Raw genomic sequence first — 57671 nt, 5'->3', positions numbered from 1 at the left:
GCGTAGTGCTGAATTTACCAGGCTTGCAGCAGCAGATTAATAACTTCAAAAAAGCCAATTTACCGGCTAATCCGGATGCGTTATATATCGTATGGGCGGGTGGCAATGACTACATCGGTGGTGGCGTAACCAATGCTGCTATACCAGTCGGAAATTTATCGACAGCAGTAACGTCGCTTGCTACATTCGGCGCTAAAAATATCATGGTGGTCAACTTGCCAGATTTGGGGAAACTTCCGGACACCCGGACAAGCTCGAATTCAGCCAACCTCAGCGTCTTGACGGCGACTCATAACTCCGGCTTAGCTGCAAGCCTTAATGGTTTGAGCCAGAACTTAGGTGACAGCATCAATATTATCCCCCTTGATGCTAATTCTCTATTCGATCGGGTCATCGCTAATCCGAGCGAATTTGGTTTGGGGAATGTTACTGAGGCTTGTTTAGACAAATTAATTGCCTGTGCTGTTAATGCAGACAAGTTTTTGTTCTGGGATAACATCCATCCGACGACGACTGCTCATAAGATATTAGGAAAATATGCCTTTTCAGTGCTAGGGCAACAGACTCAGGCATCTGCGATCGCTAGTAATAATCAGCTATTGAGACAATCCGCCTCTGCAACGCTGACACCTGTACTGGTGTCCGACTCCCAGAAAAGCGTTCCCGAACCGGCTTCTACGTTCGGTATATTAGCGTTTGGTGCTTTAGGCGCGGGTTTGGTGCTGAAACGCCAACAGACGAAAGCCAGCTCAATCAAGACTGAAGTATAAAGGATGAAGACTCAAGGATGAACAGGTTCGTATTAAGGCTAAATTTCACCGTTCATCCTTGATATTTCACACTTCATACTTTTAGGCATGGCTTTGTTGGATTACGACAATCTGTTTAACACCATTGAAGAATTAGTGCTGCATCATTCTCCTAGCGGTGCGGAAGAAGAAATTGACCAATTGTTGATGAGTCGATTTAAAGCGCTGGGAGTCGAAGTTTGGCAGGATAATGCCGGGAATGTCATTGCGAAAATTGCCGGTCAAAAGCAAGACAGAGGCATCGCCATCACCGCCCACAAAGACGAAATTGGCGGGATTGTCAAACAAGTCGGCGACGAGGGACGGGTGGAAGTCCGCAGGTTGGGAGGCGCATTTCCGTGGGTTTATGGCGAGGGCGCTGTAGATTTACTGGGAGATGAGCAAACCATTACCGGGATTCTATCTTTTGGATCGCGCCACATCTCCCATGAATCTCCCCAAAAATCCCAGCAGGAAGACAAACCAGTGCGCTGGGAAGACGCTTGGGTGGAAACCAAATGCACCTCCGAAGAATTAGAAATAGCGGGAATTCGACCGGGAACCCGCATGGTAGTCGGGAAGCATCGCAAGCGTCCCGTGCGGTTGAAGGATTGGATTGCCAGTTACACCCTGGATAATAAAGCGTCTGTCGCAATTTTGTTAGCGCTGGCTGAAACGGTAAAACAGCCTCCAGTTGATATTTATCTAGTGGCGTCTGCGAAAGAGGAAGTCGGGGCAATTGGCGCAATGTACTTTACTCAGAAGCAGCGTGTAGATGCTTTGATTGCGCTGGAAATCTGTCCTTTGGCTCCGGAATACCCGATCGCTGATGGGAATGCGCCGGTGTTGCTTTCCCAAGATGGCTATGGAATCTACGATGAAGCCTTAAATCGTCAGTTGCGGCAAGTTGCGAAGAATCTGAAGCTCCCCGTGCAATTGGCGACGTTGAGCGGTTTTGGCAGCGATGGCTCAATTGCGATGAAGTTTGGTCATGTCGCCCGTGCTGCGTGTCTGGCGTTTCCGACGCAAAACACGCACGGCTATGAGATTGCCCATTTAGGCGCGATCGCAAACTGTACGCATATCCTCCGCGCCTACTGCGAAACCGACTTTAGCGATTCGTCAACAGCAACTGATAACTGACAAAGGACAATTGATCCCTGCAATTCCTTACAATTAAGCCAGTTATCCTGTGACAGCAGTTAAGCCTTGTATGCCCAAAACTGTAGCCGATGTTATGAGCCGCGACCCTATCGTGGTACGGCCTGAAACGCCTCTCAAGGAGGCCATCCAAATCTTGGCAGAACGACACATCAGCGGTCTGCCAGTAGTCGAACAAACTGGCAAATTAGTGGGCGTTATCTCGGAAACTGACTTGATGTGGCAAGAAAAAGGGGTGACTCCCCCGGCTTACATCATGTTTCTAGACAGCGTGATTTACCTGCAAAATCCAGCCACCTTTGAACGAGACCTGCACAAGTCTCTGGGGCAAACGGTTGGGGAAGTAATGACCCACGATGCCATTACCATTACAGCCGAGAAACCTTTACGGGAAGCTGCGGCGCTGATGCACGAGCGAAATGTTCGCCGCTTGCCGGTGATTGATAAAAATGCTCAGGTGATTGGTATCCTCACCCGTGGGGATATTGTGCGGGCAATGGCATCTGAGGTGGATTAATCTTGGTCATTAGTCATTGGGAGTTTGCTGCAAAGGACTCATGACTAATGACTCATAACGAGTGACAACTGAAAACTAATCAATAATCAAATAATAATGAGCATTACCCCTGAGTCTGTTAAAGAATTACTGGGTTCAGAAAATTTTGGCGATCGCATTCGCGGCATTAACCAGCTGCGCCAGCTGGAAAGGGCGATCGCGTTTGAGCTGGTGCAACCCGCTGTGACAGACAGCAACACCCGCGTTAGATATGCCGCAGTCAGCCAGATGGATACTCTGGGACAAGAAGATTTACAAACATCTTTGAGTGTTTTGCGCGATCGCTTATTCAATGACTCGGAAGCAGATGTCCAAGCTGCCGCTGCTGATGCTTTGGGAGCGCTACAGTTAAAAGAAGCTTTTGAGGACTTGCAGCAAGTTTACAACCAAACCCCAGAGTGGCTCGTTAAGTTCAGCATTGTTGCTGCTTTGGGAGAAATGGGCGACAGCAGAGGGTTTGAACTACTAGAAGAAGCCCTTACCTCTGGGAACGAATTAGTCCAAACTGCTGCTATCTCTTCACTGGGAGAACTGGGAGATCCGCGTGCAGTTCCCCTCATTGTTCCGTACTCCACCCATTCGGATTGGCAGATTCGCTACCGGGTCGTACAAGCACTCAAGCGTCTAGGTGGAGCAGAAGCACGCTCAACATTAGAAGCTTTAGCGAATGATGAAGTCGAGCAAGTAGCCCAGGAAGCACAAAATTGTTTAAAATCCGCTTAAACAACTGGTTAAAGTATCTCTAAAATTACCATAGTCTGATACAATCCGTTTTTTTGGCTGGAAATTAAACGGGCGAAGCATTCCTTTCTTTAACTAGGGGTTTATCCCCAACGTGGAAAGGGCTTCGCCCGTTTTCACATTTATTTTTTAAGTATTTTCTCGTAATAACTATTACCTTTAGCAAGTTTAAAAGTTAATTTTTCAGTATTTTCCGTACTTAAATTTTTAACGTCTCAGTGTTTCTTCGTATGTTTAATTTATTTTTAAATGGTATGAAATTAGTAAACCGTATTTTCCCGGAAATTCCAAAAATTGTTTTTATTTAATCGTTAAAAATCCGGATACATATATATTCGCGCTTCTAAAGCCTTACTTCACACCAACTTTACAAGTTTTTGGAGAAACTACGGCTGATGTTAAAGAGTCAGTAAAGATACGTCCGAATGATTGCTATCCCCTCGAATGATTCCCTATATTAGGAAGAACAAAGCCAAGCATATTTACGCGGTCTTCTGAGTTTGCTACTAAAAGTTAGAGTCATCTCTTAGGTAATTGGTCTTCGTTCATCAGGTGCTTAAGTAGTTTTCAACGCACTCATCCGTATCACTCAAGCAAACTACTAGGTTCAACAAAAAAATAGCAACACGGCTCAATCCCTAAATATGCGGACATTAAAAATCTTGAACTTCGGATCAATTAAGGTGAACCAGATGAAACTTCAACAGACTTCAGCCTTCATGAGCTTAATGGCTGGCAGCCTTCTAGCTTTTTCCGCGACTTCAGCTCAAGCTTTCGCTCCATTTGATTTTGGCACCACCTTTTCTCCAAATCCTGCTGACCCCAAAAAGGATATCAAGCTAGAAGCAGTTACTTTTGGTTCCAAGACGCTCAAAGACTTCTCGCTAGTTACAGGTGCCAAAATCATCCAAAATGACCTGGTAAAAACTGGCCCCGGCAGTTCCGACCACGGAGATGGTACAGTCAGCGACCCTTATCTCCCAGAGGGTCCTAAAAAGGAAAACCCCACAGCTGCTGATATCGTTGCTAGCTTAGGCAACTTGAACCTCAACAGCATCATTGACACTGAAGACGACTATGGAACATCTATAATCGAAGTTTTCTTCGGGAAGGCAACAGACACATTCTTCTTCTGGGAACGAGGTAACGCTCTTACTGCGAACGATCCAGGCCCTGGAAACAGCGATTTATTCGTTGAGTCCCTGGATAAATTTGGCAACGTGCTAGACAAGTTTAAGATTACCAGAGACATGTGGAAGGATGCTGGGTACAGCATCAACACCAAAGAAATCAACGAAAATCAGAAGGTTGGTTCTTTAGGTCTGAAAGGGACACAGAAGGCTGTAGGTCTCCGGTTGACAAGCCACAAGGGCTTTAACGGGCCTGACTATAAGGTAGCCGCTCAAAACGTGAGCGTGCCTGAACCAGCAAGCCTTGCAGGTTTAGGAATGGTAGCAGGTGCTTTAGTGGTTTCTCGCCGCCGCCAAGCTGCTAAGTCCTAATTCTCCATTGTTTTAAACAATGCATATATTAATCGGGATTAGATGCTGAACAAGGCTTCTAGTCCCGATTTTTTGCCAATTTAGAAAGGATTGCGGGTGAGGTAGACTGCCAAACGCCAGATAATGTCATTTTGAGACTGAGCTTGGACAATTGCTGGTAGCTACGACAGATATGTTGCTGGATAAGTCGATTTTAGCGATCGCGTTTCTTCTAGCCGCTAAACTATCAGACACTGAATAGTTTAGATGCATGAAAATTCGAGATATTGGAGAACAAGGTTTATTAGAACGATTGCAGCGCTTTTGTCCGCCGGAAGTTGTGGGGGATGATGCGGCGGTGATGACCCTTCAGCCTGGTCAAGAATTGGTAGTGACAACCGATTTACTGGTAGATGGAACTCATTTTAGCGATCGCACCACTGCCCCAGAAGACGCTGGCTGGCGTGCTGCTGCTGCCAATTTATCCGATCTAGCCGCAATGGGGGCACTGCCTCTGGGCATTACTGTAGGTTTGAGTGTCACGGGTGATACACCTGTCACCTGGGTTGAGCGACTCTATCAGGGACTCACCGAATGCCTGCAACAATACAATACAGCGATCGTCGGCGGCGATATTTGCCGCTCATCGGTGATTACCGTCGCGATTACCGCCTTTGGTCAAGCTTCACCAACTCAGATCCTTCGGCGCTCAAATGCTCAGGTAGGGGATGCCATTGTCGTCACCGGCGTTCACGGAGCCTCACGAGCTGGTCTAGAATTACTGCTTCACCCAGAGTTTGGTCAACACCTCAGTGAAACTGACAAAGCATCTTTAATCGAAGCTCACCAGCGTCCCAAGCCTAGGCTAGATGTATTGCCGCTTTTGTGGGAAATTTTAGATTTTCCATCCCACATCAAAAATCTAAAATCTAAAATTCCCGTGGCTGGCATGGACAGCAGCGACGGTCTAGCAGACGCCATTGTGCAAATCTGCCGGTGCAGCCGAGTGGGTGCCTATATCGAGCGCAGCGCAATTCCCCTTTCTCATGCCCTAACTCAGCTCGTGCCTGCCGAGCAAGCTCTGAATTGGGCCTTATACGGTGGTGAAGATTTTGAACTGGTGCTGTGCTTACCGTTAGAAAAAGCCCAGGCGTTAATCAAACGACTGGGCAAAGGAGCTGCTGTAGTCGGGAAAATTACTATCGGCTCAAACGTCTTGTTAGGAGACTCTACCGGCGTCTATCCCGACCAACAACTCACCCTAAGCCAAAGCTTTCAGCATTTTTAAGCTTTCCACTTCTGACCCACCAGTTCAGCCAAGTCTACAACCCGCTGAGAGTAACCCCACTCGTTGTCGTACCAAGAGACAACTTTAACCAGGTCTCCGCCCATAACCATCGTTAGACTGGCGTCCACAATGGAAGAAGCATCGGTACCCCGATAATCGCTGGAGACTAGCTCCAGTTCGTTGTATTCCAGAACGCCTTGCATAGGGCCTTCAGCAGCAGCTTTCAGCGCTTGGTTCACTTCATCCGCGAAGGTTTGCTTCTCGACTTGAATCACCAAATCCACTACGGAAACGTTTGGAGTAGGCACCCGCAAAGCAATTCCATTCAGCTTGCCCTTCAGCTCTGGCAACACCAAAGCTACTGCTTTGGCAGCACCTGTTGAAGTGGGAACAATGTTGAGCGCTGCTGCCCGTGCCCGCCGCAAATCCCGGTGAGAAGCATCCAGTAAGCGCTGGTCGCCGGTATAGCTGTGGGTGGTGGTCATCGTGCCTTTAATAATGCCGAAGTTTTCGTGCAGCACTTTGGCAACAGGCGCTAGGCAGTTGGTGGTGCAGCTGGCATTGCTGATCACAACGTGCTTGTCGTGGTCATAGTCTTTATCGTTGACGCCTACCACAAAGGTGCCGTCATCGTTTTTACCGGGAGCGGTAATCAGAACTTTCTTCGCTCCAGCCTTGATATGCTTGGATGCCCCTTCCTTGCTGGTAAAGACGCCAGTTGATTCGATAATCAGGTCAATGTCCCAATCTTTCCAGGGCAAGTTTTCTGGGTTGCGATCCGATGTGCATTTGACCGTTTTGCCGTTAACAGTGATGGAGTTGTCATCGTAACTGATATCAGCGTTAAACTTCCCAAGCATGGAATCATATTTCAGCAAGTGGGAGTTGGTTCTTGGGTCAGAAGTGTCATTGATCGCGACGACTTCTATATGGCTATTTTCCCGACCCAGCCAGCATCGCATAAAGTTACGTCCGATGCGTCCAAAACCGTTGATCGCTACTCTAATCACAGCGTCTTGCCCTCTGTCTTGTGACCTACAGAATTTCCTGTTAATGACCCCAATCATATCGCAAAGGCTGAACAATTCTACCTAGTGGTTTGCAGCGATTCTCCTAAATCGAATCCGTTGTGGGATCGAAACGAATCTTTCTTGACTGGACAAAGGACAAAATCTAGAGAAACCGCGCGATCGCTGACGTGCTCGTTTCCAGCGTGGCCCAACTTCTACCGCTAGAGGCTATGAGAAGGGGCGCGAGTCGAAGCGGAAGTGAACTTATTTTGAGGCTTTTGCGAGCTGAATTTTGGCCTAGATAATTATTTTATTGGTTTTTTCTCCGATTTAGGCGATTTAATTGCTAATTAAATCTATTTTCTTATTATTAATCCCTGTAAAAACTTGTAGCTATTGTTTGGTACGAATAGTGCCTAAAAGCATAAAGTGAAGAATTTCAATTTTTTGACGGTAGGAGCATTAGGTACTCTGAGAACTACAGAAATCGCAAGTTTTAGGGTACTTGCTCTCATTCCAGCGCCTAGTCTAACTGGTTGTTCCATATCTACCCCGAAACTCGTTGCTTAAGTTAAAAGCACTGATTGAGTTGTTTAACCTCGCTTGCGAGTTACGGAGGCTAGGTTAAGTACAAAGAAGCGCTACCAGCTTTTGACCAAGTGCTGAAACTTAAGCGGAGACGACTTCATCGCCTGGTATTTACGAGGCTACACGCTTAGTAAAGGACAGTATCAAGAAGCGATCGCCCACTCGCCAACTATGATGCAGCCATTCAACCCCAGCCAAATGACCTATTAGCGTTGTTTGACAAAGGGAATGCTCTGCCTGAATCGGAACGTTCTGAAGCATTCAAGAATCATTAAACTAGAGATTCAAAATTAAAACGGCTCATAATTTTGAATCATTATTTTAATTCCAAATTAATTTCAAATCCAGCCTCCGTAGAGGTTGTGGATGGAAATATATACTCTGACAGCTTCTGGGACTAAATAACGAATCGAGTGTTTTTGGCGACAATAGTGGCGAATCAAACTTGATGAAATGCCCACTTTCGGCATTTTCAACAACTGCCAGCGAATCGTCAACTCTTGGGCGACAAGCTGTTGAACAATCTGCTGGCAGAGCAAATTTTCTCGGTTATCATCCACCGGGATCGGCAGTTCTTCTGGACGCGGTGCCACCAACCATTCACAAGCGGGTACAAGTTCCTGCCGTCGATGCCAACGAGGTAAGGTTCTGAAAGCGTCCGTACCAATAATCCAGTGCCAGCGGCTATTCGGGTAGAGAATCTGGAGGTCTAAAAGGGTATTAATGGCATAATCTGGACGGGTGCAATTTGTCTCTAGAGGCGAGAAAACAAAGTTTGGATGGTCTGCGATCGCTTGTTGCACCATTTGAGCGCGATGCTCAAATTCCACCGCCACTTTGTAGGCAGGACAGCGACTCGGTACCCAAATGACCTGGTTTAGAGCCGCTTGAGATAAAGCAGTTTCCGCCATCAACAGGTGTCCACAGTGAATGGGATCAAAGGTTCCACCCAAAATTCCCAAGTTTTGCATACAAGATCCGTTGTGGCTTGTTTCCTATTCTCTAGGTTAAGCAGTAAAAATGCGGATGATCTGCTACTGTCTTGGTGTTAGTCTTTGCAGGAAGTTTCCGGACTGAAATGCATTTTGACGTGTAAAGATAAAAACCATCCCATGATAGAAGCCGCTCTATTTAGGAATGACCTAAAGTGCAGTTATAGCGACCGAAAGCGGATTCTGCGATCGCGCTCTGGGATTGTGCTGTAAATCTTGGCAAGGTTGTATCAAGAAAAATCAATTCTTGATATGATAGCGCGTGTTATCCGTGCAGCCTGGTGTGGTGTGGTGTGTAAGGAGCTAAGATGCCGAATACTGTTGATTTTACCGGGAGGCCGTTTCATTTCATCGGCATTGGTGGAATTGGAATGTCAGCTCTCGCCTACGTTCTAGCCAAGCGTAAGCTGCCTGTATCTGGATCGGATATTCATTCCAGCCATATTACTAAACGTTTGCAGGCCGTTGGCACTCATGTTTTTGGAAGTCAAGACGCCGCAAACTTAGAATTTTTTCAACCAACCGAGGACTCAGCCTACGAAGCATTACCAACGGCAGTCATTGGTATAAGCGATCGCCTGGAACCCTCCAGGGAACCTGTAGAAACTGGAGCAACTCGGTCGAGTAATCGAGGGTCATCTACGAACCTAAGGGCAATGGCTCTGCCCCAAGTGATTTGTTCAACTGCAATCAATCCGGCAAACTCTGAATATCGGGCAGCTATTGAATTAGGCTGTCCGATTTTTCATCGTTCTGATTTATTAGCAGCTTTGATTCAGGATTACCAAAGTATTGCTGTCGCTGGTACTCATGGGAAAACTACAACTAGCAGTTTGATTGGGTATTTACTGCTACAAGCAGGATTAGACCCAACAATCGTGGTAGGCGGTGAAGTGAATGCCTGGGGAGGCAACGCACGGTTAGGAGACGGTCCCTATCTAGTTGCGGAAGCGGATGAATCAGATGGGTCGTTATCGAGACTCTCAGCCGCAATTGGTGTGATTACAAATATTGAACTGGATCATCCAGATCACTATGAATCGCTCGAAGAGGTGATTAGCACCTTCCAGATATTCGCTAAACGCTGTAAAACCTTGGTGGGGTGCATTGATTGTGCTGTAGTTAGAGATTCTCTGCAACCCGCAATCAGCTATAGCTTGCAGCGAGATTCTGGGGCTGATTATACGGTCGATCGGGTGGATTATCGGGCGGATGGCACAGAGGCACAAGTTTGGGAACGGGGAGAAATTCTGGGGAAGCTCTCCTTAAAGTTGCTAGGCAAGCACAATCTCAGCAATGCCCTAGCAGCCGTGGCTGTGGGTCGTCAGCTGGGGATGGATTTTGAGGTAATTGCAGAGGCGATCGCGACCTTCGAGGGTGCCCGCCGCCGATTTGAGCTGCGGGGCGAGCGTAATGGCATCTACTTTGTGGATGATTATGCCCACCATCCCAGCGAACTTCTGGCAACCCTGTCAGCAGCTCGCTTGCAAGTGTTGCCGCCGCGAAGGCTTGTCGCTATTTTCCAACCACACCGCTACAGCCGGACGCTCGCTTTTTTACCGGAATTTGCTCAATCTTTTAAAGATGCCGATATTGTGATTCTCAGCGATATTTATAGCGCCGGAGAACCTAATTTGGGGCAGATTAGCGGTGAACAAGTCGCGGAATTAGTGGCGGGTAATCATCCGAACGTGCATTACCAACCGTCTCTCCCGTCCATCTGTAAGTTACTTACAGATACCCTTCGACCGGGCGATTTGGCTCTGTTTTTGGGGGCGGGGAATCTAAATCAGATTATTCCTGAGGTCATGGCGTTCTATCAAAAAACTGACGAAGCCAGTCTCAAGTAATCGGTGATGACTGAATCCGTTAGCTGCATTGAAGTCGTACTTATGAGTAAAGAAGTTCCCAGCTAACAGATTCACTCAAAATTACTCAAAACTCATGTTGTGCCCTCAGCTGTCTCGGCATTCAAATTTGTGAATTGATATGACTCTCTCTTATGATCCAGCCAGCGTTGTAAACGCTTCTTCCCCCCAGAAAAAATCCACCAAGTCTTCTTCCCCGCTTTACCTACCAGGAACCGATTGTATTGTGCGATCGCAAGCTCCCCTCTCCAGCCTGACCTCTTTTCGAGTGGGAGGACCAGCCGAATGGTATGTAGCTCCTCGCCGTACCGAAGAACTGCAAGCTAGTTTTGAGTGGGCGCGGTATCAAGAATTGTCGATCACGCTCTTGGGAGCCGGTTCAAACTTACTGGTGAGCGACAAAGGTCTTCCCGGTTTAGCCATCTGTACTCGCCATCTCCGCCACACCAACTTCGACCCCGAAACGGGTCAGGTGAGTGCAGGTGCCGGAGAACCCATCGCCCGCCTCGCATGGCAGGCAGCAGAACGCGGTTGGCAAGGGTTGGAATGGGCTGTTGGCATCCCCGGTACAGTCGGCGGCGCAGTGGTGATGAATGCAGGCGCTCACACCAGCTGTACCGCTGATATTTTAGTTAACGTCCAAGCCCTCTCACCCAGCGGAAAAGCTGAGATTTTGACACCACAACAACTGGGATTTGCCTACCGCACCTCAATTCTGCAAGGAGGCGATCGCTTGGTGACGCAGGCAACCTTCCAACTTGAACCGGGAGCCGACCCAGCTCAAGTTATGGCAACAACTGCCAAACATCTAGAGCAACGGCGAACCACTCAACCCTACCATTTGCCAAGTTGCGGCAGCGTTTTCCGCAATCCCGATTCTCACAAAGCTGCCTGGTTGATCGAACAAACCGGACTCAAAGGCTACCAGATTGGCGGTGCCCAAGTCGCCCAACGCCATGCCAACTTTATCCTCAACTGTGGCGGTGCTAAAGCTAGCGATATTTTCCATTTGATTCGCTATGTTCAGCAGCAAGTGGAACAGCATTGGTCTCTGTGCTTAGAACCAGAAGTGAAAATCTTAGGTGAGTTTCAGCCTGCTTAAAGGTGTCGCCAGACGCCAGGGATACTAAGATTGAAATTGGCTTGCAAGTCTATCGCATACGGCATTAATAGTTATGACACAGAAAGGATTTGGCTTTGGCTTAGGCAAAATGAAAGAACTAGCCGAAGCTTTTAAAAAAGCCCAGCAGGTTCAAGAAGGTGCCAAAAGGCTCCAAGAAGAATTGGAGCAAATGGAGATTGGGGGAGAGAGCAGCGGTGGAAGCGTTAAGGTTTTCCTCAGCGGCAATCAAGAACCTCTGCGGGTAGAAATTTCAGCAGACGCCTACAATCAGGGAGCAGATGCTCTAGCTGAACTTGTAACAGCGGCAATGAAAGATGCCTACGAAAAATCCACCGCAACAATGCGACAGCGGATGGAAGACCTCACCAGTGGACTCGACCTGCCACTGTAACCCTTAAGGGATTTCCCAGGCATCAATATCTGCCGCTCTTCTTAGGCAGGCTTCTCGCCTGCCACCTACTTATCGTAGAGAGACGGCTAGCAGGCAAAACTGCGGGAATATTTCCTAGGTTTAGAAATCTTTATAAGATAGGCACAATAACTTCAGGGATAGAGGAGAATTTGGCTCTACATTACTTGTTCTCTCCTCTGCTCCCTGGCTCTCCTGCCTATTGCGGCTGCTTTGCTGGCTGTATCTGTAGCCTTGGTAACTCCAAAAACGTTTTGTAGAGCCGATCTGCCATTACTGTATTGGCTTCATCCGTCAAGTGAATGGCGTCTGAAAAAGCCTGACCTGGGAAATTCTGGTAAAGCTTGTAAAAATTCAGCACTTTCACATTTTGCGGAAAACTTCTCTGTAACTGCCCAGTCTTTGTGTCTAATTGTCCATACCCGGCTTGCACTCGTTGGGTGTAGGTTGAACCGAGTTCGCTTAAAAGCTCCCGTTCTCTAAGAGAAAGATTATTGGTTGAGCGCCCCGTAATTTCTGGCTGAACCACCAAAACCAAAGGAATCTGCGCTGCTGCTGTCAGACGAACCATCTGTGTCTGGTGATTTTGATAACGCTTGACCCGACGCTCCAGCTCAGTGGTGTTAGCTGGCAGACGTTGTGCTAAAGGGACGCTTTCTTCTCTCACTGCCATCGTCAGCTGCTCTACAGTCGGTTGCGGTTTCAACACCCAATACTGTGTTGCTTTAACTAAATAGGTTTGATTGAGCCAGCGCTTCATGTCCTGAGTCAGGTCAAACCACAGATGTCCTGCTGCGTTGTTCAGAAATTTTTCTACATAAGGGATATTCGTTTCGTTTTCAGTGCTGGGTAGCATTAAATCTGCATACCCGTTCAAAACCACAATTGCATCAGGCTGGTAAGGCAAAATCTGGAGGGCAAGCCCAGCCAGTTCGTTCCCCGAAGTATAGCCAGGAACCGCCGCGTTAATGACACGATAGTTGCCTTCCCGAATCCGTAGCGGCAAGGCGAGTGCTTTCACCCGTTCTGGCTTGTAGTAGGGCAAGAAATCCGGGCGAAATTTCTCTGGAGAAGCTTTCTGCTGCTTTACCCGTATATTCAGACTACCTTCGAGCTTATGGGCAAACGTGGTTGCGTTATTGGAACTCATTTGACCAAAAGCTGTAGAACCGCCCAAAATGAAAATCCGAATTTCATCTTTGGGTTTCGCTTGAGAAACCGGCTGGTCATCACGAAAACCCTGTTCGTTAATGCGCCAGAATTTGCTCTGTTGATTTCCTGCCAGCTGATATCCCACTGATAAACGCCGTTTGGCAACCAGACGCCCAGAATTCGGTAAACCCCCGTAGGTTTGCTGGTTTTGATCGAGGAATTTAAGGCGGTAGGCGGTAACTTCTGTTGGTTCACCTTCATAGGCTGCCAATTCAGCATTTTTGCCCGCAACGCTCACAGCAACCCGTGCAAGCAGTTCCAAGAGAATCAAAATGAGGGGCAAAGCTAGGAGTAGGATGAGGAGCGAAGGCGGCTGGCGGCGTTTTTGATAAGGTTTGTAGCGGGACTTTTTAAACATCAAGTAATGAACCTCAAATGACCAACGAACAAAGGAAGTAAAAGGCAAAAAAGGGATGATTAAATGCTTGCCTTTCGCTTTCATGAGTTGCCGGTGGAGTCAGGCAGAATAACAAAAGTAAAGATTAACTCAATCCCGGCATTCGTTATCCCACTGCGATCCCAGTATGCAGCAATTTCGTTGCTAAACTTAACACCAGGGTAGATGACCACTTATGATTAATGAGTTATACCGATTGGCTTTCCTCTAATGCTGGTGCGGAATTAGAGACTTGTGAATGGGGAAGTGTATCAATCATTAAACGTACAAAACTAGACATCTTAGCATCAAATGTCCTACAAGTTATTATTCGTTTGCTTGGGCAATATTTGCCGGTCGCCTGCGGCAGAAAACATCATGAACCATTTGATTGAGCAAGCAAACTTAGAGGAACGGATCATCTGCGATTCTGCCGGTACAGCTGGTTATCACATTGGTCGTTCCCCCGACCGACGCATGGGAGTAGCCGCAGGACACAAAGGAATTAAACTCCAAGGTCAAGCGCGGCAGTTTCAAAGGTCTGACTTTGAGGACTTTGACCTGATTCTGGCAATGGATCGGGAGAATTACCGCGATATCCTCTCCCTTGACCCATCAGGGCAGTATCGGGACAAGGTGCGGCTGATGTGTGACTTTTGCACCCGCCATACTGCGACTGAGGTTCCTGACCCCTACTACGGTGGTCCGGAGGGGTTTAACCAAGTCATCGATTTACTTTTAGATGCCTGTGAGGGTCTGCTACAACACGTTAGTCAGGCTAATCGCTAATGGGCTAATTCGATTCAATAATTAGCCGTTAGCAATTGACTATTCCACTAGATGATGCTCTAAGGCAAAACGCACCAGTTCGGCTCGGTTGCTAGTTTCCGTTTTTCTCAGCAGGTTGCTAACGTGCTTTTCCACCGTCCGAGGACTTAGGTGCAACTCGTTGCCGATGTCGGCGTTAGATAAACCCTTGGTGAGTAAATCGAGAACTTCCTGTTCTCGCTGAGTCAGGTTGAATGAGTTTGAAGGAGTATGTTGCGGAAGCCCAGGCGCTTCCACTTCCTTCTCTGGTGTGGCAACAGCATGAATCAGCGATCGCCATTCGACTTGAATCATCTGCGATCGCTCTAAAAGATTGCGAATCACTGCCCCTAACTCATCCAACTCAAACGGCTTGGGCAGATACAGATCGCAGCCTAATTGGTAGCCCCGAATCCGTTCTGAGGTCGTTGCACGCTCCGTTAAGAAAATTACTGGTAATAGACGAAACGCTGGGCGTTGACGGAGACGCCGCACCAGTTCATAGCCATCCATCCGGGGCATCATAATGTCTGTTACCAGCAAATGAGGATGATATGACTCAACTAAACTGAGAGCTGCTTGACCATCCTCAGCTGTAATAACTGAGTAGCCAGACATTTCCAGATAATCGCATATAGAAAGCCGAATTCCTGGATCGTCATCGGCAACCACGATGAGCAAAGGCATGGGCACAGAGGAAGAGCGTACATAACCCCTAGAATAGGTCAAGTCCATCCTAAAAGTGGGAACACTGTTCTGCCTCTTAAGGTGAAAACTGACCAATGCGTGAAAATCAACTGAAACGGAAACTCAAGCGAGGTGAGGTTGTCCTCGGCCCGTTCATCAACTGCGCCTATCCGGCTTTTATAGAAATCTGCGGACACGCAGGATTTGACTTTGCCGTGATTGACATGGAACACGGTGCCCTCAACACACTGGTTGCCGAAGACCTGTGCCGTGCAGCCGACTGCGTGGGATTGGCACCGATTGTACGCATCCGCAAGAACGACGCACCGCAAATTCAACGGGCACTGGACATCGGCAGTGCCGGTGTTCAAGTGCCTCAGATAGAAACTCAGTCCGACGCAGCGGATGTTGTGCGTGGTGCCAAATATAGCCCTCTTGGTTCGCGCGGACTTTCATTTTACACCCGTGCTGGCGTGTACGCAGCAGCAGGGACGCAAATTACAAATCAGCTCAACGAAGAATCTCTGATTGTCGTTCACGTCGAAGGGATTCGCGGCGTCGAAAATATTGAAGAAATTGTCAGCGTGCCCCACATTGATGTCATTTTTCTCGGCCCTTATGATTTGTCGCAGTCTTTGGGCATTCCGGGGCAAGTGCAAGACTCGCGGGTAATTGAGCTGATGCAAAAATGCGTTACCACGATTCGCAAGGCTGGGAAATCTGCGGGCACATTTGCCGATAATCCTGAAACAGCGAAGCAGTGGATTGATGACGGAGTTCAGTACATAACTCTCGGTGTGGATGTCGGTATTTTCCTGCGAGCGTGCGAGGCTTTGGTAAAAGCAGTGCGAACTTAAGGCTGCCAGTTCAGTAAAATCCCAGAGAAGGAAGAAATATGTAAAACTATATCTAAATTTTTACATTTCACTGAGTCATTGGGAGGGAATCTTTATCAAAAATTTGTATTAATTTTGTATCATAAACAACCAAATTAAAAATTCTAAGTTTATGCTTAAAGAATAGCCTTCCTGAAGTAGGAAGGAAAACTGGGGATCGAAGCGTACTGGAGAAAAAGCGATGCAAACGCTACCGGGATCGACGGATTTGGCTTATGCCATGATGTTTACCTTACACAAAGTCCATTCCGTAAAGATAGAAGGTTTTAAGCCATTCTTTAGCGATCTTCCTGTTGACCCTTACATCAAGAATAATTATCGTTTCAGAAGATTATCTCGGTTCAAAGTATTTGGAAATGACTTAGTCAAACTACCGCATGGTTACTTGTTTCAAAGCAAGCAATACAATCCATTAGTCGGCGATATCAAGCGAGAGTATGCCGAACTAGATGATGCCATTACGAAGCTTGAAGATTTCAAAAAACTTGTTTTGGCATTTATTGATTACTGCCAACTCGACCCAGAAGCTGTTGAAATAGGAGTTCATCAAATTAGAACGACCTGTTCGCCAGATAATTATGGAAACCCTGCCCCTGAAGGGATTCATCGGGATGGGACTGATTTTGTCGGCATATTTTCTGTAGGGCGGGAAAATATTCAAGGTGGAGAAACCCATCTCTACAAATCCAAAAAGCATGACCCGGTTTTTTCTAAAGTTCTTCATCCAGGCGAACTGCTATTAGTCAACGATCGGGAATTTTTTCACTATACAACTCCCATTCAGCCACTATTTCACGGTGAAGGAACAAGGGACGTATTTGTTCTGACTTGCCCCAGCTTATTGACAAATTAAGAAGGAGAAGGATTGAATTTCTCAGTTTTAGCTGTGCCTTTTTAGTTACTGTTTTGAGCAGCTTGCACGAGCGTCTCGGCATTGAGAGGTAGAGTCTCTAAACTTTCGTATTAGCCATAGGGGCACGGCAACGCTGTGCCCCTACTTAAACTTAAACTGAGGGGATGTAAAACTTAGCCACTCCCCTATTTGCAGAAGCTAGCGGACAGACCTCAATTTCCTCGATTAGAGCCATATTCAGCATCCTTCGAGTTGAAGCTTTGTCTTCGCTCTAGAATGCCAAATTTATGATAATTAGAGCCATTTAAATGGCGGAAACCCTCAAACTGCTGGGTTCGCCCAAATTGCCTTTTAAAACAACACTCCGCTGATTGGCATCAAGGTGGCGCAGAATTTTGTAGATTGCCTCAATTTGATCGGAGGCACCCGCTTTCTGAGCCAACTCAGTCAAAGAAAGGGGAGCGCCTTCCTCTTGTACTGCCTGCAAAACTCGTCTTTGCAAGTCGAGAATGGCGGCGGCAGCCTTTTTACCCGCTTCTACCCCTGGCTGGTGATAAGCATTGATATTGACCAGGAACCCATAAAGTCCAACAGCCCGGTCATACAAAGCAATTAAGGCACCTACCATGCGGGGATTTACCTGAGGAATCGTCACGGTGACAGAATCCCGCTGGTTTTCATACAAAGCTTGTCGGGTTCCCTGGAGTAAACCAGAGAGATAGTCGCCGGATGTGACTTCCGGCTCGACGAAGGGGGAGTTACCCTGCCGGTCTTTTAAGACTTCAATGAAAGTCAGGAAGAAATTCGGGACGCCCTCTCGCAACTGCTGCACGTAAGCGTGTTGGTCGGTTGAGCCTTTGTTGCCATAAACAGCAATCCCTTGGTAGACGATATTTCCGTCAAGGTCTTTTTCTTTGCCCAAAGATTCCATGACTAACTGTTGCAAATAGCGGCTGAATAGCAGCAGGCTGTCTTTGTAGGGCAACACCACCATATCTTTTTCGCCCTTGCCATTTCCGGCGAAGTACCAGCTCATCGCCAGTAGTGCGGCTGGATTTTTCTTGACTTGGGGCAGGCGAGTGGCAGTGTCCATTTCTTTGGCACCGGCAAGCATGGCGCGGATATCGATTCCCTGCAAGGCGGCTGGGAGCAATCCTACGGCTGACAGCTCCGAGGTACGTCCTCCCACCCAATCTTCCATTGGGAAGGTTGCCAACCAGCCTTCTGAGTTTGCCTGCCGATCTAATTTGCTGCTTTCCCCGGTAATGGCAACAGCTTGAGGGGAAAAGTTCAGATTCTGCTCAGCGAAGGCTTTTTGCACTTCTACCATGCCATTGCGGGGTTCTGGCGTTCCCCCTGATTTGGAGATGACTAAGACGAGGGTGCTGTTCAGCCGATCTTTGAGCTGGGAGAGGATACGGTCAATGCCCGCCGGATCGGTGTTGTCAATGAAGTGGATGGCGAGGGGCGGGAAGTCTGGAGCGATCGCTTGGGCGACAAATTGGGGACCGAGTGCCGATCCGCCGATACCGATGGAAACAATATCGGTAAACTTAGGAGCGTTGGGTGGATGAATTTCGCCGCTGTGGATTTTTTGGGCAAATGCTTCAATCTGCTCTAAAGTTTGGACAATCTGTTGTTTGATTTCCGGAGTGGGCGCTAAATCCGGGTCGCGCAGCCAGTAGTGACCTACCATGCGGTTTTCATCAGGGTTTGCGATCGCGCCTCCCTCCAGTGCCTCCATCTCCTGAAACGCCTTCTCAAACCTCGGCTGCATCGCCTCGACAAACTCACTATCAAACCGCATCCGGCTGACATCGAGGTAAAAGTCTAACCCCTCATGGTAGTAGAGCCATTCTTGGTAACGTTGCCAAAGTGCAGCAGCATCCATAAGTAAATCTCAATAAGCGTGTTTCCAGTCAACACAAGTTTAAGGTAAGCTTCAGCATCACTTTTGACGAATTAGCCTGTCAATTCGTTAATTGGGTAATTCTCCCACCCCAAATTGAGATTCAGAATTGCTTTAGAGTCCTGTACAGCTAGATTTATCTGAGATAGCCAGGAAAATTCATTAGACCGCTCTATTCGGTCTTACAACGACCGGCTTTCAACTCGAAAGCCTCTTAAAGACGCGGTTTGGGCAGAACCCGCAGAAATTTAACAAGATGCCCGGTGACTTCAATCGCAATTAGATAGTCATCTATCGTAAAGCGGTAGAAGATACTATCAGACCCGATTTCCCGGAGTTCCGGCAAATCGGTAATTCGCTCGATCCGCATGAACTCCTCAAAGACGAATTCATATATCCGCTCTCTAGCTGCGTATTCTAAGTTCTTCAGGTCTCGCAGAAAAGACCGGGCATAGCGCACTTCTAGTTTCACAGGGCAACTGGCTCTTACTCCAAATGGCAGATACTTTTTCTTTTTACTGCGAAATTTGACTAAAAGCGATTTTTACCCTTTGATTCAGCCGACGAACAGGGGAAAACTTAGGGGAAGTGCAACATCCGGAGAGCTTCTTCGCGAGTTAGGGTTTCCCCCGGCTGTACGGTATGCTTCGACTCTTGGATGGCTTTGAGCATATACAGGTCATAATAAATCTGTTGTAGAACTTTCCAGGCGTCATCCAAGTTGTCATCAGCGAGTTGATCGATTAAATCGGGTAGCTGAGCAGTTAAGCGTTGTAATCGACCTCTGAGAAAATTCATAATTAAACACTGGCGAACAACGTAACATTCCCTAGAGCCTTCTTGTTAGAGGGATCTTGGACAATCTAAAGCTTAGAGCTTAGAGTTTATAGTTTATTGAGTCTCACAAGCGTGGCATGGTTGGCTATCTCATCTTTTTGACAATTTCTACGACAATTTTTGCCCTGTTTAGCTTGGGTTTAAATTTACAGTGGGGCTTCACCGGACTGATTAATTTTGGGCATATTGCCTTTATGACAGTCGGTGCATACACCACAGTGTTGTTGAGCTTGCAGGGGGTTCCCCTAATTTTCGGGGTGGCTATCGGTGCTGTTTTAGCAGCGCTGCTAGGACTGTTAATCGGATTATCAACTCTACGGTTGCGCGAGGATTACTTAGCAATTGTGACCATCGGCGTTTCCGAATTGCTCCGTTTGGTTGTCAATAATCAGCCGTTGCCAATGGGCAAAGAATTTCGGCAAGGATCGTTTGGGGTATATGGATATGCCTTGCCGCCGGGAGATAAGCTTGGTTTGATGGTGTTGTCGCTGCTGGTATTGGGGCTGACATTTTGGCTGCTGGAGACGTTGGTGCGATCGCCTTGGGGTCGAGTGCTAAAAGCGATTCGAGAAGATGAGCAAATTCCTAAAGCATTAGGAAAAAATGTCTTTTGGTACAAATTACAATCTTTCATGCTGGGAGGCGCGATCGCCGGAGTCGCTGGGGCTTTTTTGGCATGGCAGACGACAACGGTTTACCCGAATAACTTTGAGCCACTGACGACTTTCTATGCTTGGACGATTGTTGTCTTGGGCGGTGCGGGTAACAACGTGGGCACAATCCTGGGGGCGGTGATTTTCTGGGGTTACGATAGTTTGACTCGCTTTTACTTACCTCAGTTGGTGCAACTGGATGCCTCGCGGGAAGGGGCATTTAGAATCATGGTGATTGGTTTAATCCTGATGGTGCTGATGGTTTGGCGTCCACAAGGTATCTTAGGGAAAAAAGAGGAACTGACCCTTGGCAAATAACTCGCACATTCCGCCCAATCGGTTGTCTGAGGGGTCTTTAAATGGGGGCGGCAAGCATCTCGAAGAAAGCCCCGATTTAGTCGAAGCAGACCCAAAACCCCCACTCTCAGAAATCGCTTTACTCGCTGCCAGCGGACTCTGTAAAAGCTTCGGCGGAGTTCGGGCTGTCGATAATGTCGAGATTACGGTACCGCAAGGCAGTATCACGGGACTGATTGGCCCGAATGGTGCTGGCAAAACGACGCTATTTAATCTCCTATCAAACTTCATTCATCCAGACAAAGGGCGGGTGATTTTTGACGGCGAACCGATTCATTCGTTGCAGCCGTATCAAATTGCTCAGATGGGAATGGTTCGTACATTTCAGGTGGCGCGGGTGCTATCGCGGCTTTCAGTGATGGAAAATATGCTGCTGGCAGCTCAAAAACAGACGGGGGAAAACTTTTGGAAAGTTTGCTTTCAACCCCATCTGGTGGCGAAGGAAGAACGGCAGCAGAGAGAAAGAGCCACGATTCTGCTGGAATCGGTGGGGTTGGCAGCAAAGGCGCAGGATTACGCCGGGGCGCTCTCTGGAGGGCAACGCAAGCTGCTGGAAATGGCACGGGCGCTGATGACGCAGCCAAAGCTAATTTTATTGGATGAACCAGCGGCTGGAGTGAATCCGACGCTGATTAGACAAATTTGCGACTACATCACCCAATGGAATCAGGAGGGCATGACCTTTTTGATTATTGAACACAATATGGATGTAATCATGTCCTTGTGCGACAAGGTCTGGGTTGTCGCGGAAGGTCGCAATCTTGCTGTGGGGACTCCGATTGAAATTCAGCGCAATCCACAAGTCTTAGAAGCTTACCTGGGGCAATAGAACAGCCGATTATGTCCCATTGGCTGCCGGTAATTATTCAGACGTTAGTTTTGCTCTTGAGTGGTGCGGCACTTTTCTTGAGTTCCTGGATTGTGGTTCCAGCGCCCACGATGTCCCTACTGCCATTAGGGGTAGGGGCACCGGAAGTCAGTCCTTGGTTGGTGGTGCTAAACGCGATCGCAAGTCTGTTGGTGCTGGTAACGATCCGTCGCACTCCGTGGCAATTTCTGGCTTTGGCTGCTAGTTTGCTAGCACTGCTTTTGAGTGTTTTGCCACTGTTACAGATGCCAGCGACACAACAGCATCTAGCTGTGGCAATGCAAGACGGTCTCGGCAACTACAGGGGAAATTTGCCTAATCGTCAGCAAAAAGGGATGCGCGAACAACCGTTCGTCCTAGCTGATGTGTTTCGAGGCATCAATCCGGGTGAAAGTCGCTATACCTCTGGCATCGTCTTTTCAAACCCAGATGGTGTCCCGTTGAGCATGGATCTCTACCGACCGCCGCAAGTCGGCAATTATCCAGCGCTAATTATCATCTACGCTGGGGCATGGCGGAGCGGCGACCCAACCCAAAACGCTGATTTCAGCCGTTATATGGCAGCGAGGGGCTATAGTGTCTTTGCCATCGATTACCGACACACGCCGCGCTACCGTTTTCCGGCGCAGCTAGATGACGTGCGTGCCGCCTTAGCCTTCATCCACCAACACGCAGCCGAGTACGAGGCCGATCCCGAACGGATTGCATTCGTTGGACGTTCCGCAGGCGGACATTTAGCAATGCTGGCGGCTTATGAGCCGGATGCACTGCCTGTAAAAGCAGTGGTTAGCTATTATGGCCCAGTGGATCTGTCTGGAGGCTATGCCGACCCGCCACGCCCCGATCCCATCGATACGCGAGCGGTTTTAAAAACATTTATGGGCGGAACGCCTGCGACCATGCCCGATCGGTATCGTCTTGCTTCACCGATTAGTTATGTTAGGCGATCGCTACCGCCAACTTTATTGGTGCATGGAAGCCGCGATAATTTAGTGCAATTAAAATTTATCCAGCAAATGCATCAACGTCTGCGTGCAGATGGAAATATATCGGTTTTGCTGGAAATTCCTTGGGCTGAACACGCTTTTGACGCTGTCTTTCAGGGGCTTAGCAACCAGTTAGCGCTCTATCATACTGAGCGATTTTTAGATTGGGCACTACGTTAATTAAAAAATGACGATGTTCGATAATTTTGATGTGGCTGAAATTGATACCACTGAAGCAAGAATCCATTTGGTTAAGGCGGGATCTGGTCCTGCACTGCTCTTGCTACACGGCTATCCTCAAACCCACGTCATGTGGCACAAAATAGCACCTCGTCTCGCCGAGAATTTTACAGTAGTGGCACCGGATTTGAGAGGTTACGGCGACAGTTCCAAGCCGGAAGGCGAACCGGGTCATCGGAATTATTCAAAACGAGCGATCGCGCAAGATCAAGTCGAGGTGATGTCAAAATTAGGTTATGAAGAATTTTATGTAGTCGGTCATGACAGGGGCGCACGAGTCGCTCATCGCATGGCACTCGATCATCCTCACCGAGTTAAGAAACTAGCATTATTAGATATCGCGCCTACCCATAAAATGTACGCGACGACCGATCGAGATTTTGCCACGGCTTACTACCACTGGTTTTTTCTCATTCAACCCGATGGCTTACCCGAAACCTTGATTGGCGCTAATCCTGAATATTACCTCCGCACCTGTTTAGAAAGATGGAGTCAAGATTTTTCTGCGTTTGTTCCGGAAGCCTTGGCTGAGTATATTCGGTGCTTTAGCGATCGCGCTGCGATTCATGCCACCTGCGAAGATTATCGCGCCGCTGCTACCATCGATTTAGAACACGATACCCTAGATATGGAGAAAAAAATTCTCTGTCCGGTGCTAGTTCTTTGGGGCGGAAAAGGAATTATTGGGCGCAAATATGATGTTTTAGAAACATGGCGCGATCGCGCAATTGATGTACGCGGTAAGGCTATCAATTGCGGTCACTTTCTACCCGAAGAAGCGCCAGAAGAAACTTATCTTGCCCTCTATGAATTCTTGGCAACGTGAAGGCGGGGAGCCGAAGAAATAACTTATAAAAAATATAGAATTGCTATAGTGAAAATCTATATTGTCAGCCTAAAAGAATTGCCACATTATTCCCAAACATTGATTGCCAAATATATACAAAATTCATGCAAAAATTAGCTGCGGGGCTTATTTTCGGAATGCTTGTCCTTGCTGTTGGCGCTGGAGGCTGCGATTTTATCCCTAATCCGGATGGCGAAATTTCGCCATATGAAACATCACCAGGCACCCCAAGCCCCAAATCGTCCAGTTCCTCCAGTAATTTCCTAACCTTGGAAGAGTACACTCACGAACTCATCAATCAATATCGAAAGTCCCAAAATTTGCCACCTCTGACGCTAGATTCTCGAATTAGCAAAGAGGCAAGGGCACATAGTCAGGCAATGGCAAATGGTGCGGTTCCTTTCAGCCATAATGGATTTGAGCAGCGAGCGAAGGCAATTGGTAAATCAATTTCTTATGGCGGTGCATCTGAAAATGTGGCATACAATCAAGGCTTTAGCGATCCAGCCAAGCAAGCAGTAGAAGGTTGGCTAAAAAGCCCCGGTCATCTGAAAAATATTCAAGGTCAGTATGATTTAACTGGGGTAGGTGTTGCCAAGAACGCAAAGGGCGAGTATTACTTAACTCAAATATTCATTAAACGCCGATAAGGAGAGAAAATTGGAAGATTTTCAGGTATGCGATCGCGACCTTTCCGAGGAGATATTGTCTCAGTATCTGCAAGAGTCAGCGATCGCAGTGGATACTGAAACGATGGGATTGATACCCCAACGCGATCGCTTATGCTTGGTGCAGCTGTGTGACGCTCAAAACCGGGTTACAGTCGTGCGAATTGCCAAAGGACAGATAGACGCTCCCAAATTAAAACAACTGATGGAAGCCCCCAATGTCCTAAAACTATTTCACTTTGCCCGTTTCGATGTTGCCCAACTACGGCAAAATTTAGGCATCTATGTAACTCCCATTTTTTGTACTAAAATTGCCAGCAAGCTTGCCCGTACCTATACTTCCCGCCACGGTTTAAAGGAGTTGGTGCAAGAGCTAGAGAAGGTAGAACTTGACAAAACGGCTCAAAGTTCAGACTGGGGAAATGCTGCAAACTTATCCGAAGAACAACTCCGCTATGCAGCGAATGATGTTCGTTATCTACTCAGCGTGCGACAAAAACTAATTGCAATGCTGCAACGCGAAGGGCGGTGGGAAGTTGCTCAGCAATGTTTTGAATGTTTGCCCACGATTGTGAATTTGGATTTGCTGCAATATAAGGATATTTTTGAACACTAAAAACGTGGATACAATAACTTATAAAATTCACGTCCTCTAGGGGCATGGTAATGCCATACCCCTACACAAGAAATAGCGGTTAAATCTACGTTTCTCATGTATTAGCGATTACTGGTTCACAATTCATTAACAGCTAGCAGTCAGAATCGTCTCAACTGGAAAACCTACTGCTTTCCACGCCGCTACGCCCCCTCTGATTTCAGACACTTGTTGATAGCCAGCCGCACGCAGTTTTGTAGCACCAACTGCGGTTTCTTCATCGGTTTCACCGTAAATGTAAATATCACGGGTGAGTTCCAATTTGGTGAGGGCGCGATCGACTAATTCGTTCATCGGCATGGGGATAGCTCCCATGATGTGGCTAATATTAAATTGGCTGCGATCGCTTACATCAATAATCGTCAAAGCCGGTTCACCCCAGTCTAGCCGCGCTTTCAGGTCATAAACACGAGATTGGGCTTGCAGCGTTGGCGGTGACGGAATAATCCAAAAGAACTTATTCATCGCTGGGTATCATCTTTTATGGCGTTCCCTGAAATTTAACAATAATTTTTAACATTTGCAAATTTTTATAGATAAAGTATTTACACTTGGGGGAATTTATGCCTATTTGTATAGGTGAAATTACTTAGAAAGTATAATCATTAGCTTTGACGATAAATGCTAGAAAAAATCTAAGATTTTCTTTTCCTGTATTGGCTGATTACTAAGTATTTTTTAAAATTTATTTTCTGGGAACTTTCAATCCTATTAAACGCAAAATAATCTTTAACAAAGGCATTTTGACAAAACTATAGGAAATTTTTTTCAAGGAACTGAAAGCTTTAACTGCAAATCAGGCAAAAATGCTTCATAGAAAATGGCTGTAATAAGATTTAAAATATAAGGTGTTTCAGGACTGGCATTAAGTAAAAATGTTCCCTGTCAAATCCGTCTCATCATAAAGTAATCCAACCGGGCTTGGGGAGCCTGGTTAGGTTTCGGGAATTGCAGGAAGAGAATGTAATGAATTAGCTAGATTAAATTTCAAATAATTTATCTAGCTAATTCATTACATTTTGAAATCATAATTCATTCTGCTTATTGCTTCTGAAGAAACGATTGCCGTGTTAGGATCGCTATCGATTAGATGAGCTTTAGTAGTGGTGCAAGAAAATGGAATTCAATGAACTGTTAACCTTAGCGCTGATGCTTAGTCCGGGTCTTTTACTGTCAATTTTGATATTGGCTGCTTTTGCGGCTGGCGGCTAAGACTATTTTTAGGTTCAGATGGGAAATTCCCTGAAATAGGAAGCCAATTGGCTAGTTGCCAACTATGCGATCGCAAGTTTGTAATAAAACGAGCAACTTTAACCGAAGCGATCGCCTAAAATGCCAAAAATAGGCGATAACTTCTCATCGAAACAATATCCTCTCTTGAGCTAGAGACAGAATTGCGATCGCAGATGACATATCGCTGAGAATTTGACTAAATTTAATCAGCGAATTTTTCGCTGTTAGAAGGTTTGTGAGACAGGGAAGAACCAGTCAACGATTCATCCAGCTGCATCCGTTGTTCAAGCTGGCGTAAGAAATAGCCAGTCATCATGGCTGATGCCAATAGACCTGCTAAATTTTCTCTGTCGGTCGTAATTTGAACGTTAAAATTCTCTGAGGGAAGCATTCCTACCAGTCCCTGAACGTTCTGCGAGACGATTTGCTTAATGTCCGGCGTGACAGATTTGGCAACTCGCGCTAAAACTTCTGGAGATTGGTGCTGAATATATTGGAGGAGCTGATTGACTTGTGCATCTTCAGGCTCGCGGTCGAACAATTCAGGGTTAAACACCATTGGAATAAAAAGATTTGAGTAGCTTTCCTTCTACTGTAAACGATTGTGTTGTTTGGCTACTCCATACTATTGGTTATCAAATGTAAGCCGATAGAGAGATTTTTTGAAAAATATGCTCTGTGAAACACCAAATGGCTGGTTTTACGGTACATCCTGCTGAGTCAGTTGGGGGAGTTGTTCGACTTCAAAATATTGATGAAATTTTTCCGTAACCTGTAACCAGTAGGAACGACCATCGGCTTGTCGGCGCTTGCGGATAAAACCCAGTTCGACAAGTTCCTGGACGTGCTGATAAGCTCCCGAACCGCGCAAATCGACCAACTCAGATTGGGTAATGGGGCCTTTGAGGGCGATCGCTGCCAGCGTCCTTAAGGCTCCCACGCCTAAGTCTAGCGGCACTAACGCCTCTACCAAACCTTGAAAGGGCGAGCGCAATTGTAAGGTAAAGCCTTCAGGCGTTTCCACCACTTCTAGGGCGCTATCCCGGTGGGCATAGTCAGTCATGAGTTCAATCAGGGCATCTTCGGCGTTATCGCGATCGCATTCAGCATATTCGGCAATTTCGCTAACCGAGATCGGCTTACCCTTGAGATAAAGAATGGCTTCAATTTTCGAGGCGAGGCGAGGCATCATTAGTCATTCGTCATTAGTCAGTCATTCGTCATTCGTCATTCGTCATGGGGAAGAGACTCTGAATAAAAGACGAATGACTAAATGGGTTAGTCTAGCTGGCGTCCTGTGAGTTCAACGAAAATATCTTCTAGATTGGACGGGCGAACCATCATACCAGTTTTATCCGGTGCAGCGTCAAGATAAGCGTTGGCTTGTTCCAGATTGGGGAAGAATTTGTATTCCCAGCGATCTCCTTGTTGTTTCATCACCAACCCTTCGCCGTGTTTAGAGCGCAGCTGTTGCAAGGTGCCAAGCTCAATCAATTGACCGGCATCCATGATACCAATGCGATCGCACAAATATTCCACCTCATCCATGTAATGCGTCGTCAGCAGCATCGTCATCCCTTGCTTATTCAAATCTCGGATAATTTCCCAGAGACGGCGGCGCGTTTGCGGGTCTAATCCCACCGTTGGCTCATCCAAAAAAAGAATAGAAGGTTGATGCAATAAGGCTCTGGCAATCTGCAATCGGCGCTTCATGCCACCTGAAAGGGTTTTTACCAGGCTATCTCGCCTGTCTACCAGTTCCACGTATTCCAGCCATCGATCGATGTCCTGCTGTCGCTGGTGCTGGGGAATATGGTGCATCCGCCCATGCAGTTCCATATTTTCCCAAACCGTCAAATCGGCATCCACGCTGATTTGTTGCAATACCACCCCAATATTTTGTTTTACCTGCAAAGGTTGTCGTACCACATCATATCCAGCGACCTCAATTTGACCTTCACTGGGTTTTGTCAATGTGGTTAGCATCCGAATTGTCGTAGATTTCCCTGCACCGTTAGGGCCAAGGAGTCCAAACATCTCTCCAGATTTAATCGTAAAGGAGAGGTCGTTGACGACAGGGATTTTGTTGTAGAGTTTGCGGACGTTCTCAAGGGAAACAGCAGTCATAGGAATTATTAAAAATTAGAAATGATTGGACTTTCAATATTTAATTCGCTATTTTCCTTTTCCTCCATTTCTTGCAAAGATTGCCAGCCTGCTTGCCACTGGGAGGGATTTTTTAGCAGCTTGGCGTTAATCCAGAAACGCACATTTGGGTCACAGGAAGCAACCATTTCTGCAAAAACAAACTTGCCTTGGTTTTTGCGATTCACTACCTGAAAATGTCGCCATCCCCACGTTTTTTGCTGGGCTGTCCATTTGGAACCAACTAAGTAGGGGAATTTTTGTTTTTTCTGCATTTCCTATTCAATCAAATATTATTCAGCAAAAACCACCCAATCATATTGCTAATTTCTTGGCGCTTCTCAATTAGGCGTTTTTGTACGGCGTTATTGGGACAAAATGGCTCTTAATTTTAGGCAAACAATAGACGGATGAAGAAGGGAAGGGTGCGATAGCAAAGCGCCGACCTGTCGGTTCGCTTTCCCCACGACTCACAAGCGCGATCGCACCCTGCTACCTGCACCTTTACTCAAGAGGGTGTTTTGAATCACTCTCAGCCAAGTAAACATTTTCCAGAGATTCTCTAGTCGTGTCGAGATGTTCTGGTTCTTGTGTCGTTTCCGCTGGTGATTCGACTTCGCCTGCTTCAATTTGCTGCTGGAATTCTAGCAGCGTCTCATACATTTCTTCGTTAATGTTGAATATCGGTTCGTCAGGCATGAATTAATCTCCGTTTAAAAATTGTGACTTTAAGCTGTTTCCGATTCTTCCTGAGAGGTAAGCTGGGCGATCGCTTGTTGGAATTCTTCCAAGGAGCTAATGGTAATTGCCCGCTTCAGAAGCTGTTTTAGCACTGCCGAATCTTCGAGATTATTGATACTCTCAGCAATCGAGCTGGGCACCGTTTCAAACCGTGTCTCCAAAACTTCGATGACATTCTCTCTAGAATTCTGTACGATTCCCTTGCGGATGCCTCTGCGCTCAATTGGCGTGATAAAGGGCATTCTTCTTTCCTCCTCGTAACGACTTAGTGTTTCTTCAAACCCAAACTGTAATTCCTCTGGTAACACCATCATCCATTCAATTAACCGGAACAACTCTAGGATGTTTTCCCGGCTGTAACCTCGTTCATATAGCCCTCGAACTAGGCTCAATTTCCACTCTAACCGTCCTTCGGGATTGCGGCGCGTTGCCTGTGCTTTCAGATGAGCCATGATGATGACAGCAAAAGGATTAGTGCTTTGCTCTAAACTTTGCCACTGCGCTTCATAGTCCAATAGTTTGACAGTGGGAAACCGCAAACTAACTCTTGCGCCCCAAATTTCATAGCCATAACTCTGCGGACGCCAAGACACTTGCTCGTCTGCTAAAACTGCTAAGCTGGCAACTTGCCGCCGGTATCGGTCAAAAAGGCGGTAATTATAGACATACATCCGCTCAGCAAAATTAGCATCGACTTTGCTTTGAACTTCGATGTGAATCAGTACCCAAGTTTCTTCGCCGTTTTGTCGCCAGACTTTTACCAGTTTATCGACTCGACGCCTCCCCAGTTCTGCATCGCGGACGACTTGTTGAAGTTCGGTGTCGAGAAATTCGTAGCCCTGCGACCAGTAGATGTCAGCATAAGCTTGCGGGAAGAAGAAAGCCATGAAGTCAGTAAAATAAATCTCCAAAGCTTCCTTCCAAGGGCTATCGTAATCAGCCTGAGGGTTGGTCATGATTCAGGAAGATTCGCGATCGCAACTGGCTCCACGGGATCGGCAAGCTCAAACTGGAAGACGCGAGAATAAAAGTAAAATTCCCCATCAATGGCGCGTTTAATATTCTCCGAACGGCGGAAACCGTGCTGTTCGCCCTCAAAAGGAACATAAGCGACGGGCAACCCTTTGGCACGTAGCGCCTCTACCATCATTTCTGCTTGGTTGGGTGGGACAACTTTGTCTTCTAGCCCTTGAAAGAAAATGACCGGACAAGAGAGATTCTCCGTAAAGTAAATAGGCGATCGCTCCTGATAAATATCTTGCCGTTCTGGGTAAGGGCCAATCAGCCGATCCAGATAGCGCGATTCAAATTTGTGGGTATCTCTAACCAGCGCCTCTAAGTCGCTGACGCCGTAGTAACTTGCACCTGCCTTGAAGATATCGCGGAAAGTCAGGGCGCACAGCGTCGTGTAGCCACCCGCACTACCACCAGCGATCGCCATCCGGTTTCCATCCGCCAAGCCTTGCTGAGCCAGATACCGCGCCCCATTCACGCAATCATCCACGTCCACAATTCCCCACAGCCCATCTAGCCGCTGATGGTAGGCGCGTCCATAGCCGGTGCTGCCGCCATAATTCACATCTAGATAAGCAAATCCGCGACTTGTCCAGTATTGAATCCGCAAGTTCAGCTGGCTAGAGGTGGCTGCTGTCGGCCCTCCGTGGCTTTTGACGACTAAGGGCGGCAACTCACCATCGGGTGCCGTATAGTCGCGGTTTTGGGGCGGATAGAAGAAAGCGTGAGCGGTTAATCCGTTCTCAGTTGGAAATTCAATCGGTTGCGGGACAGACAAATACCCAGCATCAATTTCTAACTTACTGGATCGCTGCAACACTTCTATTTGCCGCGTAGCCAGATCCATTTGGATAATCGAGCTAAATTTGGTCGGTGAACCAGCAATAAATCCCACACGACCCGCAGATGCTTTGAGGGATGAAATTTCAGTGTAGTCCGTCTCAATTTGCTCCAGTCCTGTCTCCGTGTCGAGGCTCGCCAAATGCCAAATGCCTCGCTGAGTATAGGTGCAGATAATGCGTTCTTCAGATTCAAAGGCATAGGTAGACATCCCAAAAACCCACTGCGGAAGCCCAAATTCAGCCTCCATCTCGCACAGCGGTTTAACCTCTTTTTCCCCCTTTTTAAGGGAGGTTAGGGAGGATCGAGATTGCCATCTGTAGAGATTCCACCACCCACTGCGATCGCTAACAAAGTGTAAAATGCCATCCGGCGACCATTCTGGCTGAAAAATAGACTCATCAACGCCACCAGCAACCCGTTGGCTTTCACCCAAGGAACCATCCGCTTTAATCTGTGCAACCCATAATTCGGTTCCATCCCACGGCAGATTCGGATGATTCCAAGTTAACCAAGCCAGCTGAGAACCGTCAGGACTGAGACGTGGAGATGAGTAAAAGTCGTTTCCAGACACTAACACCCGAATATCATCACCATCTTCCAAGTTGATGCTAACCAAGGTATTGATTGGTTCGCGATCGCCTGTGGTGTGGTCTTCGCGCACAACATACAACCGCCGCTGTTTCCGGTCAATTACTCCATCTGCATAGCAGAAGCTTCCTTCTGGTGTCAGCGGTTGCGGTTCTGCACCTGGAGTCTGCCGATAAAGGCGCTGATCCGCAAAATTAGAAAAATAAATAGTGCCATCAGCGACGCAGAAGGCACCGCCGCCGTATTCATTGACGCGGGTTCGGACGTTAAAGGGAGGTGGAGTAACATCAATCGTTTTCTCCTCTGGGGTACGTCGCACAATCACAGTCCGTCCGGCTTCTGCGGGTCGCCCCTCAATCCAGTAAATATCCTCGCCATCAAAGGCAATCTGCCCCACTCCAATCGTTTCAGAAACAATTAAGTCAGAGGTGATGGGCGATTTCCAGGAACCATAAGGTGCTACTTGTGCTTGGGTCATGTTTTTACTCCTATAGGAAAATATCGATCGATGTGTCTACTTTAGGACTAAATTACTTTCTTCCGAGTATTAGATTACTGGAGTTTAGTAGGCTGGTTTGAGGAACGGAACCCAGCACAAGAGTTAAATTTCACTATTTTTAAACCCAAGCTATAGACTCAGTAATTTTGAATCAACAAGAAAGTTTGTAAACAGGCGAAATGGGACATCTCTATCGCAATCCTATTGGAGTGTTGAGATGCTGGCCCTTTCGCTTCCCGACTTCTTAGAGAAGTCGGGGATCTCGCCTTCACAACTTAGGACTGCTCTACAAAGTCTATCGTTCCAAAAAGAACTCGTAAGAGTTTATATCCAACAGTTTAATTTTTATTGAGGAGGAAACTGCTGTTCATTGACGATGGTAAATCCCGAAGAGACTGAGCCATAGGAACGAACTTTGTCAAGAATTTTCACTAATTCCCTTGAAGGTTTCCGGGTGGAAATCTTCTGTCGAGACCTTTTTTGAAAATTAAAAACTTCTATGGGGCCTGGTTCGCTAGGATTCTCGCAAGCAAAAACTATCTCAGAAGATGAAATAAATCCTAAATAGGAATTGCTTTCAAATCCTTCACAATTGGAAAAAGCTAATATTTTATAACTATTAAGAGTATCTAAAACTAGATGATTAACCCAAGAGTTATTCAATCCATCAAAAACATCTAATCTTAGCACTAAATATCTATCATCCGGGGAAAAAGAGACTGGATTAGCAATAACGTAGTTATGAATATTGTTACTTAAGCCCAGAATATCTCCCAGCCTTTTTGTACTTGATAGTCCATCCTTTTCAATCACTAATTCTCCAAGGATTTTATCAGCAGTATTGGGATTACATTTTATCAACAAGTTATTGTTTGCCCGACTGTTGGCTTGACCAACTCTCCGAATATTCATATTCAGATAAATTGAATTGATCCCATTCGGTGAGGTTAGTTTCTGGGATTGATAGCTAACTTGCGTAGAACCCTGACAATTTCCATTCAGTCTGCTAATAATTTCTCGACTTAAAGTGGCGAAATCAGAATCTTGAGCCGATGATTTGTTCGCGTAGCTCGAAATAAATCCAAGAATAATTGCAATATAAATTAACGTTGATTTTAGCGATCGCATCCAAAATTCTCTCCAAAAGCAGCCAAGTCGTTCGCACACGGCTATCATGCGGCCAGTTCTAACTCTAAAACGATTATCCTGGCGACCGGCTCGCAGAGGCATCGCAGCGATCGCGCACGCGAGAAAGCGGGTGTTCCTCTAAACATGGCTCAAAGTGGCTCAAATACCATCAGAGGAACCAGTAGATAGCCAGTTTCTAAGGCAAGCAGGCAGCCTATGCCCAAAAAACGACCCTCTTCATCGTTCAGCCGCAACTTTCCCTCTTCAGCGTCCGTCAAGGCAGGAAAGGAAAGGGGGCGAAAAGGAATGCGCTGACCTTGGCACCAGGCTTTAGCGTCTGTTGCTTGTAAGGTGACAGCTGGGAGATGCCCCAAAGCTGCCGACGCTAGAATTGGATGAAACGTTCCTTGTTTGAGCTGTTCTTCCAATTCTTCAAAAGTCAGGCTATCTGATAGCTGGAAGCCGCTACTCTCAGTGCGAGTCAGGGCGGCAAGGGTGCCGCCAGTTGCACACGCCAAACCTAAATCGCGAGCGATCGCTCTAATATAAGTTCCAGGGCCACAAGCGATCGCGACATCTAATTCAGGAAAATCTCCTTCTCTCCACTCCAATATTTCTAGCTTATAAACTTCCACCTCTCGCGCTGGAACTTCAATAATTTCCCCCGCCCGTGCCCTATCGTACAGGCGTTTTCCCTCAACTTGAATGGCACTATAATTTGGCGGCACTTGCTGAATTTTGCCCTCAAATTTCTTTAAGGCTGCTTGCACCTGTTGTAAAGTTAATTCTGGTACTGGCTGGGTGCTGATTATTTCCCCTTCCAAGTCATCAGTCGTCGTCCTTACTCCCAGCCGAATCGTCCCCCGATAAGCCTTATCCTGCCGCAGATATTGCAACAGTCGCGTCGCCTTGCCCAGCGCAATTGGTAACACGCCAGTCGCAGCCGGATCTAAAGTTCCTGCGTGTCCCACGCGCTTGAGGCGCAAGAGTTTTCGCACCTTGGCGACACAATCGTGAGAAGTGAATCCAACAGGTTTATTTAAGTTAAGAAATCCTTGCATTTAATCCTATAAGTTTTTAATTAGTGGCACTGCCACAGACAAGCAGCTTGTTCCTTATGTTTTGGGCATTGGACGAGATATGCTGCTCCCATATCACCCCAGTTATAAAGAATATTATTGTTATCATCTCCTGAATCAATTTGAAAAATAAATTGATTCATTTCGCGGTTACAAGTTGGACAATTTGGATATTCAGGAAATTGTACCCAACTAGGCCAACCAGCTAACTTGTCTTCTCTTCGAGGGCGCTTGTAGACAATATCAAAAGCTTTATTATCTATTGTATAGTTATCTAGTTCTATCTCTTCCCTGCCAGGATACTCGTCCCTTTGTTCCCATCCTACAATTAACTTAGCAGGAAATAAATCTTCTATTTCTGGGATATCCATCTCTGATGGTGTGGTGTTTGGTTGGATAATTCTCACGAGTTTAGTTGTTGCAAATGGTTCCCAAGCCTCACAATCAACCTCGCAAAGAGGCTTGTCGTAGCTAGTACAATAAAAAAATTGTAATAAACCGTTGCCAAACTTTCCATTCAAGCTTTCAGGCAACTTATCAAGATTCAGTTGCAAAAATAGCTGCATTGGCTTTTGACAATTAGGACAAGTAGGCCAAGTCTCATCGGCACTCAGCCAAGGTTTTCCAGCAAACTTTGATGCAGTTAAATCTCCATCACCTTCTTGAACGATAGGTTTCCAAGCTGAACGCTTAACACTGCTTAGTTTTTGTTTTAGTTGAGCTAATTTCAAATCATCCGATTGCATATTCTAGTTAAGGTGTAGGAGCAATATTTTTCGGGTAAGGCACACCTAACGCCTCTACCCTATCCCCTGGCAGAGATGGGGAAGAATTCCTCTCGTCCCCTTGCAGGGGAAGGGCTGGGGGAGAGCTTAACTGAAAAGTATTGGGTGTAGGAGATGGGATTGGCTGAGCAGTAGAAGTATTGCTGATTCCCTGCAATTGTTCCTCTGTTAAAGACTGAATCAAAACTAAAGGAATCTCATCTCGACTGATATATTGAGCGTAAGAAGCATTCAGGTATTGTTGATATTCTGGCTCGTTAGAAACATAGGTTTTAAAAAAAGCTAGGCTCAGGGCTTTCACATATCCAAAAGCAGTCACGGGATTTGGTCCCGCAACTTGTGGCGGAATCTTGACTACCCCAGTACCTTCAAACGCTTCTCCCAAAGTGGAAAAATGCGTTGCCTTTTTCATTAAAACCAGATATTTGTTGGGGGTTGTCAGCCAAGTGAAGGGTTTAATCTGTTCTGATAAAGCGGGTGCGGCGGTATCGTTACTGCTGGCAAATAACATTATCGGAACTTTGATGCCGCTCATCTCACTTTTTCCGAAGATGCTACTATCAACTGGATTGATCGCGATCGCTGCCTTAATTCGGTCATCCCCCAATTGATAATCAATTTGCGGCAATAGCAGCGCCCGACACTGGAGCAACAGCGACAGATTCAACGAACTATTGATAGCAGTGCAATCTTTTTCCAGGTTCTCAAAATTAATTTCTGCACCCGCCAGCGCCAACGCTGTGTAGCCGCCAAACGATTGACCAAGGACGCCGACGTTTTGCATATCTAGTCGTCCTCGATAAGTAGCTGCCAGTTGATCTAGCAAATACTTCATATCTAGAGGACGGTCAACCGCCTCGCTGGGAGGAGCCGCATCGCTTGTCAGACCGCTAATTAGAGCCTGCAACTGCTGGGAATTACTGCCTGGATGCTCTGGCAGAGCCACTGCAAATCCATGAGAGGCTAGGTGTCTCGCCAGGTAGGCATAGGACAAGCGATCGCTTCCCAGCCCATGAGAAATTACAATCACAGGTGCGGCTCGTCCGCTCAACTGCGGCAGATAAACATCGACTGGGAAGGTACGGCTGCGGCTGAGGTCATTGAGCGTCAGGGTTTGCATTTCCCAGCTTAGCGGCCCTGGTTGCTGTAAATCCCGCCCTGCGGGAATATTAGACGGTGTTGCCATTTGTGATGGCTGAAAGGGCATCTGAGTGGATGACTGAGCTGAGATTTCAGCCAAAGCTTCCTGTTCAACAGCAGCGATCGCTCCTTGAGTTTTCCCGATTAGGTTGCTCAGCTCATCAATAATCTCAAAGCCCCGATCCGAATTAATCCGAATTGCGTAAGTCGGAAACTTTCGCAGTACATTCAGTGGCGTCAATCCTTGTGGATCGGCAGCAGCTTGAATTAAAGCAGCTCGAATTGCATAAAAACCCGGTTGAAACGCTTTTGTTTGAATAATTTCGCCAACCCGCCGCAGCAGAATTTCCCCCTGCGGTGTGTAGAGAAATTGAGCCACTGCCACCGGACTCACATTCGCACGAGTTTGCAAAATCCTCCGTAACTGCTCTAGCTGTTCCGGCTTAAAAAATTGAGCATAAAACCCTAAATCCTGATTGATTTTGCCTTCCCTGGCATATTCTTCCAGTGCCGAAACCGGAAGGGATAACTGTATCGGTCCATAGGAAATAAATATTTTTTCCGCAGCCAAAACCCGACTCGGCATCAAAGCCGTTACAGAAGGTAAAACCATTCCTAGACAGAGACCTGGAAGGCTTAAAAGCAAGCGTTTAATCGCAGAATTGGTAATCGGCGATGTAGGTTGCCTTTGCAACCCACTCTTTAAACATCCCTCCCTGTTGTTTTGCCTAAAAGGCTTCCTCGAAAGACTCAATTTCGTCCCATCTTTCATCGGTTCCCTGTTTTTGCAATCTCTGGCAACGTTTAACATAGAGGCTAGCCGCTTTATCTTGATTATTTTGCTCTAAGACGTTCTTGAAAATTTCTTCCGCAGAGGCATATTTTTGGCTGTAATAGAGATGAATTCCCAATTCAAAAGAGCTTCTGGTTTTGCTTTTTAGCTCTAAAGTCTCTAAGATAACACCATCAAAAACTTCAAAAATAGGCGATAAATCTTTACGACCTTTAATATGAACTTTATCCAAGAATCTATAATTATATCGAGTGGGATCTTCTAAACCCAGCAAAGTCTTTTCACTAATAATAATAGAAGCTCCGTAGGCTTTGGTCAAATCTTCCAGACGAGACGCCAGATTCACTGCATCTGAAATCACTGTCCCTTCCATACGCTGTTCATCTCCAATCGTGCCTAGCATCAAACTGCCGCTATGGATGCCAATGCCGATAGCGATAGGAGGTAAATTGCTTCTTCGGCGTTCCATATTGTACTGCGAAACTTGTTTTTGCATTTCAATCGCTGCCCGCAAAGCATCTTCAGCGCTTTCCGGGAAAAGCGCCATCACCGCATCTCCAATATATTTATCTATAAAACCATTATTATTCCGGATAACGGGACTCACCCGACTCAAGTAGGAATTAATAAAATTAAAATTCTCTTTGGGTGACATCGCCTCTGAAAGGCTCGTAAAGTTGCGAATGTCAGAAAAGAGGATTGTCATGTCTTTCTGCACTTGATCGCCTAGCTTTACATTAACAATGCTTTCTTCTCCCAGCAAACTAATAAATTGACGGGGCACAAATCGACCATAAGCAATATTTATTTTGGAAAGCTCAAGATGAGTCTCTATTCGTGCTATTAATTCGTGTCTTGAAATAGGTTTAGTTAGATAATCATTGGCTCCTGACCCAAAGGTTTCTAATAAATTAGCAACGCTATGCGCTTCTGTCACAATCACAATTGGTAATTCATTGGCAGGGAAAGTTTGGCGAATTTTTTTGCAAACTTCATAGCCTGACATTTTTGGCATCATTACATCAAGTAAAATTAAATCAGGCTTTAGACCTTGCTCAATGGCTTCTAAAGCAGCGATTCCATTCCTCGCTTGATAAACCGTATAATTTTCCAAATAGAGATAATTGTTAAGGATCTGAAGATTAACCGGATCGTCATCTACAATTAAAATTTTAAATTTTCCTTCTTGGGGTGCAGGTTGTAGGTAATCTTGTAACCTTTCAAACTGAAAGTTTTGAATTTCAACCTCTTTTGAACTGAGTTCTTTGGAAAGCGTTTGTTGTATACTTTCCAATTTTCCTGCCAGCGGTAGCGTAAAAGTAAACCGCGAACCTTTTTTTAGAATGGATTCTACGTAAATTTTGCCGCCATGCAATTCCACCAGTTGTTTAGTAACTGCAAGGCGGATGCCCGTCCCTACGTAAGGTCTAGAAATAGATTCTTCGGTAAGTTCAAAAGCATCAAAAATGGTATTTATTCTATTGATTGGAATGCCAATTCCGGTATCTGCAACCGTAATTTCCATGTAATTATCCGCAACTGAAGAAACAACTTGTATACTACCTGTATCAGTAAATTTAATCGCATTACTAACTAAATTATGCAGGATTTGTTGAACTCTATTTTCATCAGCACATACCATTGGTACAGTAGGTTCAATTCGATTAACCAAGCGCAAACCTTTGATATCTGCGAAAGGTTTAGCAAGAGTTAAAACTACATCGGCAATTTCTTGCATTCCTACTGGTCTGAGTTTTAAACCCAGTGTTTTATGCTTAAGTTTTTCTAAATCAACAATATCGTTAACCATATTTGCTAGCCGTTGACCGCTTTGCAAAATCATTAACAAATTTTGCTTTTGAATTTCCGACAGTTGTCCAGCAGCTCCCTCTAAAAGAGAGTCAGTGATACCGATTATTTCATTTAAAGGAGTTTGTAGCTCTTGGGAAGTATTAGCTAAAAATTCATCTTTTAGTTGATTGATTTGTAATAAATCTTTATTTTTGGATTCTAGGTTTTGGGCATAGTCTCGTATTTCCGCTACCATCGAATTAAAGGCATCTGCCAACAGTCCCAACTCATCTTTGCTTTTAACATCTATAAAGATGTCAAAGTTGCGATCGCATACTTTTTGAGCACCTTCTAATAATTTTTCGATAGGGTTTCCCAACCAACGCGCCAGCAAAAATGCGACGAGCAGTGATAAGGCTAAACTAATACTAATAATACTGATGCAAATATATCGTAATTTGTGAATTTGATTGATTTCGTGGGTACCGTCGTACTCTAAAACTAAAACAGCAATAACATTATCTTTTTCATCTTTAATGGGAATGGCTGCTTTGAGAAAAGTGCCAACTTCATCTGTATAAAATTTTTTGCCGGCTTGTGCTTCCCCCTCAAAAGCTTGCTGTAGTTCATTTTGCTCAGTTGCGTATAAATCTCCAATCAATTTTTCTTTCTGATCTAGTGTTTTTTGAGAAGCGTCATGAGCCAGAAACTTGACAATTCGATATCTCGGAGATTCTGGAATGCTGACAATAAGATAGGTTGAGCGAATGAGCGGAATCTTGTCTTTTGCTTCCGATGTTTGCCTCAAGAATCTCACAGGAAATACTTTTCTCCGGCTGCTATTTCTGATTTTTATCAAAATTTTTACAAGAGCTTGATACTCCGGGGACTTTATATATTCTTGAGCAATTTTAGGTGGTAAAGAAGCCGTGATTTCTCCAGGTTCTAGGGTTCTGATTTTTTCGCTTATAGGCAAAGAATTTTTTTCAAGGGACTTACGAAGCTGCTGAATTGTTTGTTTTTCGTCTTGCTCTAACGAAGATGCTCCTTGACGACCTACATCTTTCAGCCGCTCTGACATCTGGTTTAAAACAATTTGATTTGTTTTTGAGTAGAAAAAATAAACGCTAGTGCTGGTGACTCCAACTGAAAGAAGCGAGATAGCCAGCCCTATTTTCACCGCGAAGGGAAATTTCATATTCGGGATTCTGGAAAAGTTATATTTCTGTGATATTTCTAATTATTTTTATGAATCAATGATTATCTTAGTAAATATCCTTAAATGGCTTAAAGTTATACTAAAAATTTTAAGTCTAACCCCCCTAAGCGGTATACATCAGTTTGTTAATTCTTGCAACCTATTTTCTAGGTAGGGGAAACAGGCTGAGCTTTTGCTTACTTTTTTTGCTGAAAGGATACAAAAGGAAGTTTTACCATATCAATACCTTTTTTAAGGTTTATTTTGACTCTATAGTGGTTTATTTCTCGGTTGAAAAGATATTTTCGATGACTAGGGTTGAAAGAGACTGGAGAAGCCTAAATTTGGGATGAATAACTCTCTATTAAGCTGCTGGAACAGAAAAAACATTTTCCCTTCAAACCCGTTAAATTCTGCAAAAATGGGTTGCTATCCCGAAAGTTTTACCCTAGATGTACCTGGAAACACTTCTGGTTACTCATGAACTTGTCCTTACAATTCTCTGCCACAGCTAAGTTGATAAAAATCTGGTAGGGTTTTAAAACGGTATAACAAGAGCCAAGTAGAGTCAAAACGACGCGCTCCGTTAAGACTCACTCTGCGGGAACGCATTTTACTTCACTCATCGGGGATAAAAATGGAAGCATTGAAAGGACGAGATCTCCTAAGTCTGGCAGACCTCAGTGCTGAGGAAATGAAAGAACTTTTGGATTTGGCAGCTCAGCTGAAGACGCATCAGCTAAATTTGCGCTGCAATAAGGTGTTAGGGCTGTTGTTTTATAAAGCGTCTACACGGACTCGCGTCAGCTTTTCAGTGGCAATGTACCAACTAGGCGGTCAGGTGATAGACCTTAATCCTAATGTTACCCAGGTGAGCCGGGGAGAACCGTTAGCCGATACAGCACGAGTGTTGGATCGCTATCTAGACATCTTAGCGATTCGGACATTTGAGCAGGAGGATCTGCAAACTTTTGCGAACTATGCCAAGATTCCGATTATCAATGCGCTGTCGGATTTAGAACATCCCTGTCAGGTTTTAGCTGATTTATTAACTGTTCAAGAATGCTTTGGAACGCTAGATAGGCTAACTTTAACTTATCTGGGAGATGGTAATAATATGGCAAACTCCCTGCTTTTGGGCTGCGCGTTGATGGGGATGAATGTGAGAATTGCTACACCTACGGAGTATCAACCCGATGCGGCAATTGTCGAGCAAGCGAAAAAGATTGCACAGACTAACTCTGAGGTAACAATTACTAACGACCCTGAAGCTGCCACCAAAGGTGCCCATGTGCTTTATACCGACGTATGGGCAAGTATGGGTCAAGAGGAACAAGCAGATGCCAGAATTCCAATTTTTCAACCTTACCAAGTGAATGAGCAGCTGTTGAGTATTGCCGATCCTGATGCAATTGTGCTGCATTGTTTACCTGCTCATCGAGAGGAAGAAATTACCGATGCTGTTATCGAAGGTTCTCAGTCGCGGGTTTGGGATCAGGCAGAAAACCGAATGCACGCGCAGAAGGCTTTGTTGGTGAGTCTTTTGGGAGCAGATTGATAATTTGCTAATCCCTAATCGCGAATGGCAAATGGCTAATTGTTTAAAAAACATTAGCCATTAACCACTGGACAGACGTGGATTTTAGTAGTACGAATGTTCTATAGGACGTAGATTAGTATTCCCCTATTGTTTTATGGAACCCCTAACTGATGCTCAGCAGCAACTTTATAATTGGCTGGTGGAATATATCAGTCAATATCAACACGCGCCTTCAATTCGGCAGATGATGCGGGCAATGGAACTGAAGTCGCCTGCGCCGGTTCAGAGCCGCCTGGAACACTTGCGTGCGAAAGGCTATATTGACTGGACGGAAGGAAAAGCCCGCACGATTAGGATTGTGCGCTCTGGTGCGGGTGGAGTGCCGGTTTTAGGAGCGATCGCTGCCGGTGGTCTTGTCGAACCTTTCACCGATACGGTCGAACAGCTGGATTTGGCTGCCCTGTTTCGTCAGCCGGATTATTATGCCCTTCGGGTGGTCGGAGACAGCATGATTGATGACCAAATTGCTGAAGGCGATATGGTCATCATGCGACCCGTACCCGAACCGGATCGCGTGAAAAATGGCACGATTGTGGCAGCACGAGTCGAAGGACACGGAACGACTTTGAAACGCTATCACCGGCAGGGAGAGCAAATTACGCTCAAACCAGCCAATACCAAATACGACCCCATTAAAGTAAAGGCGAACCAAGTGGAGGTGCAAGGTGTGTTGGTCGGCGTCTGGCGCGGCTATGAATTTGCTTCCATGAAATCGGGATCTCGAAGGCGATAGCATTCTTCGCGTTCCTTTTATCAAAGTCTCCGGGAAAAGGTTTCTCTCTATGGGATGATATCTCAAGACCAAAAGAGCCATTCTCCTGAGTCATTAGGAATTGGAGAAACGGTAATTGGTAATTGGTAATTCATACAAGGCATTACCGATTACCGATTACCCACTACCAAGGACAGCAAACTAATGACTCAAAGTTCGTAAGGAGCCTTTGTCAGTCGTGAAAGCAACCCAATCTTTTTTTCAAGTTTTTCAAAGCCGCAAGATGGCGGCTCTTTTGTTTCTGGGCTTTGCGTCAGGTTTGCCCTTGTTCTTGACGAGTAAGACGTTGCAAGCCTGGATGACAGTCGAGAACGTGAATTTAAGTGCGATTGGGTTGTTCAGCTTGGTAGGTTTGCCCTACTCGCTCAAGTTTATTTGGTCGCCCTTACTCGACCGCTTTGTGCCGCCGTTTCTGGGGCGTCGTCGTGGCTGGCTAGTTCTGACGCAAGCGGCATTGTTGTTAGCGATCGCAGCAATGGCGCTCCAAAAGCCCTCCCAAGCTTTGCAACTGTTAGCCGTCAATGCTTTACTGATTGCCTTTTTCAGCGCGACTCAAGACATCGCCGTTGACGCCTATCGCACGGATGTCCTGGAAGAACGGGAAATGGGAGCCGGGGCAGCGATTTTTGTTTTAGGATATCGCATTGCCTTGCTGATTACGGGTGGTTTGGCGCTGATTTTAGCGGAAAAATTGTCTTGGCCTACAGTTTACTTGTTGATGTCGCTGTTGATGGCAATTGGGTTCGTGAGTTCAATTTGGGCACCGGAACCCATACAGCGCGATCGCCCACCCGATTCCTTATCAGAAGCGGTGTCTTTGCCATTTATTGAATTCTTTCAACGCAATGGTCAGAGCCAAGGATTTTTGATTCTAGTTTTCATTGTTCTCTACAAACTGGGTGACGCGCTTGTTAATAATATGTCCACGCCCTTTTTGTTGGAAAAGACCGGCTTAAACTTCTCTTCCGCAGAAGTTGGTGCAATTCAGGGCGGCATGGGATTATTGGCAAGCATTGTTGGCGCTCTTTCAGGCGGTGCAATTCTTAGCAAAATCGGTATTAATCGCTCACTTTGGGTATTTGGTGCTTTGCAAGCAGTGAGTAATTTTGCTTATTTTCTCCTTGCACAAGTCGGGAAAAACTATCAGTTACTTGTACTGACTATTAATATTGAAAACTTTTGTGCTGGACTCGGAAATGCCGCTTTTGTAGCCTTTTTGATGAGTCTTTGTAACCAGCGCTTCTCGGCAACACAGTATGCGTTACTCTCCAGCTTGATGGCAGTCAGCCGCGATATTTTAGTTGCCCCAGCGGGTCGAATCGCAGAAGCCACTGGTTGGCCTTCCTTTTTCCTAATTAGCATCGCCGCTGCCTTGCCTGGATTACTGCTGCTGCCTATTTTTGCTCCCTGGAATTCGCGTTCCGTGCCAGAAATGCCTAGAGAGGTACTAGATGATGAAGACGATGACTCTCAACAGTTGTAGGATAGAAACAGAGAGCTTAACAAATCTTAAACACAATTCTTAGAAAAGTCTTTCTCTATGGCTATCTTTCGTCAGTACATTGTTCCATTGATCGTGGTGTTGATCTTTTTTGTGGCGCTGGTGGCAGTTAGCGCCCGCATCTTTTTACCCTCTGACATGGCAGCACCCGCACCTATTGAGGAAGTCAATCCTCCTGGAGAACACGCTCAGGCACCGGCATCTGATTTTGGCTTAGAAATGATGGATTTAGGATTGACCTCCAATCTAAAATCGATAGTCTAAAATGCCTTGTCTGTTATTGCCGGGGTATCAGCTGCGCGAAGGATCGAGTCTGAATCGAGCAAGTCTCGTGAAATTCATGCAGCTGACTTACCAGGAGCTTTTTCCAGAACAAAAAGATTTTTCTCATCTAGCGGAAACGGTTGAGCAATACTTTTCTAAAAAAACGCCTTTGTGGTGGGTCGAACTAAAGGAAGAAGGAAGAAAAAAGGAAGAAACAGATTCTTCAATTCCTGGCTCATCCGTTCATCATCCTTCCCAAGTAGCTTGTCTTTGGTTGGGAAATGCTGTGGATCAGGTGACAGGCGATCGCCATGCCCACATTTTTTTACTCTATGTCTTGCCAGAACACCGCCGACGTGGCATAGGAAAAGCTTTGGTCAATCATGCCGAAGACTGGGCGCGGGCAAGAGGCGATCGCCAAATGGGTCTGCAAGTCTTTCAAACCAATCAACCCGCGTTGAATCTTTACCGCAGCCTCGGCTACCAAACCCAGTCTTTGTGGATGCTGAAACCGCTGTTTCCTGAGACACCGCAGCCATAAGGAAGACCAAGCAAGCTATTTTGTTTTGGGTCGTCCAAAACCTTTTGCCTGTTTCTTCCCTTTGCCCTTAGAAGTTTTTTCCGGTACGGCAGGAATGCTGTGCGTCTTTGGCAATGCCTGAGCTTCAGATGTTACAGCAGGCTTTGTCTGCGTTTGTGGCTCGGCTTCTTCACCAGCATCAGCGGCAACAAACTGTTTCCCACAGTCTTTACAAACATATCTTTGCTTGTTTTTATAGTGCCCATTTTTCCGAACCTCAGTAGCGCCGCATTTTGGACAGTTAATCTGAGGTGTTTCTATTGCTTGGGCTTCTGGGACGGCTGCGGGTGCTGATTCTACCGCGGGTTCGTTCTGGTCGTCTGCTTCTGGTTGCTGGTTGAAAACAGATACCACTGCTTCAAGCGCTGATGCAGCTCTATCTAATAAAGTTGGTTGAGGGGCGTCTGGTTCATCCTTGGGAGCGATCGCTTCCTCCGAAGACTCAGCAGCCGTCTCCTCGTCTGGTTGAACTGACACTGGAGCTTCGGCTGTTGGTGTTTCGGTTTCGACTTCCGATTCGCTGGGGATCTCTTCGACTGGAACGGATGTAGCCGCTGATATTTCGGCTTCGACTGGAGGTGCTGGTTCTACAGCAGGCTCTTTTTGGTCGGCATCTGGCTTGTCGAAAACAGATACCACCGCCTGAAGCGCCGCCGCCGCCCTGTCTAATAAAGAGGGTTTTTGGGTATCTTCTGGTTCCTCTATCGGCGCGATCGCCTCTGGCGACTCAGCCTCAGCAGCAGTCGTCTCCTCAGTCGGTTGAACTGACACTTCCGGTGCCGCCGTTGGAGTTTCAGATATTGCTTCTGGAAGGGCGCTGGGCGTCTCCTTGACGGGTTCGGGAATGGGTGCTGCTTCCGTCTCTGGCACTGAACTGGGTGATGACTCAACTTCCGGTGCCGAGACTGGAGTTTGGGCTTCTGTCCCTGGCACTGAGCTGGATGGTGACTCAACTTCCGGTGCCGCGACATCTGAGGGAGCCGTAGAACTCGCGTCTACTGGCTGCTCCCAACCAGGTACTGGAGGGGCAGGCTTCCAGTTGGGGTCAGGCTGGGGAATTTTGAATGCTATAATTTCCGGCGGTTGCGATCGCGTTGGTTTGGCAGCAGTCAGTCGGCTGATGCGATCGCCGAGATTTTCCGCGATCGCATAGGTCACGGGAAGCACCGTCGGTTTCGAGACTGCCTCTCGCACCAAGCCGCTAACGTGTTCGGACGGATCGAGGGCAGGTTGAGGGGCAGGTTGAGGGGCAGGTTGAGGGGTAGATGGCACTGACGGTGATAAATTGACCTGCGGCAATGGCATCACCGGCTGCTGAGATTGGTGGGTAGGTCCCAAGGCGGGAACGAATCGAATGGAACGAACCATCCGGCGATATGGCTCTAGGTGGTCTGTCACATTACTCCCCCTGTTATCAAGGATCACAATAGAAGGCTCTTGGTGTCGTGTACTATACCAAATTCAACTTTTTGATCGGGTCTAGCAACTCATAATGTTAGTTTTCTTAACTTTCGTGCCTCTCTCAAGCAGGCATTGCCAGTAGAGACTAGAGGAATGGGAGCGGTAGTGGTACTTTATTCAAATATGTATGACGACGATGACGATTTGAGCTTACTCGATCCAGAGATAGAGCTAGAAAGCCCTCTGGATCAAATAGAGCCGCTTGATGCCGACGCAGAGAGCCAACCTAAACCAGATCCAGATGCGATGCTGGCACTGTTAACGGCTCCTGGAACGCAGCAACGGATGCTAGCAGCACGAGCTTTCTGCGAACTCCAGGATGAACGAGCGATTCCTCATTTAATTCACTTGCTGAGTGACCCCTGCCCGTTGCTGCGGGTGAGTGCTGCTTATGGACTGGGGCGCAATCCCAGTTCTACAGCCGTAGTGCCGTTGATAACCCAGCTCAACAACGATTGGAATGGCTACGTCCGCAAAGGTGTTGTTTGGGCTTTGGGAAACTGCCGCGATCGCCGCTCGTTAGAACCTCTCACCGACGCCTTAAAAACCGATATTTCTGCCGTGCGTCTGTGGGCAGCCAGTGGGTTAGCTCAAATGGCTGAACTGGGCTACGAAGCCATTGTGGCATCAATTCCACCCCTGATTGAAGCTCTAAGGCAAGACCCGATCGCCGCCGTCCGTAGCAACTGTGCTTGGTCGTTAGGACAACTCTGCCGCGAAATGCCTTCTAATGCCGTCTACGCGGGTGCCATTGATGGATTAATTGAGGCATTTGCAGAAGATGAAGAGATGGGTGTCCGAGAAGATGCAAAAGCTGCGCTTTTGAGAGTCGGCGATCCCAGAGGTCTTCAGCTGATTGAAACCCTAGAACAGGAAGGACTCGTGTAAACCGACAACATTAGCCTGGAGAACTGCGGATTTCATCCAACTTTGCCCGCACCGCTTGAATATCCTGCCACATTAACCATTTGGGGCTGCCCGCTTCACGGGCAGGATTCCGCAGCAGGTAGGCTGGATGGAGAATCGGCATACACAGGCGTCCTTCCCACTCGATCCAAGTGCCGCGAATCTTAGTAATGCCTCTTTTATCGCCAGTCAATCCTTTCACTGCTGTAGCGCCCGTCAATAGGATAATTTTCGGGTCTACCATGCGGATCTGTTCTAATAGATACGGTTTGCAAGCAGCGATTTCATCGGGGGTGGGAACCCGATTAGCGGGGGGACGGCACTTATTAATATTGGCAATGTAGACGTCCTGTTCGGGATCTAGCTGCACCGACGCGAGTATTTTATCTAGCAACTGACCCGATTTACCGACAAATGGTTTGCCTTGTTCGTCTTCATTTTGACCGGGCGCTTCCCCCACAATCATGATGGGTGCCTGGAGATTGCCGCGTCCAACTACAGCGTTTGTGCGGGTTTCGCCCAATTGACAGCGATAGCATTGGTTGCAATGCTCAGCCATCTGAGCCATTGTTTGATAGGTGCCAGCAGGAATAGGAATTTTGGCACTTGTCGGAATCAGTTCTAGTGCTTGAGGCTGGGCTGTGGTAGATTCGCTAATCCCTGAAGTGTCAAAAAGGCTGAGTTGGTCTTCGCTTGGCATGAATTTGGCGGATAGTCTATGGTTTTTCCGAAATAATCCTAACAATATTGACACTTTGCTGACCTAAGCCGGAAGGTCGCTCTTCCGACTTAAATCAGCGTGAGGCTTACGCCCTTTGAGCTTGCGGTTACTCTTAGGCTGAAGGTGGGTTCACACTTGCCCTTTGATAGTTCATACTTTGGATGGACTCTCGATTTCTGCCTTATCTGGCGAAAATCAGCCATTATAGAGGCGAGCGCACTGCCAACTTCTGGAGGGTGCCATGTCATCAGCCCCAATTTTCCGCGATCGCATTACTGCTGGCGAGCAGCTAGCTCAGCCTATTCTGGCAGAGATTAAGCAGCTCCAGGCTCAAGGCTTGAGCGTTCAGCCGATCGTTTATGCACTGCCTCGCGGCGGCATTCCGGTAGCTGTGCCGGTAGCACGCTGTCTGGGTTGCGCGGTGGATATCGTTGTCGCTAAAAAAATTACCCGTCCTGAAAATCCAGAACTGGCGATTGGTGCCGTCACGTCAGATGGGCACGTTATCTGGTACCAGGCAAAGCGATCGCGGAAAGATCCCGAAAATAATCAGCTACGGGAAGCGGCGTTGCACCAAGCCCAAGAAAAAGCTGCGGCGCTCTACAGTCAGCTTTCTCCTAGCTGCTTATCCGTGAATCCTCGCGGTGCGATCGCTATTTTGATTGACGATGGCATTGCTACCGGCATGACAATGGCAGCCGCCGCTTACGCTTTGAAAGCCCAAGAACCTGCTGCGGTTTGGGTTTGTAGTCCGGTGGCACCGATAGGATTAGGCGATTGGCTATTATCTTGGAGCGATCGCGTGATTATTCTCCAAACACCCGATCCTTTCCTCAGTGTCAGTCGCTTCTATGAGGCATTTCCCCAAGTTGAGACACAAGAAGCGATCGCTGACTTACAACAGCACAATCAGCAGATTTTCCCTGGAACTCCTCCAGATGCACCTCTAAGTAGATAGCCAAACTGTTTAATTTTGATTATCTTAACTAGTAGTCCCAGATTGATTTTTTTATTAACGATTAACCGTTAGTTAATCGTTAATGGCTCTTTTAAAAAATAACAACCGATCGATGAGACCTATACAATTTTGGTGGCGCACTTTAGTTTTTTCTAGCCAGTACAATCCACCTTGGTTCGTTGAGTTGCTGATGACCGGGTTAGCTATCGGCTTGCTGATGAGCTGGGAAATTACCAAAGACTGGCCTTATCTGCTTTTAAGTTCAAGCTATGCCATTGGAGCTGCGATGTCAATGTGGGTACGCGAAACTCTCATGCCCTCGCCCCATTTGCGCGTGATGCAGATTCTCGCCATCCTGTTACTAATCTATAGTTTTTGTAGCTTTTCTGACTTAGCCGTTTACCTCAAGTAATCGTGTTTAAAATTTAGATTTAAAAATCTAAGTTTACCGACTATTTGATAATTTTAAGTCATGCAAATTTAAAATCTTCAAGCGATGCTTTTTCCTCAAAGCTAAGTGAAAATTCTAACAAATAGTAAATGCTTGGTGAAGAATTAAACGATTTCCTACGGGATCGTAAGCATAGACTTCTCTGCCATGAGAAGCGATAAAAATTTCTCCTGGGGGTGGGTATCCGAGGGCAGTTAGGTGAGAAATTGCCCCTTCTAAGTCAGTCACTTCTAAACACAAGCTCATTCCACTTTTAGCTGATTCAAACTCTGATAAGTGCGTTTCTTTAGGTCTGAAAATTCCTAAGCGAAATCCAGGCAACTGAAATTCAGCGTAAATATTCGGGATGTAGGGATTTGGGTTTTGGTTGAGCAGATTGGTATAGAAAAGCACTAGAACTTCAAGGTCAACGGTTGCTAAAGTGACGAGTGCGGCGGTGCATTGGAAAAGCATATTTGTTAGGAATCACCTGAAAAAAAGGTTAAGCCTTAATAAATTGGATTTTTAAGAGAAGTGAATAACCTATCTAGAGACGGGTGAAATACACTAACAAAAATATTAATTCTAGGAAGAAATAAAAGAAATCAGCAGGGTCAGTTCATGCCAGATGCACATGATGATACCGCAGCCCAGAATCGTCGCCAAGAAATTCTGAACTGGAAGCGCAGGCAGTTTCTGCAACGACTCGGCGTTTTGGGAGCTGGAGTCGCGATCGCCGATCGGATTTTGCTACACCCACACCAACAAGTCAATGCTGAAACGAATCTATCGCCAACTTCCCAGGCGACGCCCATCAAAGCAGGCGAGATTCCCCGCCGAAAACTCGGACGCACTGGCGTAGAAGTTTCCGCGCTGACACTCGGCGGCTTTCACTTGGGAGTTCCCAACGAACCCGAAGCGATTCGGATTGTTCAAGAAGCGCTGGATGCGGGTGTCACCTTTATGGACAACGCCTGGGAATATAACGAAGGTGTCAGCGAACAACGGCTGGGGAAGGCGCTGCAAGGGCGGCGGGATAAAGCTTTTGTGATGACCAAAGTTTGTACCCACGGACGCGATCGCAAAGTCGCCATGCAGCAACTAGAGCAATCTTTGCGGCGTCTGAAGACGGATTATATCGACTTATGGCAAGTTCACGAAGTTGTTTACGACAACGACCCGGAAAGGCATTTCGCCAAAGGGGGTGTTATCGAGGCTTTAGATGAAGCCAAGCAGCAGGGTAAAGTTCGGTTTGTTGGCTTTACAGGTCACAAAGATCCGGCAATTCACCTGAAAATGCTTTCCTATGATTACCCCTTTGATACGGTGCAACTGCCGCTAAATTGTTTTGATGCCAGCTTTCGCAGCTTTGAGAAACAAGTTCTCCCAGAACTCAACAAGCGCGGGATTGCCGCCATTGGCATGAAAAGTCTCGGCGGTGAGGGCGAACCGATTAAAGCAGGCGTTGTCACCGTTCAAGAAGCGTTACGCTATGCCATGAGTCTTCCCGTGGCGACGACAGTGAGTGGGATTGACTCGCTACAAGTGCTGCGCCAGAACTTGAATATTGCCAGGGGTTTCACGCCGATGACTCCAGAGGAAATGCAAGCCGTGCGATCGCGTTATGCAACCTATGCTGCTGATGGGCGCTTTGAACTTTACAAAACATCAAAGAAGTACGACGGGCCACCGGGTAGAGAACAGCACGGATTTCCACCAAAAGAGCAAGTTGAAACTTGAAGCGGTACGCTAGCTTTTAAGGATAGTTCTCTCGTTGATTAAAGACGGGTGGTAATTGGAATTGGAGTGATGAGTTTTGAATAAAGCATTTTAAACTCAAAACTCAGAATTAAACACGCGCTACTCTAACAAAACTTTTGATTGATTACCCCTCTTCCCTGCATCAGTACTGCTCACCAAAACTCAAGTTTTTAGGAAAACGGCTATGACTACTACGCTATCTATGCCCAGTTTTCTAGAGTCGAATCTTGGTCAAGAAGCAGAAGACCTTCTGACTCACAAAGCGAAGATTTCTAAAGATTTACTGCATCTGCCAGGGCCTGATTTTGTAGACCGAATTTTTGCTGCTAGCGATCGCAACCCGCAAGTGCTGCGGAGTCTCCAGCAACTCTATTCAACCGGGCGTTTAGCCAATACTGGCTATCTTTCCATCCTGCCAGTAGACCAAGGCATCGAACACTCAGCGGGTGCTTCTTTTGCACCCAACCCGATGTATTTCGATCCTGAGAATATCGTCAAACTCGCGATCGCTGCCGGTTGCAATGCCGTTGCTACCACGCTGGGCGTTTTGGGCATGGTTTCTCGCAAGTATGCCCACAAAATCCCCTTCATTCTCAAGATTAACCACAACGAACTGCTCACTTACCCCAATCAATTCGACCAGATAATGTTTGCCTCTATCGAGCAAGCATGGAATTTGGGGGCAACTGCGGTCGGGGCAACGATTTACTTTGGTTCAGATCAATCTACCCGCCAAATTCAGGAAGTCAGCCAAGCTTTTGAACTCGCCCACGAATATGGGATGGCAACCATCCTTTGGTGCTATCTCCGGAACAACGCTTTTAAGCAAGACAAAGACTATCACCTGGCAGGAGATCTCACGGCTCAGGCGAACCACTTGGGCGTGACCATTCAAGCAGACATCATTAAACAAAAGCTGCCTGAATGCAACAACGGATATGCTGCGGTTGCCAAAGCCGCAGGTCAAAGTTACGGCAAAACCCACGATCGAGTTTACACCGACCTAACGACCGACCATCCGATTGACCTCACTCGCTACCAGGTGCTGAATTGCTACTCTGGTCGCGCTGGATTGATTAATTCCGGAGGTGCGTCGGGTAAAAACGACTTTGCCGAAGCAATCCGCACCGCCGTCATTAACAAACGGGCTGGGGGTACTGGATTGATTTCCGGTCGTAAAACCTTCCAGCGTCCGTTTGAGGAAGGAGTGAAGCTATTTAACGCCATCCAAGATGTTTATCTCTCACCAGATGTAACCATTGCTTGAGCGCGGGGTCTGTTTATCCAGATCCATAAGCGCCAAAGCGTGTTTTCAAAGAACCTCTAAGGTACAACGACACTAAAATGGAAAACTTTGTGTTTCCTGAGTGTCTTTGTGCCTTAGTGGTTAATTGTCAGGATGCAGGTAAAAACAAGGAATTCGTTTAAAAAGTAAAAAAAATGCCAACCTGGAGCCTGATTGCAGGCTACTCTGAAAGACTAGAGAGTTACCAAGAGCGAACTGGCAAGTCAGCGCAACGCGATCGCACAAGCTAAGTTACTTTGGCAACGGCTCTCTAAGTTAGTCTCAAGAGTGGGGTAAGGATGAAGCTGGCAGCACGAGTGGAGCAAGTACAGCCTTCTTTAACATTGGCGATCGCAGCTAAAGCCAAGGCGATGAAGGCAGAAGGAATGGATGTTTGTAGTTTGAGTGCTGGGGAACCGGATTTCGATACCCCGACGCATATCAAAGTCGCTGCCCAAAAAGCGCTAGACGAGGGCAAGACCAAGTACGGGCCAGCGGCGGGGGAACCGAAGTTAAGGCAAGCGATCGCTCACAAGCTACAAACTGATAATGGACTCAGCTACATGGCTGAAAATGTCATCGTTACCAACGGTGGCAAACATTCCCTCTATAACCTGCACATGGCGCTGATTGAGGCGGGGGATGAGGTGATTATCCCCGCTCCCTACTGGCTCAGTTATCCGGATATGGTGGTTCTAGCGGGTGGGACTCCGGTGATTGTGCAGACAGATGCCTCCACCGGCTATAAAATTACGCCGGAGCAACTCCGCTCATCTTGTACCGAACGGACGAAGCTCTTTGTCCTCAATTCCCCTTCTAATCCCACCGGCATCGTCTATACGCCAGCAGAGTTGGCAGCATTGGCAGAGGTGGTGGTAGAGAAAGATATTCTGGTTGTCTCCGATGAGATTTACGAAAAGATTATCTATGATGGAGCGCAACAGATTAGTATTGGTTCGCTGGGATCAGAGATTTTTGAGCGCACCCTCATTAGCAATGGGTTTGCAAAAGCTTACTCAATGACGGGTTGGCGAATTGGTTATCTCGCGGGTCCCGTAAAATTGATTAAAACAATGAGTACCATCCAAGGGCACAGCACCTCGAATGTGTGTACTTTTGCACAATTTGGCGCGATCGCTGCCTTGGAAGGTTCTCAAGAGTGCGTGGAACAAATGCGCCTCGCCTTTGCCGAACGGCGACAGGTAATGTTAGAGCGTCTCAACGCTATTTCTGGACTCAGTTGTGCCAAGCCTGACGGTGCTTTCTATTTGTTCATTAATATCGGCAAGACGGGTTTAACTTCTCTAGAATTCTGTGATGCTTTACTAGAATCTCAGCAAGTTGCTGCCATTCCAGGGATTGCTTTTGGTGCCGATGACCACATCCGTTTATCTTACGCGACGGATATGACCTCGATTGAGAAAGGCATGGACAGATTAGATAAGTTTGTGCGATCGCTAGTTTAGTCCAGAGCTGGGGAAAACGATCTCGTCACTCACTGAACAAAATTGGTAAAGTAGCACCCGTGATTCTTAGGGTTTCTGGGATGCTACTTTGCGATCGCTTTGTCTAAAATTTGCCACGAGCAAAATACAAAGGAGCTGCTTCTTGTGATTTGCATCACATAAGCGGAAGATAGCGATCGCATTTATTGAGATTGCTGTCACTCAATCGAATGCGACTTTAACTCTTATTGATTAGTTTCATCACTCATAAGGTTGATATGCGTCACTTTTTTTGTAGACAGCTATCACTTATCCCGACAGAGATTGCAGTGCATAGTAAGAATTAAGATACAGAATTTCACAAGCGGAGATAAATAAAATGTTAGTAACTTCCAATTTTATATATTCTCACAGCCGTTACTATGGCGATGTAAAACCAGAAAATTTAGTTTTTAATGCAAATCTACAAGAATTTGCTCAAAAAGCAACTTATATCAGTTGTCTGGCAAGCAATGGCAAAATTCCTCTAGAGAAAGCTTTCCAAGACCTTGAAATGCTTTGGAAACAGTTAGAAGATTCAAAAAAGCAGCTAGGTGTAGGGGAACATCCATTCCAAGTAGAAGGAGAAAACACTTAGTTTTAGTATCGGTGAAACTACCTTCACCGATACTACAAGCACAGGCGAGAGCGTTGCGCTGACTTGTCAGTTCTCACTCTTAAAAAACTGCTTTTTTACTTTAGCTTCTCGTAGGCAGCTAAAATAATTCTTTCTGTTTCCTCCCAATTAATACATTTATCTGTTACCGAAACACCGTATTTTAATTCTTCTAATTGGCTAGGAATAGGTTGATTGCCTTCGTACAAATTTGATTCCAGCATCATGCCAACGATAGAAGCATTTCCCTCCAATATTTGTTGAATAACATTTTCAAAAACTGCTGACTGTTTTTTATAGTCTTTATTTGAATTTCCGTGACTACAGTCAATGACAATTTTTGGAGGTAAATTAGCTGCTTTTAATTTTTCCTCCGCAATTTTTACATTTGCAGCATCAAAGTTAGGCTGTTTGGCACCGCCCCGTAAAATAATATGACCATAAGCATTTCCTTTCGTTTTAAAAATGCTCACCTGTCCCGTTGCATTAATCCCTAGAAAATGGTGAGGTTTTCTAGCTGATTCCAGAGCATTTAAAGCGACTTGAACGCTACCATCAGTACCATTTTTAAAACCTACAGGCATTGAAAGTCCGCTTGCCATTTCGCGGTGAGTTTGCGATTCGGTTGTGCGTGCCCCAATCGCCGACCATGCAATCAATTCGCCAATATATTGTGGGACTATAGGATCGAGAGCTTCTGTAGCAGCAGGTAATCCCAATTCAGTTATTTTGATTAATAAACTCCGTGCAGTTAATAAACCCTTTTCTATGTGGAAAGAATCATCCATATCCGGATCGTTAATTAATCCTTTCCATCCCACAGTAGTCCTTGGTTTTTCAAAATACACTCTCATGATCAGCAGCAGCTTATCGTTCACTCGATCGGAGAGATTTTTTAGCCTATAGGCGTATTCTTCAGCCGACTTTATATCATGGATAGAACAAGGGCCAACTACAATAAATTTTCGACTATCTTTCCCATCTAGGATATCCTCTATTTCATTCCTAAAGTTTAAAACGGTTTTTTCTGCCTCATCTGTTAAAGGTAATTTTGATTTAACTTCATTTGGAGTTAAGAGAATATGCGAATCTTCAATATGAGTGTTGAATAATTGAGTTTCCATCGGGTATAATTCCTGATTTTTGTATACGTTAGGGATTGAAGTCCAAATGTAATGTTATAGACAGGATGAAAAAATTCATCTAACTTAGATAAAAAAATTAATAAAAACGCTAAACCCTAGCTGCAAGGATTCCCCGAAGCACATCTTAGGGAAGCGATCGCTACCTGGATGCACCCTCATCCAAGCTGAGAGCGATCGCTTCTCTGAATCTCTCCGGGTTGCTAAACCATCTATTTCAGCAACGGCAAGTCCTCATCGATTTCCGCGATTTCTGCTGAGATGCTTGGAGTGCTAGCCCTCTCAGGTAGTTTTTCATGTGTTTTAAATCAACGAGTTTATCTTGTGTAGATTTCCTGTTTTACCCTTACCAAGGGATACCTTTCAGCAACCACTGTTGTTTTTCGAGGCATAAGGCACAGATAGAATCCTCGATCTCTAGTAAAGTCGGTAATATCATTTCGTTTGTCCTGCCAATTTTATTATATTCAATCGCGATCCGGCGCTCGTGGCACTCTCATCATGCAAATATAAGAAAGCGCGATTGCCCTACATACTGAGAACCTAGCTTCTATTCACTCTAGCTTTTCGTACTCAATATTTATGTATAAAAAAACTCACGGTGTTATTGCTGCTGGACATCAAAAAACAGCCGAAGCTGGAATTGAGATGCTCCAATTAGGGGGGAACGCATTTGATGCAGCGGCGGCTGCAATCCTAGCCTCTTGCGTTACCGAAACTGCCCTGACATCTGCGGGGGGTGGTGGGTTTCTTTTAGCCCATACTCAGGATAATCAAAATACTTTGTTTGACTTCTTTTCTCAAACACCACGATACAAAAGAAGTCAGGAACAGCTTAATTTTTATCCAGTTGCAATTAATTTTGGTGATGCAGTTCAAGAGTTCCATATTGGGCTTGGTTCAATGGCTGTTCCAGGCAACCTCAAGGGCGTTTTCCACGTTCATCAGAAATTAGGTAGATTACCTTTTAAGGTGGTTGCTGAACCGGCAATCCGTTATGCAAAAACGGGTGTCGAACTAAACGATTTTACCTATTACTGTTTGACAATCCTCAGCCCCATGCTGCTTGGCTCTAAAGAGATGCAGCAGGTTTTTGCCCCAGAGGGGAAACTTGTCCAGCCTGGAGGAACAGTTTTGATGAGTGATTTTGCCGATACGTTAACTTATTTATCTGAAAGTGGAATTAGAGAATTTTACGAGGGTGAAATTGCCCAACGCTTAGTCAAGGATTGCCAAGATTATGGAGGTTATTTAACCTTAGAAGACCTTAAGAATTATCGAGTAATCGAGAGAAAGCCTCTGGTGATGAATTACCGGGGGAACACCTTCTTAACCAATCCTCCACCCAGTTCTGGCGGCATTCTGATTGCTTTTGCTTTAGAACTGCTTTCAAAAGTTGATTTAACTAATATAGAGTTTGGCAGTTCTCGCCATTTAGAAATATTAGCTCATGTGATGCGCCTAACCAATGAAGCCAGAACGGATAGATATGACGCTTATACTCATACAGAAGATATTGCCCAAACTTTTTTATCATCTGAACATTTGGCTATTTATGAAGGTCAATTAACTGAAGTTGTCAATAAATGGGGAAGCACTACTCATATCAGTGTGGTTGATAGCGAAGGTAATGCGGCGAGTGTTACCACTTCCAACGGAGAGGGTTCTTCTTATGTGATTCCGGGAACTGGGATTATGCTGAATAATATGCTAGGAGAAGCCGATTTAAATCCGCATGGATTTCATAACTGGGAAGAAAATACGCGGATTTCTTCAATGATGGCTCCGACTATTGTACTTAAGAATAATCAACCAGAGATTGTTTTAGGTTCTGGTGGCTCGAATCGAATTAGAACTGCAATTTTACAAGTTATTTCTAATATTATTGATTTTAAAATGGACGTTGATGCAGCAGTAAATCATCCTCGCGTTCATTGGGAAAGTGATATTTTTAATCTTGAACCCGGCTTTAGCGAAGAAGAACTTAAAAATCTGATGCTTCCAGGTAGTAATAAATTTATTTTTTGGAAACAGAAGAATATGTTTTTTGGTGGCGTTCATAGTGTCATGGAAAATTCGGAAGGATTAATAACCGGCGCTGGCGATCGCCGTAGAAGTGGAGTCATCGCGACCTGCTAAAATTGCCTCTATCGCCACATTTCAAATCCGCGCAATCCTTCTGGCGTTTCGTACTCAACCGCCACCGCTTTCACCACAGCAGCAGGTGGCCCTTTGTGACACCAATAGACCTCCTGCATGAATCAGGAGGCATGTGCCAGTTCGTAGTTCAGCAAGCCAGCAATTAGGTTTAAGCGCAAACCAAATCTCTGCCTGCGATTGCGATAACGTCCTGAAAA

At 46.2% G+C, this 57671-nt stretch carries 54 protein-coding genes and 3 pseudogenes (1 of these 57 running past the window's edge); 31 read left to right on the top strand and 26 right to left on the bottom strand.

Features of this window, described 5'->3' with window-relative positions; all coding sequences use genetic code 11:
• The 6 genes from H6F52_RS12220 to thiL all read left to right on the top strand — a co-directional run.
• On the top strand, window positions 1–770 hold the 3' portion of the coding sequence (locus tag H6F52_RS12220; protein WP_190534960.1) for an SGNH/GDSL hydrolase family protein. Its footprint begins 355 nt before the window's first position; only the last 770 of its 1125 coding nucleotides appear in the window; its start codon lies beyond the left edge, outside the window; it ends in the stop codon at window positions 768–770.
• 87 nt (window positions 771–857) lie between these two features.
• Window positions 858–1931, top strand: a complete 1074-nt coding sequence (locus tag H6F52_RS12215; RefSeq protein WP_190534957.1) for a M20/M25/M40 family metallo-hydrolase — start codon at window positions 858–860, stop codon at window positions 1929–1931.
• A 70-nt stretch (window positions 1932–2001) separates the two neighbouring features.
• On the top strand, window positions 2002–2466 hold the full coding sequence (locus H6F52_RS12210; protein WP_190410554.1) for a CBS domain-containing protein: 465 nt from the start codon (window positions 2002–2004) through the stop codon (window positions 2464–2466).
• Window positions 2467–2562: 96 nt separating this feature from the next.
• Window positions 2563–3228, top strand: coding sequence for a phycobilisome degradation protein NblB (nblB, locus tag H6F52_RS12205; RefSeq protein ID WP_190429129.1), 666 nt, complete (start codon window positions 2563–2565; stop codon window positions 3226–3228).
• Window positions 3229–3938: 710 nt separating this feature from the next.
• Window positions 3939–4748 carry an exosortase-dependent surface protein XDP2 gene (locus H6F52_RS12200; RefSeq protein ID WP_190534954.1) on the top strand — a complete coding sequence of 270 codons (810 nt, stop codon included), beginning with the start codon at window positions 3939–3941 and terminating at the stop codon, window positions 4746–4748.
• Window positions 4749–4998: 250 nt separating this feature from the next.
• Window positions 4999–6015, top strand: coding sequence for a thiamine-phosphate kinase (thiL, locus tag H6F52_RS12195; protein WP_190534952.1), 1017 nt, complete (start codon window positions 4999–5001; stop codon window positions 6013–6015).
• On the opposite strand, the gene H6F52_RS12190 is transcribed toward thiL, so the two are convergent.
• Together H6F52_RS12190 and nadD are read right to left on the bottom strand one after the other, a co-directional pair.
• Entirely contained in the window at window positions 6012–7025 is a 1014-nt protein-coding gene (locus H6F52_RS12190; protein WP_190410558.1) for a type I glyceraldehyde-3-phosphate dehydrogenase, read from the bottom strand. The two genes, thiL and H6F52_RS12190, sit on opposite strands and share 4 nt — an antisense overlap.
• A 926-nt stretch (window positions 7026–7951) precedes the next feature.
• A complete protein-coding gene (gene nadD / locus H6F52_RS12185) occupies window positions 7952–8584 on the bottom strand; it encodes a nicotinate (nicotinamide) nucleotide adenylyltransferase (protein WP_190534950.1) in 633 nt (210 codons plus the stop codon).
• Window positions 8585–8913: 329 nt separating this feature from the next.
• On the opposite strand from nadD, the gene murC reads away from it, so the two are divergent.
• From murC to H6F52_RS12170, 3 genes are all read left to right on the top strand, one after another.
• The gene (gene murC, locus H6F52_RS12180) at window positions 8914–10455 is read left to right on the top strand and encodes a UDP-N-acetylmuramate--L-alanine ligase (RefSeq protein WP_190410561.1); all 1542 of its coding nucleotides are present in this window, start codon (window positions 8914–8916) and stop codon (window positions 10453–10455) included.
• Window positions 10456–10594: 139 nt separating this feature from the next.
• Window positions 10595–11575 carry a UDP-N-acetylmuramate dehydrogenase gene (gene murB / locus H6F52_RS12175; RefSeq protein WP_190534948.1) on the top strand — a complete coding sequence of 327 codons (981 nt, stop codon included), beginning with the start codon at window positions 10595–10597 and terminating at the stop codon, window positions 11573–11575.
• A gap of 73 nt (window positions 11576–11648) precedes the next feature.
• Entirely contained in the window at window positions 11649–11987 is a 339-nt protein-coding gene (locus H6F52_RS12170; RefSeq protein ID WP_190530227.1) for a YbaB/EbfC family nucleoid-associated protein, read from the top strand.
• Between the two features lie 217 nt (window positions 11988–12204).
• On the opposite strand, the gene H6F52_RS12165 is transcribed toward H6F52_RS12170, so the two are convergent.
• Window positions 12205–13575, bottom strand: a complete 1371-nt coding sequence (locus H6F52_RS12165; RefSeq protein ID WP_190534947.1) for an SGNH/GDSL hydrolase family protein — start codon at window positions 13573–13575, stop codon at window positions 12205–12207.
• A gap of 330 nt (window positions 13576–13905) precedes the next feature.
• Between H6F52_RS12165 and H6F52_RS12160 the strand changes: the two genes are divergently transcribed.
• On the top strand, window positions 13906–14382 hold the full coding sequence (locus H6F52_RS12160) for a low molecular weight protein-tyrosine-phosphatase (RefSeq protein WP_190534945.1): 477 nt from the start codon (window positions 13906–13908) through the stop codon (window positions 14380–14382).
• A 39-nt stretch (window positions 14383–14421) separates the two neighbouring features.
• On the opposite strand, the gene H6F52_RS12155 is transcribed toward H6F52_RS12160, so the two are convergent.
• Window positions 14422–15087 carry a response regulator transcription factor gene (locus H6F52_RS12155; RefSeq protein WP_190410902.1) on the bottom strand — a complete coding sequence of 222 codons (666 nt, stop codon included), beginning with the start codon at window positions 15085–15087 and terminating at the stop codon, window positions 14422–14424.
• Between the two features lie 95 nt (window positions 15088–15182).
• Here H6F52_RS12155 and H6F52_RS12150 point away from each other — a divergent pair, with 95 nt between their 5' ends.
• Both H6F52_RS12150 and H6F52_RS12145 read left to right on the top strand, forming a co-directional pair.
• Entirely contained in the window at window positions 15183–15944 is a 762-nt protein-coding gene (locus tag H6F52_RS12150; RefSeq protein ID WP_190534943.1) for an aldolase/citrate lyase family protein, read from the top strand.
• A gap of 220 nt (window positions 15945–16164) precedes the next feature.
• Window positions 16165–16836 carry a 2OG-Fe dioxygenase family protein gene (locus H6F52_RS12145; RefSeq protein ID WP_190410567.1) on the top strand — a complete coding sequence of 224 codons (672 nt, stop codon included), beginning with the start codon at window positions 16165–16167 and terminating at the stop codon, window positions 16834–16836.
• Window positions 16837–17140: 304 nt separating this feature from the next.
• On the opposite strand, the gene H6F52_RS12140 is transcribed toward H6F52_RS12145, so the two are convergent.
• From H6F52_RS12140 to H6F52_RS12130, 3 genes are all read right to left on the bottom strand, one after another.
• Complete coding sequence (locus H6F52_RS12140) at window positions 17141–18727, bottom strand: glucose-6-phosphate isomerase (RefSeq protein ID WP_190534937.1); 1587 nt, start codon at window positions 18725–18727, stop codon at window positions 17141–17143.
• A 232-nt stretch (window positions 18728–18959) separates the two neighbouring features.
• Window positions 18960–19217: a cytotoxic translational repressor of toxin-antitoxin stability system gene (locus H6F52_RS12135; RefSeq protein WP_190534934.1), complete on the bottom strand. Its 258-nt coding sequence runs from the start codon at window positions 19215–19217 to the stop codon at window positions 18960–18962.
• Window positions 19218–19324: 107 nt separating this feature from the next.
• On the bottom strand, window positions 19325–19543 hold the full coding sequence (locus H6F52_RS12130) for a hypothetical protein (protein ID WP_190410570.1): 219 nt from the start codon (window positions 19541–19543) through the stop codon (window positions 19325–19327).
• 116 nt (window positions 19544–19659) lie between these two features.
• Between H6F52_RS12130 and H6F52_RS12125 the strand changes: the two genes are divergently transcribed.
• The 6 genes from H6F52_RS12125 to H6F52_RS12100 all read left to right on the top strand — a co-directional run bounded on the left by H6F52_RS12125 (window position 19660) and on the right by H6F52_RS12100 (window position 24817).
• Entirely contained in the window at window positions 19660–20553 is an 894-nt protein-coding gene (locus H6F52_RS12125) for a branched-chain amino acid ABC transporter permease (protein WP_190410571.1), read from the top strand.
• Between the two features lie 112 nt (window positions 20554–20665).
• Entirely contained in the window at window positions 20666–21421 is a 756-nt protein-coding gene (locus H6F52_RS12120; protein ID WP_347275842.1) for an ABC transporter ATP-binding protein, read from the top strand.
• A gap of 11 nt (window positions 21422–21432) precedes the next feature.
• Window positions 21433–22626 carry an alpha/beta hydrolase gene (locus H6F52_RS12115; RefSeq protein WP_190534929.1) on the top strand — a complete coding sequence of 398 codons (1194 nt, stop codon included), beginning with the start codon at window positions 21433–21435 and terminating at the stop codon, window positions 22624–22626.
• 13 nt (window positions 22627–22639) lie between these two features.
• A complete protein-coding gene (locus H6F52_RS12110; protein ID WP_190534925.1) occupies window positions 22640–23512 on the top strand; it encodes an alpha/beta hydrolase in 873 nt (290 codons plus the stop codon).
• 158 nt (window positions 23513–23670) lie between these two features.
• A complete protein-coding gene (locus H6F52_RS12105) occupies window positions 23671–24183 on the top strand; it encodes a CAP domain-containing protein (protein ID WP_242033929.1) in 513 nt (170 codons plus the stop codon).
• Window positions 24184–24193: 10 nt separating this feature from the next.
• Window positions 24194–24817 carry a ribonuclease H-like domain-containing protein gene (locus tag H6F52_RS12100; protein ID WP_190534920.1) on the top strand — a complete coding sequence of 208 codons (624 nt, stop codon included), beginning with the start codon at window positions 24194–24196 and terminating at the stop codon, window positions 24815–24817.
• A 126-nt stretch (window positions 24818–24943) separates the two neighbouring features.
• Here the strand turns inward: H6F52_RS12100 and H6F52_RS12095 are convergent, their stop codons facing one another.
• From H6F52_RS12095 to H6F52_RS12035, 13 genes are all read right to left on the bottom strand, one after another.
• On the bottom strand, window positions 24944–25321 hold the full coding sequence (locus H6F52_RS12095; RefSeq protein ID WP_190439339.1) for a rhodanese-like domain-containing protein: 378 nt from the start codon (window positions 25319–25321) through the stop codon (window positions 24944–24946).
• A 970-nt stretch (window positions 25322–26291) separates the two neighbouring features.
• On the bottom strand, window positions 26292–26648 hold the full coding sequence (locus tag H6F52_RS12090) for a DUF760 domain-containing protein (protein WP_190410577.1): 357 nt from the start codon (window positions 26646–26648) through the stop codon (window positions 26292–26294).
• Between the two features lie 141 nt (window positions 26649–26789).
• Window positions 26790–27278: an SMC-Scp complex subunit ScpB gene (gene scpB, locus H6F52_RS12085; protein WP_190410904.1), complete on the bottom strand. Its 489-nt coding sequence runs from the start codon at window positions 27276–27278 to the stop codon at window positions 26790–26792.
• A gap of 89 nt (window positions 27279–27367) precedes the next feature.
• Entirely contained in the window at window positions 27368–28216 is an 849-nt protein-coding gene (locus H6F52_RS12080; protein WP_190410578.1) for an ABC transporter ATP-binding protein, read from the bottom strand.
• An 8-nt stretch (window positions 28217–28224) separates the two neighbouring features.
• Window positions 28225–28509, bottom strand: a complete 285-nt coding sequence (locus H6F52_RS12075) for a TIGR02450 family Trp-rich protein (RefSeq protein ID WP_190410579.1) — start codon at window positions 28507–28509, stop codon at window positions 28225–28227.
• A gap of 229 nt (window positions 28510–28738) precedes the next feature.
• On the bottom strand, window positions 28739–28933 hold the full coding sequence (locus H6F52_RS12070; RefSeq protein ID WP_190534917.1) for a hypothetical protein: 195 nt from the start codon (window positions 28931–28933) through the stop codon (window positions 28739–28741).
• A 29-nt stretch (window positions 28934–28962) separates the two neighbouring features.
• Window positions 28963–29931 (bottom strand): transposase, encoded by a 969-nt coding sequence (locus H6F52_RS12065; RefSeq protein WP_190534914.1) that lies wholly within the window; start codon window positions 29929–29931, stop codon window positions 28963–28965.
• The gene (locus H6F52_RS12060) at window positions 29928–31898 is read right to left on the bottom strand and encodes a S9 family peptidase (protein WP_190534911.1); all 1971 of its coding nucleotides are present in this window, start codon (window positions 31896–31898) and stop codon (window positions 29928–29930) included. Before H6F52_RS12060 ends, H6F52_RS12065 begins: the two co-directional genes overlap by 4 nt.
• A 366-nt stretch (window positions 31899–32264) precedes the next feature.
• On the bottom strand, window positions 32265–33149 hold the full coding sequence (locus H6F52_RS12055) for a hypothetical protein (RefSeq protein WP_190534908.1): 885 nt from the start codon (window positions 33147–33149) through the stop codon (window positions 32265–32267).
• Between the two features lie 47 nt (window positions 33150–33196).
• On the bottom strand, window positions 33197–34108 hold the full coding sequence (gene truB / locus H6F52_RS12050; RefSeq protein WP_190534905.1) for a tRNA pseudouridine(55) synthase TruB: 912 nt from the start codon (window positions 34106–34108) through the stop codon (window positions 33197–33199).
• Window positions 34109–34128: 20 nt separating this feature from the next.
• Entirely contained in the window at window positions 34129–34872 is a 744-nt protein-coding gene (locus H6F52_RS12045) for a DUF1963 domain-containing protein (RefSeq protein ID WP_190439323.1), read from the bottom strand.
• Between the two features lie 7 nt (window positions 34873–34879).
• The gene (locus H6F52_RS12040; RefSeq protein ID WP_242033928.1) at window positions 34880–36664 is read right to left on the bottom strand and encodes an alpha/beta hydrolase; all 1785 of its coding nucleotides are present in this window, start codon (window positions 36662–36664) and stop codon (window positions 34880–34882) included.
• 115 nt (window positions 36665–36779) lie between these two features.
• Window positions 36780–39833 (bottom strand): response regulator, encoded by a 3054-nt coding sequence (locus H6F52_RS12035; protein WP_190534901.1) that lies wholly within the window; start codon window positions 39831–39833, stop codon window positions 36780–36782.
• Between the two features lie 637 nt (window positions 39834–40470).
• Here H6F52_RS12035 and argF point away from each other — a divergent pair.
• From argF to H6F52_RS12010, 5 genes are all read left to right on the top strand, one after another.
• Entirely contained in the window at window positions 40471–41391 is a 921-nt protein-coding gene (argF, locus tag H6F52_RS12030; RefSeq protein ID WP_190534898.1) for an ornithine carbamoyltransferase, read from the top strand.
• Window positions 41392–41527: 136 nt separating this feature from the next.
• Window positions 41528–42166, top strand: coding sequence for a transcriptional repressor LexA (gene lexA, locus H6F52_RS12025; protein WP_190410589.1), 639 nt, complete (start codon window positions 41528–41530; stop codon window positions 42164–42166).
• Between the two features lie 262 nt (window positions 42167–42428).
• Window positions 42429–43688, top strand: coding sequence for an AmpG family muropeptide MFS transporter (locus tag H6F52_RS12020; RefSeq protein WP_190535299.1), 1260 nt, complete (start codon window positions 42429–42431; stop codon window positions 43686–43688).
• A gap of 57 nt (window positions 43689–43745) precedes the next feature.
• Entirely contained in the window at window positions 43746–43970 is a 225-nt protein-coding gene (locus H6F52_RS12015) for a hypothetical protein (protein ID WP_190410932.1), read from the top strand.
• Window position 43971: 1 nt separating this feature from the next.
• Entirely contained in the window at window positions 43972–44511 is a 540-nt protein-coding gene (locus tag H6F52_RS12010) for a GNAT family N-acetyltransferase (protein WP_190429519.1), read from the top strand.
• A gap of 180 nt (window positions 44512–44691) precedes the next feature.
• On the opposite strand, the pseudogene H6F52_RS25755 reads toward H6F52_RS12010, so the two are convergent.
• Window positions 44692–44790 (bottom strand): annotated as a pseudogene (locus H6F52_RS25755) (IS1 family transposase); the annotation flags it as partial.
• Between the two features lie 1344 nt (window positions 44791–46134).
• Here H6F52_RS25755 and H6F52_RS12000 point away from each other — a divergent pair.
• On the top strand, window positions 46135–46899 hold the full coding sequence (locus H6F52_RS12000; protein ID WP_190410906.1) for a HEAT repeat domain-containing protein: 765 nt from the start codon (window positions 46135–46137) through the stop codon (window positions 46897–46899).
• 10 nt (window positions 46900–46909) lie between these two features.
• Here the strand turns inward: H6F52_RS12000 and H6F52_RS11995 are convergent, their stop codons facing one another.
• Window positions 46910–47617: a uracil-DNA glycosylase gene (locus H6F52_RS11995; RefSeq protein WP_190534893.1), complete on the bottom strand. Its 708-nt coding sequence runs from the start codon at window positions 47615–47617 to the stop codon at window positions 46910–46912.
• Window positions 47618–47879: 262 nt separating this feature from the next.
• Between H6F52_RS11995 and H6F52_RS11990 the strand changes: the two genes are divergently transcribed.
• Together H6F52_RS11990 and H6F52_RS11985 are read left to right on the top strand one after the other, a co-directional pair.
• Entirely contained in the window at window positions 47880–48596 is a 717-nt protein-coding gene (locus H6F52_RS11990) for a phosphoribosyltransferase family protein (protein ID WP_190534890.1), read from the top strand.
• A gap of 112 nt (window positions 48597–48708) precedes the next feature.
• Window positions 48709–49008: a hypothetical protein gene (locus tag H6F52_RS11985; RefSeq protein WP_190410594.1), complete on the top strand. Its 300-nt coding sequence runs from the start codon at window positions 48709–48711 to the stop codon at window positions 49006–49008.
• A gap of 114 nt (window positions 49009–49122) precedes the next feature.
• On the opposite strand, the gene H6F52_RS11980 is transcribed toward H6F52_RS11985, so the two are convergent.
• Window positions 49123–49500 carry a VOC family protein gene (locus H6F52_RS11980; protein WP_190534888.1) on the bottom strand — a complete coding sequence of 126 codons (378 nt, stop codon included), beginning with the start codon at window positions 49498–49500 and terminating at the stop codon, window positions 49123–49125.
• A gap of 147 nt (window positions 49501–49647) precedes the next feature.
• Here H6F52_RS11980 and H6F52_RS11975 point away from each other — a divergent pair, with 147 nt between their 5' ends.
• The 4 genes from H6F52_RS11975 to H6F52_RS11960 all read left to right on the top strand — a co-directional run bounded on the left by H6F52_RS11975 (window position 49648) and on the right by H6F52_RS11960 (window position 54154).
• Window positions 49648–50766, top strand: coding sequence for an aldo/keto reductase (locus H6F52_RS11975; protein ID WP_190534885.1), 1119 nt, complete (start codon window positions 49648–49650; stop codon window positions 50764–50766).
• Between the two features lie 205 nt (window positions 50767–50971).
• Complete coding sequence (locus H6F52_RS11970; protein ID WP_190534881.1) at window positions 50972–52054, top strand: class I fructose-bisphosphate aldolase; 1083 nt, start codon at window positions 50972–50974, stop codon at window positions 52052–52054.
• Between the two features lie 317 nt (window positions 52055–52371).
• On the top strand, window positions 52372–53538 hold the full coding sequence (locus H6F52_RS11965; protein ID WP_190534877.1) for a pyridoxal phosphate-dependent aminotransferase: 1167 nt from the start codon (window positions 52372–52374) through the stop codon (window positions 53536–53538).
• Window positions 53539–53896: 358 nt separating this feature from the next.
• Complete coding sequence (locus tag H6F52_RS11960; RefSeq protein WP_190534874.1) at window positions 53897–54154, top strand: hypothetical protein; 258 nt, start codon at window positions 53897–53899, stop codon at window positions 54152–54154.
• A 95-nt stretch (window positions 54155–54249) separates the two neighbouring features.
• Here H6F52_RS11960 and H6F52_RS11955 read toward each other — a convergent pair whose 3' ends face one another.
• Entirely contained in the window at window positions 54250–55296 is a 1047-nt protein-coding gene (locus H6F52_RS11955) for a 3-deoxy-7-phosphoheptulonate synthase (RefSeq protein ID WP_190534871.1), read from the bottom strand.
• Window positions 55297–55896: 600 nt separating this feature from the next.
• Between H6F52_RS11955 and ggt the strand changes: the two genes are divergently transcribed.
• A complete protein-coding gene (ggt, locus tag H6F52_RS11950; RefSeq protein WP_190534868.1) occupies window positions 55897–57453 on the top strand; it encodes a gamma-glutamyltransferase in 1557 nt (518 codons plus the stop codon).
• A gap of 8 nt (window positions 57454–57461) precedes the next feature.
• Here ggt and H6F52_RS26435 read toward each other — a convergent pair.
• Window positions 57462–57572: pseudogene (locus H6F52_RS26435) on the bottom strand (acylphosphatase); the annotation flags it as partial.
• Window positions 57573–57575: 3 nt separating this feature from the next.
• Window positions 57576–57671 (bottom strand): annotated as a pseudogene (locus tag H6F52_RS25475) (IS5/IS1182 family transposase); the annotation flags it as partial.

The organism is Coleofasciculus sp. FACHB-542, from assembly GCF_014695825.1.
GTDB lineage: Bacteria > Cyanobacteriota > Cyanobacteriia > Cyanobacteriales > FACHB-T130 > FACHB-T130.
The sequence above is the reverse complement of the archived record's forward strand: the minus strand, read 5'-3'. Positions and strand labels throughout refer to the sequence as shown.

Coding starts and splice junctions, on each gene's coding strand:
- H6F52_RS12015 (WP_190410932.1), top strand. CDS start 43,746: ATGGCTATCTTTCGTCAGTACATTGTTCCATTGATCGTGGTGTTGATC.
- H6F52_RS12165 (WP_190534947.1), bottom strand. CDS start 13,575: ATGTTTAAAAAGTCCCGCTACAAACCTTATCAAAAACGCCGCCAGCCG.
- H6F52_RS12140 (WP_190534937.1), bottom strand. CDS start 18,727: ATGGATGCTGCTGCACTTTGGCAACGTTACCAAGAATGGCTCTACTAC.
- H6F52_RS11955 (WP_190534871.1), bottom strand. CDS start 55,296: ATGGAAACTCAATTATTCAACACTCATATTGAAGATTCGCATATTCTC.
- truB (WP_190534905.1), bottom strand. CDS start 34,108: ATGCAAGGATTTCTTAACTTAAATAAACCTGTTGGATTCACTTCTCAC.
- H6F52_RS12145 (WP_190410567.1), top strand. CDS start 16,165: ATGCAAACGCTACCGGGATCGACGGATTTGGCTTATGCCATGATGTTT.
- nblB (WP_190429129.1), top strand. CDS start 2,563: ATGAGCATTACCCCTGAGTCTGTTAAAGAATTACTGGGTTCAGAAAAT.
- H6F52_RS12080 (WP_190410578.1), bottom strand. CDS start 28,216: ATGACTGCTGTTTCCCTTGAGAACGTCCGCAAACTCTACAACAAAATC.
- H6F52_RS11965 (WP_190534877.1), top strand. CDS start 52,372: ATGAAGCTGGCAGCACGAGTGGAGCAAGTACAGCCTTCTTTAACATTG.
- H6F52_RS12215 (WP_190534957.1), top strand. CDS start 858: ATGGCTTTGTTGGATTACGACAATCTGTTTAACACCATTGAAGAATTA.
- H6F52_RS12105 (WP_242033929.1), top strand. CDS start 23,671: ATGCTTGTCCTTGCTGTTGGCGCTGGAGGCTGCGATTTTATCCCTAAT.
- H6F52_RS12125 (WP_190410571.1), top strand. CDS start 19,660: ATGGTTGGCTATCTCATCTTTTTGACAATTTCTACGACAATTTTTGCC.
- H6F52_RS12000 (WP_190410906.1), top strand. CDS start 46,135: ATGTATGACGACGATGACGATTTGAGCTTACTCGATCCAGAGATAGAG.
- H6F52_RS11970 (WP_190534881.1), top strand. CDS start 50,972: ATGACTACTACGCTATCTATGCCCAGTTTTCTAGAGTCGAATCTTGGT.
- H6F52_RS12160 (WP_190534945.1), top strand. CDS start 13,906: ATGTCCTACAAGTTATTATTCGTTTGCTTGGGCAATATTTGCCGGTCG.
- H6F52_RS12170 (WP_190530227.1), top strand. CDS start 11,649: ATGACACAGAAAGGATTTGGCTTTGGCTTAGGCAAAATGAAAGAACTA.
- H6F52_RS12115 (WP_190534929.1), top strand. CDS start 21,433: ATGTCCCATTGGCTGCCGGTAATTATTCAGACGTTAGTTTTGCTCTTG.
- scpB (WP_190410904.1), bottom strand. CDS start 27,278: ATGCCTCGCCTCGCCTCGAAAATTGAAGCCATTCTTTATCTCAAGGGT.
- ggt (WP_190534868.1), top strand. CDS start 55,897: ATGTATAAAAAAACTCACGGTGTTATTGCTGCTGGACATCAAAAAACA.
- nadD (WP_190534950.1), bottom strand. CDS start 8,584: ATGCAAAACTTGGGAATTTTGGGTGGAACCTTTGATCCCATTCACTGT.
- H6F52_RS12155 (WP_190410902.1), bottom strand. CDS start 15,087: ATGCCTTTGCTCATCGTGGTTGCCGATGACGATCCAGGAATTCGGCTT.
- H6F52_RS12010 (WP_190429519.1), top strand. CDS start 43,972: ATGCCTTGTCTGTTATTGCCGGGGTATCAGCTGCGCGAAGGATCGAGT.
- H6F52_RS11980 (WP_190534888.1), bottom strand. CDS start 49,500: ATGCTTTTCCAATGCACCGCCGCACTCGTCACTTTAGCAACCGTTGAC.
- H6F52_RS11995 (WP_190534893.1), bottom strand. CDS start 47,617: ATGCCAAGCGAAGACCAACTCAGCCTTTTTGACACTTCAGGGATTAGC.
- H6F52_RS12055 (WP_190534908.1), bottom strand. CDS start 33,149: ATGCCTCTGCGAGCCGGTCGCCAGGATAATCGTTTTAGAGTTAGAACT.
- H6F52_RS11990 (WP_190534890.1), top strand. CDS start 47,880: ATGTCATCAGCCCCAATTTTCCGCGATCGCATTACTGCTGGCGAGCAG.
- H6F52_RS12210 (WP_190410554.1), top strand. CDS start 2,002: ATGCCCAAAACTGTAGCCGATGTTATGAGCCGCGACCCTATCGTGGTA.
- argF (WP_190534898.1), top strand. CDS start 40,471: ATGGAAGCATTGAAAGGACGAGATCTCCTAAGTCTGGCAGACCTCAGT.
- H6F52_RS12035 (WP_190534901.1), bottom strand. CDS start 39,833: ATGAAATTTCCCTTCGCGGTGAAAATAGGGCTGGCTATCTCGCTTCTT.
- murB (WP_190534948.1), top strand. CDS start 10,595: ATGACTCTCTCTTATGATCCAGCCAGCGTTGTAAACGCTTCTTCCCCC.
- H6F52_RS12075 (WP_190410579.1), bottom strand. CDS start 28,509: ATGCAGAAAAAACAAAAATTCCCCTACTTAGTTGGTTCCAAATGGACA.
- H6F52_RS12065 (WP_190534914.1), bottom strand. CDS start 29,931: ATGACCAACCCTCAGGCTGATTACGATAGCCCTTGGAAGGAAGCTTTG.
- H6F52_RS12090 (WP_190410577.1), bottom strand. CDS start 26,648: ATGGTGTTTAACCCTGAATTGTTCGACCGCGAGCCTGAAGATGCACAA.
- H6F52_RS11985 (WP_190410594.1), top strand. CDS start 48,709: ATGAGACCTATACAATTTTGGTGGCGCACTTTAGTTTTTTCTAGCCAG.
- H6F52_RS12060 (WP_190534911.1), bottom strand. CDS start 31,898: ATGACCCAAGCACAAGTAGCACCTTATGGTTCCTGGAAATCGCCCATC.
- H6F52_RS12130 (WP_190410570.1), bottom strand. CDS start 19,543: ATGAATTTTCTCAGAGGTCGATTACAACGCTTAACTGCTCAGCTACCC.
- H6F52_RS12150 (WP_190534943.1), top strand. CDS start 15,183: ATGCGTGAAAATCAACTGAAACGGAAACTCAAGCGAGGTGAGGTTGTC.
- lexA (WP_190410589.1), top strand. CDS start 41,528: ATGGAACCCCTAACTGATGCTCAGCAGCAACTTTATAATTGGCTGGTG.
- murC (WP_190410561.1), top strand. CDS start 8,914: ATGCCGAATACTGTTGATTTTACCGGGAGGCCGTTTCATTTCATCGGC.
- H6F52_RS12200 (WP_190534954.1), top strand. CDS start 3,939: ATGAAACTTCAACAGACTTCAGCCTTCATGAGCTTAATGGCTGGCAGC.
- H6F52_RS12070 (WP_190534917.1), bottom strand. CDS start 28,933: ATGCCTGACGAACCGATATTCAACATTAACGAAGAAATGTATGAGACG.
- H6F52_RS12045 (WP_190439323.1), bottom strand. CDS start 34,872: ATGCAATCGGATGATTTGAAATTAGCTCAACTAAAACAAAAACTAAGC.
- H6F52_RS12095 (WP_190439339.1), bottom strand. CDS start 25,321: ATGAATAAGTTCTTTTGGATTATTCCGTCACCGCCAACGCTGCAAGCC.
- H6F52_RS11960 (WP_190534874.1), top strand. CDS start 53,897: ATGTTAGTAACTTCCAATTTTATATATTCTCACAGCCGTTACTATGGC.
- thiL (WP_190534952.1), top strand. CDS start 4,999: ATGAAAATTCGAGATATTGGAGAACAAGGTTTATTAGAACGATTGCAG.
- H6F52_RS12110 (WP_190534925.1), top strand. CDS start 22,640: ATGTTCGATAATTTTGATGTGGCTGAAATTGATACCACTGAAGCAAGA.
- H6F52_RS12040 (WP_242033928.1), bottom strand. CDS start 36,664: ATGGTTTTACCTTCTGTAACGGCTTTGATGCCGAGTCGGGTTTTGGCT.
- H6F52_RS12020 (WP_190535299.1), top strand. CDS start 42,429: ATGGCGGCTCTTTTGTTTCTGGGCTTTGCGTCAGGTTTGCCCTTGTTC.
- H6F52_RS11975 (WP_190534885.1), top strand. CDS start 49,648: ATGCCAGATGCACATGATGATACCGCAGCCCAGAATCGTCGCCAAGAA.